The 57,671-nt window shown below is 34.6% G+C and carries 51 protein-coding genes and 3 pseudogenes (2 of these 54 cut by a window edge); 5 read left to right on the top strand and 49 right to left on the bottom strand.

Annotated features, from left to right (window positions below):
* The 10 genes from atpH to AC0L3Q_RS00650 form a co-directional block, all read right to left on the bottom strand.
* Positions 1–111: the 5' portion of an ATP synthase F1 subunit delta gene (atpH, locus tag AC0L3Q_RS00695; protein WP_473284210.1), read on the bottom strand. Its footprint begins 417 nt before the window's first position; the window shows 111 of its 528 coding nt (coding positions 1–111); it begins with the start codon at positions 109–111; the stop codon falls past the left edge of the window.
* An 8-nt stretch (positions 112–119) separates the two neighbouring features.
* Positions 120–620, bottom strand: a complete 501-nt coding sequence (locus AC0L3Q_RS00690; protein WP_073315971.1) for a F0F1 ATP synthase subunit B — start codon at positions 618–620, stop codon at positions 120–122.
* A gap of 86 nt (positions 621–706) precedes the next feature.
* Complete coding sequence (gene atpE / locus AC0L3Q_RS00685; protein ID WP_027394417.1) at positions 707–898, bottom strand: ATP synthase F0 subunit C; 192 nt, start codon at positions 896–898, stop codon at positions 707–709.
* A gap of 33 nt (positions 899–931) precedes the next feature.
* Entirely contained in the window at positions 932–1,999 is a 1,068-nt protein-coding gene (atpB, locus tag AC0L3Q_RS00680) for a F0F1 ATP synthase subunit A (protein ID WP_073316200.1), read from the bottom strand.
* Positions 2,000–2,121: 122 nt separating this feature from the next.
* Positions 2,122–2,499 (bottom strand): DUF6168 family protein, encoded by a 378-nt coding sequence (locus AC0L3Q_RS00675; RefSeq protein WP_473284207.1) that lies wholly within the window; start codon positions 2,497–2,499, stop codon positions 2,122–2,124.
* A gap of 24 nt (positions 2,500–2,523) precedes the next feature.
* Entirely contained in the window at positions 2,524–2,769 is a 246-nt protein-coding gene (locus AC0L3Q_RS00670) for an AtpZ/AtpI family protein (protein ID WP_073315973.1), read from the bottom strand.
* Positions 2,723–3,169 (bottom strand): bactofilin family protein, encoded by a 447-nt coding sequence (locus tag AC0L3Q_RS00665; protein WP_473284205.1) that lies wholly within the window; start codon positions 3,167–3,169, stop codon positions 2,723–2,725. The genes AC0L3Q_RS00670 and AC0L3Q_RS00665 overlap by 47 nt, the downstream gene beginning before the upstream one ends.
* A 24-nt stretch (positions 3,170–3,193) precedes the next feature.
* A complete protein-coding gene (gene porW / locus AC0L3Q_RS00660; protein WP_473284203.1) occupies positions 3,194–5,833 on the bottom strand; it encodes a type IX secretion system periplasmic lipoprotein PorW/SprE in 2,640 nt (879 codons plus the stop codon).
* Between the two features lie 263 nt (positions 5,834–6,096).
* The gene (locus tag AC0L3Q_RS00655; protein WP_473284201.1) at positions 6,097–9,276 is read right to left on the bottom strand and encodes a TonB-dependent receptor domain-containing protein; all 3,180 of its coding nucleotides are present in this window, start codon (positions 9,274–9,276) and stop codon (positions 6,097–6,099) included.
* Between the two features lie 147 nt (positions 9,277–9,423).
* Positions 9,424–10,590 carry a FecR family protein gene (locus tag AC0L3Q_RS00650; RefSeq protein WP_473284199.1) on the bottom strand — a complete coding sequence of 389 codons (1,167 nt, stop codon included), beginning with the start codon at positions 10,588–10,590 and terminating at the stop codon, positions 9,424–9,426.
* Positions 10,591–10,678: 88 nt separating this feature from the next.
* Here AC0L3Q_RS00650 and AC0L3Q_RS00645 point away from each other — a divergent pair.
* A pseudogene (locus AC0L3Q_RS00645) lies at positions 10,679–11,200 on the top strand (sigma-70 family RNA polymerase sigma factor); the annotation flags it as partial.
* Between the two features lie 114 nt (positions 11,201–11,314).
* The gene (locus AC0L3Q_RS00640; RefSeq protein ID WP_473284197.1) at positions 11,315–11,773 is read left to right on the top strand and encodes a hypothetical protein; all 459 of its coding nucleotides are present in this window, start codon (positions 11,315–11,317) and stop codon (positions 11,771–11,773) included.
* Positions 11,774–11,795: 22 nt separating this feature from the next.
* Here AC0L3Q_RS00640 and AC0L3Q_RS00635 read toward each other — a convergent pair whose 3' ends face one another.
* Both AC0L3Q_RS00635 and AC0L3Q_RS00630 read right to left on the bottom strand, forming a co-directional pair.
* Positions 11,796–12,527: an ABC transporter ATP-binding protein gene (locus AC0L3Q_RS00635; protein WP_473284195.1), complete on the bottom strand. Its 732-nt coding sequence runs from the start codon at positions 12,525–12,527 to the stop codon at positions 11,796–11,798.
* Between the two features lie 4 nt (positions 12,528–12,531).
* A complete protein-coding gene (locus tag AC0L3Q_RS00630) occupies positions 12,532–14,004 on the bottom strand; it encodes a DUF5687 family protein (protein ID WP_473284193.1) in 1,473 nt (490 codons plus the stop codon).
* Positions 14,005–14,153: 149 nt separating this feature from the next.
* Between AC0L3Q_RS00630 and AC0L3Q_RS00625 the strand changes: the two genes are divergently transcribed.
* Entirely contained in the window at positions 14,154–15,206 is a 1,053-nt protein-coding gene (locus AC0L3Q_RS00625; RefSeq protein ID WP_473284191.1) for a 2Fe-2S iron-sulfur cluster-binding protein, read from the top strand.
* Between the two features lie 12 nt (positions 15,207–15,218).
* On the opposite strand, the gene AC0L3Q_RS00620 is transcribed toward AC0L3Q_RS00625, so the two are convergent.
* From AC0L3Q_RS00620 to AC0L3Q_RS00610, 3 genes are all read right to left on the bottom strand, one after another.
* Positions 15,219–16,280 (bottom strand): glycosyltransferase family 9 protein, encoded by a 1,062-nt coding sequence (locus tag AC0L3Q_RS00620; protein WP_473284189.1) that lies wholly within the window; start codon positions 16,278–16,280, stop codon positions 15,219–15,221.
* Positions 16,267–16,875, bottom strand: coding sequence for a DUF4254 domain-containing protein (locus AC0L3Q_RS00615; protein ID WP_473284187.1), 609 nt, complete (start codon positions 16,873–16,875; stop codon positions 16,267–16,269). The genes AC0L3Q_RS00620 and AC0L3Q_RS00615 overlap by 14 nt, the downstream gene beginning before the upstream one ends.
* A gap of 62 nt (positions 16,876–16,937) precedes the next feature.
* A complete protein-coding gene (locus AC0L3Q_RS00610; RefSeq protein WP_473284185.1) occupies positions 16,938–17,858 on the bottom strand; it encodes a DUF6427 family protein in 921 nt (306 codons plus the stop codon).
* A gap of 123 nt (positions 17,859–17,981) precedes the next feature.
* Here AC0L3Q_RS00610 and AC0L3Q_RS00605 point away from each other — a divergent pair, with 123 nt between their 5' ends.
* Complete coding sequence (locus tag AC0L3Q_RS00605) at positions 17,982–18,212, top strand: DUF6341 family protein (RefSeq protein WP_473284183.1); 231 nt, start codon at positions 17,982–17,984, stop codon at positions 18,210–18,212.
* 78 nt (positions 18,213–18,290) lie between these two features.
* Here AC0L3Q_RS00605 and purD read toward each other — a convergent pair whose 3' ends face one another.
* The 29 genes and pseudogenes from purD to AC0L3Q_RS00460 all read right to left on the bottom strand — a co-directional run bounded on the left by purD (position 18,291) and on the right by AC0L3Q_RS00460 (position 46,786).
* Complete coding sequence (gene purD / locus AC0L3Q_RS00600) at positions 18,291–19,562, bottom strand: phosphoribosylamine--glycine ligase (protein WP_473284181.1); 1,272 nt, start codon at positions 19,560–19,562, stop codon at positions 18,291–18,293.
* A 117-nt stretch (positions 19,563–19,679) separates the two neighbouring features.
* Positions 19,680–20,717 (bottom strand): O-antigen ligase family protein, encoded by a 1,038-nt coding sequence (locus AC0L3Q_RS00595; RefSeq protein WP_473284179.1) that lies wholly within the window; start codon positions 20,715–20,717, stop codon positions 19,680–19,682.
* 299 nt (positions 20,718–21,016) lie between these two features.
* Positions 21,017–21,988 (bottom strand): UDP-glucuronic acid decarboxylase family protein, encoded by a 972-nt coding sequence (locus AC0L3Q_RS00590; RefSeq protein WP_473284177.1) that lies wholly within the window; start codon positions 21,986–21,988, stop codon positions 21,017–21,019.
* On the bottom strand, positions 21,985–23,295 hold the full coding sequence (locus AC0L3Q_RS00585; RefSeq protein WP_473284175.1) for a UDP-glucose dehydrogenase family protein: 1,311 nt from the start codon (positions 23,293–23,295) through the stop codon (positions 21,985–21,987). The genes AC0L3Q_RS00590 and AC0L3Q_RS00585 overlap by 4 nt, the downstream gene beginning before the upstream one ends.
* Positions 23,296–24,198, bottom strand: a complete 903-nt coding sequence (locus AC0L3Q_RS00580) for an MraY family glycosyltransferase (RefSeq protein WP_473287028.1) — start codon at positions 24,196–24,198, stop codon at positions 23,296–23,298.
* A gap of 367 nt (positions 24,199–24,565) precedes the next feature.
* Positions 24,566–25,609, bottom strand: a complete 1,044-nt coding sequence (locus AC0L3Q_RS00575) for an O-antigen ligase family protein (RefSeq protein WP_473284173.1) — start codon at positions 25,607–25,609, stop codon at positions 24,566–24,568.
* A 214-nt stretch (positions 25,610–25,823) separates the two neighbouring features.
* Positions 25,824–26,237 (bottom strand): O-antigen ligase family protein, encoded by a 414-nt coding sequence (locus AC0L3Q_RS00570; protein WP_473287026.1) that lies wholly within the window; start codon positions 26,235–26,237, stop codon positions 25,824–25,826.
* Positions 26,238–26,242: 5 nt separating this feature from the next.
* Positions 26,243–27,073: an O-antigen ligase family protein gene (locus AC0L3Q_RS00565; protein ID WP_473284171.1), complete on the bottom strand. Its 831-nt coding sequence runs from the start codon at positions 27,071–27,073 to the stop codon at positions 26,243–26,245.
* A gap of 59 nt (positions 27,074–27,132) precedes the next feature.
* Positions 27,133–27,783 carry a glycosyltransferase family 4 protein gene (locus AC0L3Q_RS00560; RefSeq protein ID WP_473284169.1) on the bottom strand — a complete coding sequence of 217 codons (651 nt, stop codon included), beginning with the start codon at positions 27,781–27,783 and terminating at the stop codon, positions 27,133–27,135.
* Positions 27,784–27,911: 128 nt separating this feature from the next.
* Complete coding sequence (locus AC0L3Q_RS00555; RefSeq protein ID WP_473284167.1) at positions 27,912–28,202, bottom strand: hypothetical protein; 291 nt, start codon at positions 28,200–28,202, stop codon at positions 27,912–27,914.
* A gap of 32 nt (positions 28,203–28,234) precedes the next feature.
* Positions 28,235–29,830, bottom strand: a complete 1,596-nt coding sequence (locus tag AC0L3Q_RS00550; RefSeq protein ID WP_473284165.1) for an asparagine synthetase B family protein — start codon at positions 29,828–29,830, stop codon at positions 28,235–28,237.
* Between the two features lie 265 nt (positions 29,831–30,095).
* Positions 30,096–31,052, bottom strand: coding sequence for a hypothetical protein (locus AC0L3Q_RS00545; RefSeq protein WP_473284164.1), 957 nt, complete (start codon positions 31,050–31,052; stop codon positions 30,096–30,098).
* A 145-nt stretch (positions 31,053–31,197) separates the two neighbouring features.
* A complete protein-coding gene (locus tag AC0L3Q_RS00540) occupies positions 31,198–31,659 on the bottom strand; it encodes a hypothetical protein (protein WP_473284162.1) in 462 nt (153 codons plus the stop codon).
* Between the two features lie 34 nt (positions 31,660–31,693).
* A complete protein-coding gene (locus tag AC0L3Q_RS00535) occupies positions 31,694–32,068 on the bottom strand; it encodes a WecB/TagA/CpsF family glycosyltransferase (RefSeq protein ID WP_473284160.1) in 375 nt (124 codons plus the stop codon).
* Complete coding sequence (locus AC0L3Q_RS00530; protein WP_473284158.1) at positions 32,059–32,409, bottom strand: hypothetical protein; 351 nt, start codon at positions 32,407–32,409, stop codon at positions 32,059–32,061. The genes AC0L3Q_RS00535 and AC0L3Q_RS00530 overlap by 10 nt, the downstream gene beginning before the upstream one ends.
* Positions 32,410–33,477: a non-hydrolyzing UDP-N-acetylglucosamine 2-epimerase gene (gene wecB, locus AC0L3Q_RS00525; RefSeq protein WP_473284156.1), complete on the bottom strand. Its 1,068-nt coding sequence runs from the start codon at positions 33,475–33,477 to the stop codon at positions 32,410–32,412.
* 19 nt (positions 33,478–33,496) lie between these two features.
* Entirely contained in the window at positions 33,497–34,441 is a 945-nt protein-coding gene (locus tag AC0L3Q_RS00520; protein ID WP_473284154.1) for a Gfo/Idh/MocA family protein, read from the bottom strand.
* Positions 34,438–35,532: a DegT/DnrJ/EryC1/StrS family aminotransferase gene (locus AC0L3Q_RS00515; RefSeq protein ID WP_473284152.1), complete on the bottom strand. Its 1,095-nt coding sequence runs from the start codon at positions 35,530–35,532 to the stop codon at positions 34,438–34,440. Before AC0L3Q_RS00515 ends, AC0L3Q_RS00520 begins: the two co-directional genes overlap by 4 nt.
* Before the next feature lie 5 nt (positions 35,533–35,537).
* On the bottom strand, positions 35,538–36,125 hold the full coding sequence (locus AC0L3Q_RS00510) for an acyltransferase (protein WP_473284151.1): 588 nt from the start codon (positions 36,123–36,125) through the stop codon (positions 35,538–35,540).
* 17 nt (positions 36,126–36,142) lie between these two features.
* A complete protein-coding gene (locus tag AC0L3Q_RS00505; RefSeq protein WP_473284149.1) occupies positions 36,143–37,417 on the bottom strand; it encodes a nucleotide sugar dehydrogenase in 1,275 nt (424 codons plus the stop codon).
* Positions 37,418–38,275, bottom strand: a complete 858-nt coding sequence (gene rfbD / locus AC0L3Q_RS00500) for a dTDP-4-dehydrorhamnose reductase (protein ID WP_473284147.1) — start codon at positions 38,273–38,275, stop codon at positions 37,418–37,420.
* Positions 38,265–38,816 (bottom strand): dTDP-4-dehydrorhamnose 3,5-epimerase, encoded by a 552-nt coding sequence (gene rfbC / locus AC0L3Q_RS00495; RefSeq protein ID WP_473284145.1) that lies wholly within the window; start codon positions 38,814–38,816, stop codon positions 38,265–38,267. The genes rfbD and rfbC overlap by 11 nt, the downstream gene beginning before the upstream one ends.
* Positions 38,813–39,676 carry a glucose-1-phosphate thymidylyltransferase RfbA gene (gene rfbA, locus AC0L3Q_RS00490; RefSeq protein WP_473284143.1) on the bottom strand — a complete coding sequence of 288 codons (864 nt, stop codon included), beginning with the start codon at positions 39,674–39,676 and terminating at the stop codon, positions 38,813–38,815. Before rfbA ends, rfbC begins: the two co-directional genes overlap by 4 nt.
* Positions 39,673–40,689, bottom strand: a complete 1,017-nt coding sequence (gene rfbB, locus AC0L3Q_RS00485) for a dTDP-glucose 4,6-dehydratase (protein WP_473284141.1) — start codon at positions 40,687–40,689, stop codon at positions 39,673–39,675. Before rfbB ends, rfbA begins: the two co-directional genes overlap by 4 nt.
* 3 nt (positions 40,690–40,692) lie before the next feature.
* Positions 40,693–41,664 (bottom strand): annotated as a pseudogene (locus AC0L3Q_RS00480) (type I phosphomannose isomerase catalytic subunit).
* Positions 41,665–41,720: 56 nt separating this feature from the next.
* On the bottom strand, positions 41,721–42,689 hold the full coding sequence (locus AC0L3Q_RS00475) for a hypothetical protein (RefSeq protein ID WP_473284140.1): 969 nt from the start codon (positions 42,687–42,689) through the stop codon (positions 41,721–41,723).
* A 4-nt stretch (positions 42,690–42,693) separates the two neighbouring features.
* Positions 42,694–44,388: a DUF6909 family protein gene (locus tag AC0L3Q_RS00470; RefSeq protein WP_473284138.1), complete on the bottom strand. Its 1,695-nt coding sequence runs from the start codon at positions 44,386–44,388 to the stop codon at positions 42,694–42,696.
* Between the two features lie 23 nt (positions 44,389–44,411).
* Positions 44,412–45,911 (bottom strand): GH3 auxin-responsive promoter family protein, encoded by a 1,500-nt coding sequence (locus tag AC0L3Q_RS00465; RefSeq protein ID WP_473284136.1) that lies wholly within the window; start codon positions 45,909–45,911, stop codon positions 44,412–44,414.
* Positions 45,912–45,916: 5 nt separating this feature from the next.
* Complete coding sequence (locus AC0L3Q_RS00460; protein WP_473284134.1) at positions 45,917–46,786, bottom strand: M23 family metallopeptidase; 870 nt, start codon at positions 46,784–46,786, stop codon at positions 45,917–45,919.
* 235 nt (positions 46,787–47,021) lie between these two features.
* Between AC0L3Q_RS00460 and AC0L3Q_RS00455 the strand changes: the two genes are divergently transcribed.
* Positions 47,022–47,210: a twin-arginine translocase TatA/TatE family subunit gene (locus AC0L3Q_RS00455; RefSeq protein ID WP_073316012.1), complete on the top strand. Its 189-nt coding sequence runs from the start codon at positions 47,022–47,024 to the stop codon at positions 47,208–47,210.
* A gap of 67 nt (positions 47,211–47,277) precedes the next feature.
* On the opposite strand, the pseudogene AC0L3Q_RS00450 reads toward AC0L3Q_RS00455, so the two are convergent.
* From AC0L3Q_RS00450 to AC0L3Q_RS00430, 5 genes and pseudogenes are all read right to left on the bottom strand, one after another.
* Positions 47,278–49,403, bottom strand: a pseudogene (locus AC0L3Q_RS00450) (Tex family protein).
* A gap of 68 nt (positions 49,404–49,471) precedes the next feature.
* A complete protein-coding gene (locus AC0L3Q_RS00445; protein WP_473284132.1) occupies positions 49,472–51,922 on the bottom strand; it encodes a hypothetical protein in 2,451 nt (816 codons plus the stop codon).
* Positions 51,923–51,980: 58 nt separating this feature from the next.
* Positions 51,981–54,386 (bottom strand): hypothetical protein, encoded by a 2,406-nt coding sequence (locus tag AC0L3Q_RS00440; protein ID WP_473284130.1) that lies wholly within the window; start codon positions 54,384–54,386, stop codon positions 51,981–51,983.
* A gap of 58 nt (positions 54,387–54,444) precedes the next feature.
* Positions 54,445–56,871 (bottom strand): hypothetical protein, encoded by a 2,427-nt coding sequence (locus AC0L3Q_RS00435; protein ID WP_473284128.1) that lies wholly within the window; start codon positions 56,869–56,871, stop codon positions 54,445–54,447.
* 151 nt (positions 56,872–57,022) lie between these two features.
* Positions 57,023–57,671, bottom strand: the 3' portion of a protein-coding gene (locus AC0L3Q_RS00430) for a DUF4837 family protein (RefSeq protein ID WP_473284126.1). Its footprint extends 245 nt past the window's final position; the window shows 649 of its 894 coding nt (coding positions 246–894); its start codon lies off the right edge, out of view — the gene reads right to left on this strand; it ends in the stop codon at positions 57,023–57,025.

The raw sequence follows: 57,671 nt of genomic DNA, 5'->3' as shown, positions 1-57,671 counted from the left end.
ATCTATGGTAGCGATGATACTCTGCATATCTTTTTGAATAGCCGAAGTCGCGTTTTTATCTTGAGCGATGCTCAAAACTGCTTTTGCATATCGTATTGCTGCTCTACTCATCTATTTTCTTAGTTTAAAGTAACATCTCCCAACATAGAATCAACCAATTCTAATTGCTTCTTTTTGTCGGATAATTCTTGTCTTACTACTTTTTCTGCAATCTCTACAGAAAGTCCAGCTACTTGATTTTTCAAATCAGCAATTGCCGCTTTCTTTTCGCTAGCAATTGTTGCTTGTGCCTGAGCTACAATCTTATCTGCTTCTGCCTGAGCTTCTGCTTTTGCATCAGAGATCATATTTTCTTTAAGCTGTCTAGCTTCTTTCAACATACTATCACGCTCTGCTCTGGCTTCGTTAAGAATACGCTCGTTATCTGCCTGAAGATTTTGCATTTCTTTTCTTGCAGCTTCTGCAGATTCTAAGGCATCTTTGATTCCTTCTTCACGATTGTTAATCGCTTCCATTATTGGTTTCCATGCAAACTTTCTAAGCAATAGCACTAAACCTACAAAAAGTAAAATCTGCCAGAAAAAAAGGCCGAACGAAAAATCATTTATTAACTTCTCCATCAGTAATTATATTATGTTCTTTTATTGTCTAATTTTAAAAATTGTAACAACAGCTGTAACCAACCGTTACAGCCGTTGTTTGTAAATTAAGCTGCGAATAAAGCAGCAAATCCAATACCTTCGATAAGTGCAGCTGCGATAAGCATTGCAGTTTGGATTTTTCCTGAAGCTTCTGGCTGACGAGCAATAGCTTCCATTGCCTGTCCACCGATTCTACCAATACCTAAACCAGCACCGATAACAATCAAACCAGCTCCTACATAATTTAAACCTTCCATAGTAAAGAATTAAAAAAATTAAACAATTATCGTTTAGTGATGTGCCTCCTCATTTGCCATACCGAAGTATAGTGCAGACAACATCGTAAATATATATGCTTGTAATGCTGCTACCAATAATTCTAATATTGATAACGCAAATGCTAAACCAAATGATAATGGACTACCAAGCCAACTTTTGAACAAAAACATCATTCCCACAATACTCATTAATACCACGTGACCTGCAGTCATGTTTGCATACAAACGAATCATTAGCGAGAAAGGCTTGATAAATACACCAAGTAATTCAATTGGTGCCAAAACAATTTTCATAAAAGTAGGAACTCCTGGCATCCAGAATATATGTCCCCAATAATTTTTGTTAGCCGTAAAGTTGGTGATCAAAAACGTAAGCAACGCCAGCCCAAAAGTTACCGCAATATTTCCGGTTACGTTAACACCTAGTGGTGTCATACCTAAAAGGTTCAGTATCCAGATAAAGAAAAATATGGTTAACAAAAAGCTCATGTACTTTTTGTATTTCTTTTCACCAATATTAGGAATTGCAATTTCGTCCCTAACAAAAATCACTAGTGGCTCTAAGAAACGACCAAGACCTGTTGGAATTCCATTATTCTTCTTATACGATTTTGCCAATCCTCTAAACATAAAGAACATTAGTAAACTCACAAGAAGCATGCTTACTACGTTTTTAGTAATCGAAAAGTTTAATGGCTTTGCATTGGTTGCATGGTGATCTTCGTCATAGTTGATCGTACCATCAGCATCTGTTTTGTATACTTTTCCGTGATATAACTTGTAGTAGTTACCATCTACTTCGGCAACTGTTTCTCCATGATGAAATTTTGAAGAAGAAAACACTTTTAAACCACCATCCCAAAGAATTACTGGAAGTGGAAATCCGTAGTGCTTGTTCGTAGCTTTATCAGAAAACAAGGTAAAATCATGAGAGTCTTGAAGGTGATGATCAATAAACTCTTTTATCTCTGTTTTTAAATCTCCTTTCCCCTCTTTCTCAGTTTCTTTTGCAAATAGATTTGAAGCGGTAAAAACCAGGGTAAAAATCAATAAAATTCTAACTACAGTACGTTTTTGCATTACGCGTAAAATTTCGGTTCCTAAATTTCGGTGCAAATGTACATAAATATGTTATATTCTTAAACTATTTTGAGCAAATAAGTTTGAGAATATTTTAAGATTTTTAATAGATTGATAATCAGTTAATTAACTGATTTCAAAATTCGAGAAACAAAATACACCTCGAGGATGAGACAAATTAGATAAGCGACAAAAAAATCCAGAAAGACATTTTTATCAATATCCATATCATTCAACTTACTAATCCCTATAAACAATCCAATTTTGACCAAACTACCCCCCATAAAGATAAAACCTATTTGGTCTTTGAATTTATTACTGAACACCAAAATACCTACCACAAAAAGGAGGGTAAATATTCCATTAAATACATATGAAAAGTTGATGATTTCCAGATTTCGATCCAGAGAAAAAGAGGTAATTATTCCCATATGAATGAAATAACCCCCTACTACAACCACCAGAAAAATAAATAAGAAACGAAGTAATTCTTTGAGCATTAGTACAATTTAGGAAGGATAACGTTATTCGTCAGATTTATTGATCCGATTTAATTGTTTAATCACTAAATATACCGAGGCCGTAACCCCAAAAAGCACAAAGCCCATAGTGAACCACTGCTTTTGAAGTTCATAATGAGCATCAAGCTTTTTTCCGATATATGCACAGATAAATATCGTAGCCCCCATTTGAAAAGCTATTCCGGTGAGGGCCGCATATTTTCTAAGCTGATTTCCCTTGTCCTTGGGTTTGCGGTTGTTTTGAGTCACTGCTAGCAGTTGGTTTGCTTAACGATTTTACACCACCCTTCATAGAACATGAAGCATTAAAGTTTGCACCAGGCTCTACCGCTAACTTACCTACAGATACTTCGCCTTCGATATGCGCAGTAGGTTTTAATGATAACGTATTAGAAACCAATAATGTTCCTGAAAACTTACCTTCAAAGTCCGCATCAGAACATTCTAATGTGCCCTGAATAAAACCAGACTTTCCTACTACAACTTTTCCTGTAGTTTTAAAGGTTCCTTCGATAGTTCCTTCAATTCTAAAACCTCCTTCAGAAACAATATCACCTACGATTTTGGTTCCTTCAGAAATTTTGTTTTGGTTACGTGAGAAATCGGTCATACCGCCCTGATCTCTACCTTTTTTATTATCTGAAAACATAATTATATAAGGGGAATTAAGTTATTATTCTGTTTCTTCTTCTACAGCATATTCTTGATCATAATCCTGTAGGTTTTTATGAATCTGCATTATTCTATAATTGTCTGAAGCAATTGTAAAATAACTATCTTCAATTTTCTTATAATATTTTTTTCTGCGATTCCATTTGGTAAGATCTACTCCTCTGGTATCTTCCGTTCTACCAATGGAAAGAAGCTCCGCCAAACCTTCGGCTTCTACCCTACTTCTTCGCGTATGTACAACGACAAACTGTTGATCTTTGGTATACACATCCAAAGACACTTTCATTTTGTCGTATTTCAATTCTTTTAGAATTTGGGTAATAAGCTCCTTTAAAGCAGCAGCTTGATTATCTCCAAACGTCGAGAAAGGATAAATCAATTTGTGATTCTCCTTATTATCTGTTCCAACCGCAAACACATTATTTTCGATCTGTGGAATCGTAACCTGATACATTATCTGGGCTTTCTTACCCTCTGGGCTTTGCGGGTAATTAAGTGCCACAAAATTTAAAGCTAATTTATAAGCTTCAAACCCACGATAACGACCAATAGCTTGTGCTTTTAACAATTCAAACTTTGGAAGAAAATCCTCATCGGCTCCAAATTTGGTAATCAGCACATCACTCTCTCGTATTACATCTGCGTATCGTTGCTCTTCAAAAATCTTATACAACTTATTGTACATCGATTCTGGGCTATCCTTATCTTCTAATTCCTGATTTGGATTCTGAAGAATCTTAGCGTATCTGGAATCTCCATAATTATTAATAATATCCTGCTTGTAGGTATTAGAATTTGGAATATCTCCCTGCGCCAGGTAAATTTTATACAAATTATACTTTGAAGGAACGATCAAACGCTCCTCAGGATCATTTTGCAACAGGTTTTCAAACTTGTCAATTGACAATTGATATTCCTGAAATTTCTCCTTATAAATTACTCCTAGTTGATAATATGCAAAGTTCCTTTCGGTTTTTAAACTGTCCAAAATCTTAGCATCGGTAGGAACCTGAGCTATATACGTTAACGGATCAAAAGTGGGATCTGTATCTATAGAATATTCATTTTCTTTTTCTGGAACTTCTGCAGCTACTGCCGAAGGATTAGAAATGCTTGATACTCTCCAATTGTCTTGTAATTCTCTATTTCCAAAGGTGCGTTTAAATGCTGTTTTACCATACGCTACTGTAGTCTGGTTGTAGAAATAAAATTTCCCAGCTTCTGCACCATTGTTGGTTTTTGGACCTATGATACTACTTTGTGGCTGTTGAAATCTACGTTCTGCTGGCAATTGATTTTTATAATCCTCTAATTCAGCTGCTTCTTGGGCTGCAATTGCCTTAGCTTTCAAACTATCGGTATAGGTTTTATAATAGGCCAATCGCTCATCTTCGGACATTGCAGATACACGTAAAATACTATCATTGGTTTGCGCAATCCCTTCGTACAAAATAACATCATCCAGATTGTCTCTCTTTTTCTTAAGCACACGATATCGCTTAGAATCCACAATCATTCGTTGTAGGGTGCTATCATAATATTTCCCAGAAGCCGCATATCTCTTTCTATCAAAACTAATATCGCCTAACGTATAGTAATTAAGAGATTCAAGGTATTTATCTGGGGAGTTGGTTCGCAACGATTTGTTATAATATGCGATCGCCAAATCTATGGAATCCAAGGTCTTAAAATACTCGGCCTTTTGATTATAGATCTTGTCTAAAAAAGGACGATTTTCACGATTTTCTTCCAGATCCGTAAGCAACTCTAAAAACTCTTCGCGGTTTCCTGTTTCGTAGTCAAAGTTTCTTGCTTTCGCCATATAGGCATTAAGCATATATCGGCGTGGTGTTCTTCTGTTCAGATCTATTACCTGATCAAATGCATAGTTGGCACTATCTTTAAACCCCAATTCATTTAATAATTGTCCTTTGATGTAATAATACCTTCCTTTTTCTTCGAACTTTTGGGTGTGAATACTCGCTTTATTGATATATGCCAGTGCCGAGTCTTTTTGTTTTAGATTCACATACGCCTGAGCAATCATCGCAACCGCATCTGCATAATCCTGTGGCTTCATATACTCTTGCTCAATCATTCGGATCAAATCCTCTATCGCCTTTTCATTATTATCCAGACGTACATTGGTCTTTGCTCTCCATACTTTGGCATGATTGATCGTATTACTGGTTGGATATTTGTAAAGAATATAATTGAAAGCTTCCAGCGCAGGGATAAACCGTTGCTCAAAATATCTAGCCTTACCTAACAAAAGAAAAGCTTCATCAATCTTTGGATTGCGCTCCTTACCGTCGATGAGCATGCTGTGCTTTTGAATGGCTTTTACTGCCTTCTCTTCTGCCCGATCAAAATTCTGATTCAGGACTTCATTAGGGAGTCGAACATCTTCGCTCACAATCATACGCTCTATTGGCAGTAGTTCCCAAAAATTATCATTATATGTTTGGATTAATTCTTCCTGGCCCTTATCATAAGCCAATCTACCATTGTATAAGGTATTGTTCTTTGTAGTAACATCATGCCAAGTTCGGTTTACAAACTTGTCTTTTTTACGAGAACATGCAAACCCAACAATTGCCAAAAGCAATACTAGCCCTATTTGTGAAATTTTTCGTCCCAAACGAGATAATTTATAAGTGTGATAACTAAAAAACTTGCTTTTTAGTGTGTTGTAATATACAAAAATAGTACGCCTGAGGTAAAAATACATTTCTTTCGTTAAAAAACAGGGGGTTAGTAAGTTTTTCTGGCTTCTATATCCTATTTATGCTATTTTTCTGATGATTACTAATGGCGTGTATCTCATTTCCAAGATTTTCTCACAAAAAAAGCGAGAAGAAAACTTCTCGCCTTTTAACAAACAAAAACTGAATTAGTGAAACATTATAGTTTGAAATTTACTCTTGCAAACAGGAATCTACCGGTATATCCAAATTGAGATGTTCTTCTTGAGAATACAAATTGGTCTCCAGCTGTACCTCCTTCTCTATTTTCGTCGGGATAGACATCTAATAAGTTGTTTGCTCCGATGGTGATATTTAAATTTTCCAGAAGTTCTGCCGAGAATGAAAGGTCGGTCACCACTTTTCCTCCGTATACTGCATCATCGCTCACAACAGTACCATCTACTCTAGGGTCTCCATTAAAATCATCAGGATCTGTTACTTCTCCAAAAAACACATTACGTAGTAACACATTATATTTTCCAAAAGACAAAGCGTTACTAAGGCTTACTTTGGTTCTGGGTTGAGCCAGAGTTAAGAAAGCTTCTTCTTGTCCGTCGAAAAAGCTACCGCTTTGACCGGCATTCGCGATTCTTTCTGGTACTCGAATTTCTTCGACCTCGGTTTTGGCAAATGTGGCAGAAAGATCATTTTTTAAAGTAGTTTCTTCTCCAAAATTCATTTTATGAGAGACCACGACGTCTACTCCTTGCGATTTGGTATCGATGGCATTTACAAAAAATCGCGCACTGGTTGCTCCGGCAGCTTCAAATATCTGAGTTAGTTCAGGATCGCCTCCATTACCAAAACTTCCGCTATATACGATTCGATCATCAATATTGATCAAGTATGCATCTGCCGTAACCGTAAAATTTTGAATTTTGGCAGTAAGCCCTACGCTGTAACTATCCGAAGTTTCTTCTTTTAGTTGGGCAATACCGATTAAATCCGCGGCTCTACTGTTGTTCGTAAATGTTCCTTGTTCAAACGGTTGATTATCTACAAAAACGGTGCTGGTTCTGCTAAAAAACTGCTGGTGTAATGAAGGCGCTCTAAATCCTGTACTATTGGCTCCTCTTATCGAGAAGTTTTCGGTGATTTTATATCGTGTAGCTAATTTATAATTAAAGGTGTCTCCAAAGTCGGAGAAGTTCTCATACCTACCGGCTAAACTTACTAACCATTGCTCTGTAAAATCGGCTTCCAGATCAATATATCCAGCAATACTATTTCTATATTCGTCGGTTTCGTTATTTGGGTCAAAGCCTCTAAATACTTGAGATCCACCACCTAGCACAGCACCTGTAAAATTATTACGAACCAAATCGGCATCCGGCGTAGTACCTGTAACTATATTTCCGTTTACATCATAGCTTACATACGAAGCTTCTTCGCCAGCGACAATGGCATAGTTTTCTACTTTATACTCTGCTCCCATTGCCACATTTAATCCACTAAAAATATCCTCGTAGAATCTGCTGATATCCAAGTTGGTAGTGTTTTGCATAAAGCTTAATGATCCTGCATCAAAATCTCTGGGTGTAGCAACCCCAAGGGTACCATTACTAGAGTTCGTTACTGTAAAATCGAAAGTGTTGGTTCCATAGGTATTAGAAAAGTCAACATTCCAATTATTTACCACACCTCTGATCCCAACCGCTATCGATCTATCTACAATATCGGTACCTATATTAGGTAAGAAACCATTAGGGAAAGCGGGGGTATTGGCACGCCCATCACCTTGAGCTGGTCTACGATAAAAACCAGATGCCAGACCTTCGCGATAGCTAATTCCTCCAAAACTGTAGAATTCTGCATCTTCACCCAATGGAATGGCCATATTAGCAAAGAACTTTCCCTCTCTTAATCTTGAGGTACCTACTCTAAATCTAAAATCTGTTCTGGTCAATCCTCTGGCAGCAAGTTCATCTTCGTCTACGTCGATATCTAGTAATGTTCTAAAAGTTTCAATATCCGCATCGTTGGTTACATCCAGTGCTGCAATTTGGTCCCGGGTTGCCTGATCGAGATAGGTAATCCCTTGTGCGGCTGTTTGATAATCTGCCAGTGTCATTTCTGAAACATTACCTCCACCAGCTGCAAAAACACGTTCGGCACCATGATATCCTCTAAAAATATCTCCCTGATAATCTCTATTTCTTAATGCAGGAGCTCGGGTTGATAATGACCCGGTGAAATTAATGAATCCACCTTTGTCTCCAATCGGTAGTCCATAATTGACATCGACTTTTACCTTTTCACCATCGCTACCGCCGTCAAATTGATTCGAGTTTTTACTGAAATTAGCTCCCGTATTGATCGTAACATCCAATTTGTTGGTGGCTTTCTTCAATACAATATTGATTACCCCTGCAATGGCATCGGATCCATATTGCGCAGCTGCACCATCTCGTAACACTTCAATTCTTTGGATTGCTGCGGTTGGAATTGCATTCATATCCGTTCCAACACTACCTGCTCCTACCGTTCCGTTTACATTGACCAATGCCGTATTGTGTCGTCTTTTTCCATTAATCAACACCAATACCTGATCAGGACCTAGACCTCTCAAAGACGCTGGATCGATATGGTCGGTACCATCTGAAACTGTTTGCGTTTGAGATGTAAAAGAAGGTGCTACGTAGTTAAGTATTTCGTTTACAGTTGTTTGAGGTCCTTGTGTTGCAATTTCCGTAATGTCTATCACATCAATTGGAACGGCCGTTTCAACAGCAGTACGGCTAGGATTTCTAGACCCTACAATCACTACATCATCCAATTGCGCAGATGCATCTTGTAAGGTTACCGAGATGAAGTCCTTCCCTTCAACATTGATTTCCTGGGTTTCAAAACCCAGGTAAGAAATTACCAATATGTTATTCTCTTCGGGGATATTGATGGTGAAGTTTCCTTCAAAATCAGTTTGTGCCCCTATGGTAGTTCCTTTTACCAGAACATTAGCCCCTGGTAAAGGACTCCCGTTCGAATCTTTTACATTACCATTGATTTCTCTTTGGATTACTGGTTTTTCTTTAACCAAAGGTGATTTTTTTAGGATCACCTGCTTGCCCATAATGGTGTAAGAAATATCGGTTGGATCAAAAAGTAATCCCAATACTCTATCAATGCTTTCTTTATTCACTTTGATAGATGTTTTTTGATCAAGATCAACCTCATCACTGATGTAAAAGAATTTATACGAAGTTTGATTTTTGATTTCGTCTAATACCTCTACAATAGGAGTTTGTTTAAAATCAAGTTTTATTTTGCCTTGCGAAAAGCCAGAAGTTCCCATTACCTGAAAAATGGAAAAACAGAATAAAACCAGTGTAAGCCTCATTTTTAATACATTCGATTTGTGCGCTAAGTGTAAAAATAGCGTACGATTACCCTTTTTTTCATAATTTTGAAAAGTTTGGTTAGTACTCAATTAAATAGTAATCAAACCGTAAGGGGAAGTGTGGCAGCACTTCCTTTCTTATTTTTCTTACGGATTGATTGTAATCTTCTTATCTTTTATTTCATATGTAAATGCTATCGTTTCTGAAAATACCTTTAGAATCTGCTCCACATTCTCTATATCAAATTCTCCGGTAAATCTGGTGTCATTCAACTTTTGATTCAGGCTTGTTATTTCTACGTCATACGTTCTTTCTATTCTTTTGTATACTTCGGCAAAAGACTCATTTTGTAATATAATTTTCTTATGCATCCAGGAAGTAAACAATGCAGGATCCACTTTCTTACGTTCTAAAGCCTTGTTGTTTTTACTGAAAATAGCCTGGTAATTTGGAGTAAGCTTCAGTCTTACATCTTCCTGCTCTGGATCACTAATAGCGACTGACCCTTCTACAAGGGTTGTTTTGATTGTAGCATCGTCATCATAAGATGATACATTGAACTGTGTTCCCAACACTTCTACATCTACTGATCCGGTTCTTACGATAAAAGGTTGTTTTGTATTAGTAACCACGTCAAAAAATCCTTCTCCTTCTAGATATACCAATCGATTCTTATCCTCTGAGTTGAAATGTCTAGGAAATTTAAGCGCACTAGCTGCATTTAACCATACTTTGGTTCCATCGGATAAAGCCAATTGAAACAGCTTTCCTTTTGGGATTGAGATTTGAAGATACTCTGTTTTGGTGCTATGGTTTTCGCCTTGAATGACTAATTGATCTTCGTTTTTTTCGACCACAAGATTACCCTCAGCATCTTTAATACTTGCCGTATCATCCAATCCTAAATAACTAATGGTACCATCGGCCTGTACAATCTTGATTTTGTCTGAAGAAGTATCATCAACTCTTACCACTTCTGGTGTAGTGATCTCAAAAGATGAATTACCACTCCTATACGTATATATCCCAAAAACAACCGCGGCGACCGCTGCTGCATATCCGACAACCCTTAAAACGGGTTTTAAGGAAATTACTTTGGTTTCTTTTTGTTGTATTCCTTTTACAAAACGCTCAAAAGCCCCCTCTACATCTACTTCCAAATGCTCTTTTGCAGCATACGACTCTTTTATTTCCTTCTTAAAAAGCGCTTTGTTTTCCTCATTAGCATTTACCCACTGTTTAAGCCATTCTTTTTCTTCTGAAGAGCAATCGCCTTTAAGATATTTTCTAATTATTGTTAAATAATTATCCATTTTATTCCTTTTCTACCTATATGATGCAGAAATCAAAAGAATCCCCTACTTTATTTTAATTTTTTTTAATTTAGTTGACGTTTTAGTCATGAAAAACAGTTCCGCCGACATAGAAAAAGCACTTATTACGGGATTAACCCAAGGAGACGAAAAGAGCTATCGACTTCTTTTTGATCTGTACTATGAGTGGTTATGTAACTACGTTTATAAACTTTCTCATGATAGTATCTTGTCTGAAGATTTAGTTCAAAATGTAATGCTGCGTCTTTGGGAAAAAAGATCTTCTTTAAAAATCTCATCTTCTCTAAAGAATTATCTTTTTCGATCCTGTCATAACGAGTTTTTAATGCATCTGCGAGCTCAAAAAAAGAACATGATATTCTGGATGAAATCAAGTGGCAAACGCTGTTTGACATGTATGATGAAAAAGAAGATCAACGCGAGGCCGATTGGAACAAGCTCGAAAAAATGCTGGATCAGCTTCCTCAAAAATGTAAAGAAGTCTTCAAATTAAGTCGATTAGAGCAGAAAAAGCATAAAGAGATTGCTGAGATATTGGGAATATCTACCAAAACCGTAGAATCCCATATTAGCAAAGCCCTTCGGTTTTTAAAAACCAATGTTTCTGGCCTATTCTTCTGAAAAGATTTATGTCTAGAAAATTACTGTCTTAACTAATTATCTATTTAAATTAGTGGTTCTTCAATCAACAAATTCGTCAGTTATGAAAAAAAGTATTACACTGTTGCTTGTTTTATTTTCTTGTACATTCCTCTTTTCTCAAGAAAATGATCGTTGGAAACTTACCTACACCAACAACGGTAAAGGAGAATCTAAAGGAGATATTCAAAACCTAATCGATGCCGTGCGAAAAGGAAATAGAATTCGGATCTATTGGTATGGCGCAAGAAAAAATGATAAAACCAAAAAGGTAGAACACTTTGCTGAAGCTAAATTCCTGACCATTATGAGTGACACTTTAGTTTTTGCACAAATTGATCCCATCATTGGACAAACTCCAAAATACGATGAACAAACCATCTCTCTGAAAGAAAATATCGAGTGGACATTGATTGCCGCCAGCAATGGCAAATCGGAATCTATGACCAGAAATGTAACTACTGGAGAAATACTTGGTCATGATCCCTTCCCTCTATCCATTCGTTGGTATGTAGAACAGTAATATTATCGCGAAAAGAATATAATTATTGATTCGCTTCCTCTACTGTATTAGGAACGGCATTTTTCCCAAAGTGCTCTTCTAGCTCTTTTAATGTTTCTGCAGAGGTAACGATATCTTTAACCACGACACCTTTATCCAATACTACAATGCGTTCACACACTTCGGTAACATGCATCAAATCATGACTAGAAACTAAAACCGTGACGTTTGGATCTGCAGATAATTCTTTGATAATCTGCTTTAAACGTATCTGTGTAGTAGGATCCAGATTAGCAAAAGGTTCATCCAGAATAACTACTTCGGGATTACCGATTAAAGTAGCTACAATCCCTACCTTTTTCTGATTTCCTTTAGACAAATCTCTTAAGTATTTCTTCTTTCCTAGAATTTCTCCGTGAAAAAAGTCCTCAAATTTTGAAAGTAAGGCATCTACATCTGCTTTGTTCTGGCCACGCAACTCTCCGATAAAATAGAAATACTCCTCGGCGGTCAAGTACCCAATCAAAAAGCTTTCGTCGATAAATGCAGCAGTAATTGATTTCCAATCCTCGCTACTATCGACCTTGATTCCATTGTTTTCGATATATCCAGTTGTGGGTTGTATCAAATCCAACAAAGCACTAAATAAAGTGGTTTTACCGGCTCCATTATTCCCTACCAGCCCAAAGCTTTTTCCTTTTTCAATCTCAAGGTGTTCTATATTTAAAACGGTGTTCCCCGTATAAGTTTTACTAAGGTTACGTACTGCAATCATGTTCTTAATTTTTTTGTTTGTATGCCGATAAGGTTTTATACTTCTCTGTTTTGTAGATTTTTTCGATTTTGGTAAAAACGGCATCTTTAAACGCAAAACCTGCTATCCCAGCTATGGTGACAAGTGCATACCCGGCATTTGGACTATAGGCATAGTGTCCTATGGCATATAATACCATGGGTAATGCCATTTTGGGTAAGGACAACAATAATGTTTTGGTATTGAAGGCCTGTTTATCCCCAAAAGCTTTTTTGTTACTAGTCAAATCAATAGGAGTTTTTACATAGGCTCCTGCCCATAGCACCACATGAGAATTTACTCCAATATTATAAATTGATGCTACTATAATGGCCAGGTAGACATCCCATCCAAAATACAAATATCCCGAAGCCAAAACGGTAGAGATCAATGTGGCAATTACCATCAACCACCACTTTGATGACAGGTATTCTTTGTACTTGATATTTTGACTCATCATCAAGGGATAATACGCACTATCCCAACTAGGAACAAATTGCCCAAAACTCAATAAAAATCCTCCGGTAACAAATATGGCCGCAAAAATCTTCCATACTGGTCCGTCGTAGGCTTCTACAGCACCCGTAAAGAACAATAATCCATAGAACAAGAATAACACACTTACTAATACTGTTGATTTTGCACGTTTATTTCTTTTGATCAGTTTGATATCGTTTTTAAGAAAAGTAGCCGTTCTACCAAATCTATTTAACCAATCCAGATTCTCTGTTTTTATATCTTTTGATTTGGTAGCCAAACCTGCATCCAGATATAAATCTGAAGTAAAAGATTTGAACGATAGTACGATTAATACTATTAATGCTGTCACAGGAACAAACACCATCCATGTCAGATCATATAATCCTTGAAAAAATGGAGCGGTGTATACCGTAACATCAAAATATCCGAAATAATGAAGACCCCCGAAAACTGCTAAGACCCCCCCAATAATAAAAATCAAATTGTCTTTTTTATTCAAAAGGATGTTTAGAAAATTATTAGCATATACCAAAGCGATTAATCCAAGATGCCACAACAACACATTGGTTACTGGGTGTCCGTTTTTGATCAAAACCAATGAAAATGGAATAAAAAAGAACGCATGAATCACATTAAAAAACGAGAATGTGGTCTTTCCGAAGGCAAAAGAGACTATTTTGTTTTTGTTAAACGGGAGTAATAGCAACGGTTTGATATTAATCACCGGCATTTTTTGTAAGGCGTAACGAAATAGCAGGTCTCCCACCCACCAATAAATCAAAAATCGATTTAAGGTTTCTAATGGATCGAGCTCCAATTTTTCTTTTACCAATTTGTAGAATGCTACACCACCAAGGGCAGACATAAGGGCTAACCAACACGCCCAAAATGCCATAAAAATTTTCATGAATAATCCCGAAGACATGGATGCTGACCTCCAAAAGGATTTCCACTGTAAAGAGACAAAATGTTTAACCATTGTTGAAAGGGTTTTTGGAAAGAAGGATATACTTCTTTAATTATTTAGTAACCTCAACTCGAATTTTGTTACAAAATCCATTTAGATAAATTTATCTTAAAAGCGATCTGCTCTTAAAGCATTTGTTATTTTTGCGAAAAAATATTGTAATGTCAGATTTTCATCAACTCACTATAAAACAAGTCATCAAAGAGACTCCAAATGCTGTTTCTATTGCTTTTGAAGTTCCTTCCAATCTTAGAGATACTTACTCCTTTATTCCGGGACAATATCTTACTCTCAAAAAAGAGATTGAGGGCAAAGAAGTACGAAGAGCGTATTCTATTTGTAGCTCAGCAAAAAGTAATGAGCTTAAAGTAGCAATCAAAGCCATTGAAGGTGGTACTTTTTCGGTATTGGCCAATGCTGAATTTTCTAAAGACGATGTTTTAGAAGTTCATCCTCCTGAAGGAAATTTTGTTTTGAAAACAGATCCAACCGCAAGCAACACCTACGCAGCTTTTGCTGCGGGTAGTGGGATTACGCCTGTGATGAGCATGATCAAATCCGTATTAGAAGAAGAGCCCAATAGCCGATTTGTATTAGTTTATGGAAATAAAACTCCCGAGGAAACCATTTTTTATAATGAACTATTAGCGCTTCGAGAAGCAAATTCTGATCGTTTCTTTATAGAATTTGTTTTTAGTCAAACCAGAGAAGATAATGCTCATTTTGGAAGAATTGAGAAACCCATAGTCAATTACGTACTTAAAAATAAGTTTAAGGAAACTACCTTCAACAATTTTTACTTGTGCGGACCCGAGGAAATGATCAATACTGTAACCAATGTTTTGGAAGAAAACCGAATTGCCAAAAATCAAATTCATTTTGAACTTTTTACCAGCAGTTCTGAAGCGGCAGAAATCGACGCCGATCTAGATGGTAAAACTTCGATCACTGTGATTGTAGACGATGAGGAGTTTACTTTTGTAATGGATCAAAAAAAGACCTTGTTGGATGCAGCTCTGGATGAAGATATAGATGCTCCCTACTCTTGTCAGGGAGGGGTTTGTAGCTCTTGCGTTTGTAAAATAACTGAAGGTAAAGCTGTGATGGAAAAAAATAGTATCCTTACCGACGGTGAAATTGAAGAAGGTTTGGTTCTGGCTTGCCAGGCTCACCCCACTACAGCATCGATCAAAGTTGACTTTGATGATGTGTAATTAATTTCTGATTTATACAAACGAATTCAGTTTTTCTACCACCGTCTCTGGAGGAATAGAATACATTACTTTTTCGTAACCCTCTGGTACTTTATTGCCATAAATAGAGGTGGGTATCTGGTCATACTTTGCTAAATTGGGTAATATGGCATTTTCTGCCGGTTGTCCAAATGGCATAAAACCAGCAAAAGGATGCGTAACCCCCCATAGGGTAATCGTAGGCACATTATACATAGCAGCTATGTGTGCATTACCACTATCCATAGACAACATTACATCTAGATTACCAATAAGCTTTAGTTCATCCTCAAATGGTAATTTACCTACTACATTAATCACATTGTTGTATTTGGATGCAATATTGTTTAATATGTCCTTTTCGCGTTTTCCTCCTCCAAATAAGAAAATCTCGAATTGGTTTTCTCGATCCAAAGCTTCGATAAGCTCCACCATAAGCTCCAAAGGATATGTCTTACTCTCGTATTGAGCAAAGGGAGCAATGCCTAACCATTTTTTGGAAGAATTTAAGCTTAACGCCACGATATTGGGTGACAGCGATATTTTTTGAGGAAAACTATGATCATCAAGATCAATAGGGAAACCTAACTTTCCAAAAACCTCTGCATAACGTTGATGGGTTGTTTTTAAGGGTTTAAACACTTTGTTTTTGGCCCTGGTTAAAGCCTTTTTATCTGCCCTTCCCTTGTCTATTTGCACCACTGGTATTCTACCCATAGAAAACAGTGTTTTTAATACATTAGAGCGAAGCACATTGTGTAAATCGGCAACCGCAGTAATCCCTAATTTACGTAACTCTTTATGCAATCGGGTTAATCCCAAAACCCCCTTATGTTTTCGATCCACTTCTGCGGGATAGACCTCGAGATTGTCAATATCACTAAAAAGAGGTTCGAAGAACTTACGGGTAAGTACAGTAAGCTTAACGTTGGGATATGTAGCTCTAAAGGTTCGTAATACAGGTATCGTCATGGCTATGTCTCCCATAGCAGACAACCGTATTACCAAAATGTTTGTTTCAGGAGTATTACGTATATCTACCTTATTTTTCGCCACGTAACACAGGATTTAGCTCATCGTCATTGTACATTTTCATCTGTTTGTAGACTTTCATGTACTTATCTCCTTGCTCAATATCCTTCAGTAATGTATCTATTGCAGTAGATAAATCTACCTGTTGCTCTAATAAGACGTCTAATTTTTTTTGACAAGCAGCTTTGTGTGCATCAGAGGCATCAGTCCTCACTGTTTCCTCATGCATATGGTATACCTTCAATGCCAATATCGATAAGCGATCCACGCCCCATGCTGGACTTTCTGTATTGATAGTAGCATCCTCTTTTGGAGTCACCGCTTTGTACTTTTCCAAAAAGTAACTGTCGATATATTCTACCATATCTGTTCTGTCCTGATTTGAAGCATCAATTTGTCGCTTTAGTTTCAAAGCTTCAACCGGTTCAATTTCAGGATCACGAATGATATCCTCATAATGCCATTGTACGGTATCAATCCAACATTTACGATATAACAGATGCTCTATAACTTGTGATTTGCTATCATAAGGGTTGCTGAATTCTTGATCTACGCTATCGATAATGTGATATTGATCGATAACTTCCTTAAAAATTTTATTTGCCTTGTCCGTAAACATTGAATCTTTGTATTTCTGAAAATGTGTACAAAGGTATTATAATTTATATTAGAATTATCATCTTAGAACAATAACATCGTAAAAGGAATCAGTAAAAACACCCAAATATTAATTTCTTTGGCCAGCATATTGTAATTCATCTCAAGATACGTAGTCCCCATTATCGCTAAAGGAATACATAAGAAAAACACTTCGGAAGTATTCTTGGCTGGAGCAATTACAGCGATTCCAACGGCTATAACAAGATAAGCAATGATCAACCTGAGTACTGGTTTAATATTTGCGGCCTTTCTACTGTATTTAATAAGATAAAGCGCCAAAAAGAACAGAATACAAATGGATAATGTTCCTAATGAAAATAATTGATCTTTGACTAAATAATTCTGAAAAGACAAAGAAGCTACATCTAAGTACTCCGAATAACTATAAAAGGAATCATAAAACAATAGTGTAAAACAATTTGCGAATAAATAGATGGTAAGAATTCCAATTATTGGGATAATCCAATTTCTATAATTTTTTGAATCAAAATACAGGATTCCCAGATAAACCAAAACAATAAATGCAATGCTCCAGAAATAGGCAAGCGATGCCAGACCTATGCAAAGGGAAGCATTCAAAATCTTGGCCTTAATCTCCTTTTCACTTCGCAACCGAATCACATTTCTAAATCCCACCAAAATAAAACCGCTTGCCAGTAATACATTGATATCCGTAAGCGCATTGGGCAACACTCCCGTAAGGAAGCCATAAAGCAAAATGGTGTATGATCCTTTTTCGGTAATATCGTTTCTTTGAAGAATAAAATTTAGCAACAACATAGGTAAAATATAGAAGGCCAGACCTATGATCAACAGGAATATCTCTTTGGATTCTAGTACTATTCCCTTTTTGTAATGTGCAATTCCATACAAAAGAAACATGTATAATGCCACTACAACGTAATTAATGGGTTTTGATTTGCTAAAAAAACTTGATAACACTACTATTTTTTATATTTTTGCCAGGAATAAGAAACTAATTATTTTTAATAAAGTTGAACGAATTTATAAAAAGTTTTCAGTTCGTTACTTTTTACTTTTTATAAAGCCTATATAAAACACGTTATGAAAGAATTTTTTGAAGCTATTGAATCTCTTTTTGTCAATGTATTATTTGCACCACTTGATGCTTTAAGAGCCCTTGAATTGGAAAGTTGGACTGCTGCTAATATTATAAACTGGTTGTTCATGCTAATTGGATTTGTCGCTTTTTTCTACTGGATGAAAGAACTGAAAAAATTTAATGACAACAATGAAGAAAACAGAGACCCTACGGCTCACTCTTTCTTGAACTAAAGATATTTTAATCGATATACATAAGAAAAGCGCTTGTAGTAACAAGCGCTTTTCTTATTCAGTGCTATTAAGGATTCTTTATAGATCGAACCCAAGATCTTTTCTATAATACATTTTATCAAAGTGTAGTTTCTCTATACTTGAGTAAGATTTCTTCAAGGCTTGTTTGAAATCATTATCAAAAGAGGTAATAGCAATTACTCTACCTCCATTAGTTACTACTTTACCATTTTCAATTTTGGTTCCAGCATGAAAAACGATTGAATCATCTATATTTTCTATTCCTGTAATCTCTTTTCCTTTTTCATAAGCCTGTGGATATCCACCAGAAACAGTCATTACCGTGGTTGCGCTTCTATCGTCAATTTGCAGATCGATCTGATCTAAAGACCCCGCTCCCACGTGAGAGAGCAATTCTACCAAATCGGTTTGTAATCTTGGAAGGACTACTTCTGTCTCAGGGTCTCCCATGCGCACATTGTATTCTATAACTTTTGGATCATCTCCTACTTTGATTAGGCCAATAAAAATAAATCCTTTGTAATCGATATTTTCTTTAGAAAGCCCTTGTACCGTAGGCTTGATGATTTGTTCTTCTATTTTGCCCATAAACTCCTCGTCTGCAAAAGGTACTGGAGAGATTGCACCCATTCCTCCGGTATTTAACCCTGTATCTCCTTCACCAATACGTTTGTAATCTTTGGCCGTAGGCAGGGTAACATAGTTCTTCCCATCGGTAAGTACAAAAACACTAAGTTCTATCCCGTCTAAAAATTCCTCGATCACAACCGTCTGACTGGCTGCTCCAAATTTTTGATTGGTCAGCATATTGTCGAGTTCTGATTTGGCTTCTTCAAGATCTTTAAGAATCAATACTCCTTTTCCTGCTGCCAAACCATCTGCTTTTAACACATATGGAGGAGTCAGGGTTTCCAGAAACTTTTTCCCTTCGTCTACTGTAGCTGCAGTAAAACTCTGATATGCCGCTGTTGGGATATCATGTCTAAATAAAAATTCTTTGGCATACTCTTTACTTCCTTCTAATCTAGCCCCTTCTTTTGAAGGTCCAATAACTACAACATTGGCCAATTCAGAATCTTGGGCAAAGAAATCACTTATACCGCGAACCAAAGGGTCTTCTGGACCTACCACAACCATTGTAATTTCCTCTTTGAGCACTAACTCCTTTATACCTTCGAAATCGGTTACAGCAATAGGGACATTAGTTGCAATTGAATCGGTACCGGCATTCCCGGGAGCAACAAAAAGACGGCTACATCTTTCACTCTTTGCAATTTTATAAGCAAAGGTATGTTCTCTCCCTCCGGATCCAAGTATTAAGATATTCATGATTAGGTAGCTTAAATTTTAAAGCTTCAAAAATAGGGTATTACCGCTTTTCGAACTAATTATTTACCATCAATTTTATGGATTTAATAGTGATCTCTTTTGTTCGCAGAAAAACAGTTAGTTTCGAATAATTCTACTACTCAAAATACTTCTCTTTTTAAGTAATAAAGGAATAATAATTGAGAAGAATACGATTCCGTTGAATCGTACCAACATCGACTCAAAAAACAACGAAATAAAAAGGATTAAAAAAACCGAGAACTCATTTTTGCTTCGCCACATTCGAATTGCCAGTAGCACAAATATGGTAATCAATACACCAAAACCTATTATCCCTGTTTGTAAAAAAGTTTGCAGAAACTGATTATGCGCATTGTACTTGTTCTCATAATTATGAAAATAGTTAAGTTCCTTGTATTTCTGTGTCAACACATCGTTGGTATCTCCAATTCCATATCCAAAAATTGGAGCTTCTTTTATTAACTGTAAACTCGCATTCCAGGTTAGTAATCTTGATTTTTCAACTGTAGTAGTGGTAATTCCAAAATCTTCAGAAATGCCTGTAACATTTTTGTAAAAACTAAACACCCTTGGGTTATTTAAAAACACGATTACCCCTAAAAAAAACAGCATAGACATCGTATACCTTTTGCTCTTATCTGATATATTAAATATCAATAAAAGACACATGATCAAAAGGATAAGATACGCTGCGATAGACGCAAGCAAAAACAAATAGAGAAATAGTATAAAAACAATGATTAACTGGATTCTGGATTGCAGTCTATTTTTCAAATAATAACTAAGTACTAATAGTATATATAAGGAAACATAATTGGAATTAATCAATTTTGAGAAATCTGTTCTGATAAAATAACTCCACCCTTTTATAATAGCATCCAAGAAGCTAGAAAACCCTTCAAATGAAGCCTCAAAGAAAAATCCGGTTCGCTCAACATATCCCAAAATATCATGTAATCCAATACCAAAATTGATGACAAAGGAAGCGAGTATTCCTAGAAGTAAAAAGTCAAATAGTTTTCTTACCGATGAAGCGTCTTCTTTTACGAACAAAAAAATGATTGGAAAAAATAATAGAGATAAAGACCTTTGAAGCAAATTCACCCCATCCTGAAGGTTTTCTGTATAAATCATACTTACAGAAATTATTATGAAATAGAAGGGAAAAAGCCACAATGGTTTATTATCTGAAAAAAGTTTCTATTCGTTCGAAATATATTAATCAAGCCTAATACGATAGAAACAACGAAAAATGGAGTGGGTAAATTGATGCCCAATGGTAATAGAAAAAAGGCAAAATACAAGCTGTTCCAAAAGATGGTTACAATCAAATCATCTTCATCTCGGTAAAACATGTTGATAAATTTGGGTATCATTAGGTCTTATCGTGTTTTGGCCAATTTTAAAAGAAGTTCTTTATTTATTAGAGTGAATTATGTAAAATCCCGATGTTCACTTTTACTAAGCTCTTCTTCGGGAAGGCTTTTAAAATATTTTAATGTTTTTTTCATCCCTTCTTGACGATCTACTTTTGGCTCCCAATTTAATATTTCTTTAGCTTTGGTAATATCAGGTTGCCTTTGAAGAGGATCGTTAATTGGTAATGATTTATAAATTACTTTTTGGTCTGTTTCGGTTAATTTAATTATTTCTTCTGCAAACTCTTTTATTGTTATTTCATCTGGGTTCCCAATATTAACAGGAAAAACGTAATCACTAAATAGCAGTCTATAAATTCCTTCTACTTGATCATCAACATAACAAAATGATCTTGTTTGCAAACCGTCTCCAAAAATTGTTAAATCCTCACCTCTTAACGATTGGCCGATAAATGCTGGCACTACTCTTCCATCATTTAAACGCATTCTTGGGCCATAAGTATTAAATATACGAACAATTCTTGTTTCTAACCCGTGATAGGTATGATATGCCATGGTAATAGATTCTTGAAAACGCTTGGCTTCATCATACACGCCTCTTGGACCTATGGTATTTACATTACCATAATAATCTTCATTTTGTGGATGGACCAAAGGATCTCCGTAGACTTCACTAGTAGAGGCTATCAAAATTCGAGCTTTCTTTTCTTTTGCCAAACCAAGTAAATTATGAGTTCCTAACGATCCTACTTTTAACGTTTGAATTGGGATCTTGAGATAGTCTATGGGGCTTGCTGGAGAAGCAAAATGAAGAATATAATCTAACTCTCCTGGTACGTGAACAAACTTAGTCACGTCGTGATGATAAAACTCAAAATTTTCTAATTTAAAAAGATGTTCTATGTTTTTTAGGTCTCCAGTGATCAAATTATCCATTCCAATGACATGAAATCCTTCATTAACAAATCTGTCGCATAAATGCGATCCCAAAAAACCAGCGGCTCCTGTAATTAGAACTCTTTTCATTGAATATCTTTTCTTCCTATCGAAAAATAGGAAATTCCTTCTCTTTCGATATCTTGTAAATCATATAAGTTTCTTCCGTCAAAAATGACTTTATGTTTTACATTTTCTTTTATCTTCTCAAAATCCGGTGTTCTAAAGATACTCCACTCTGTGCAAATAACTAATGCATCGACTCCTTCTAACACTTGATACATTGACTCTGTGAACCGGATTTTATTTCCATACTTTTTGGATACATTATCCATAGCTTCTGGGTCAAAAGCTTGAATTTTAGCTCCTAAATCCAACAATTCATCTATCAAATCCAAGGCTGGTGCCTCACGAATATCGTCTGTTTCAGGTTTAAAAGCTAACCCCCATATAGCTATTGTTTTGTTCTTTAAATCTCCTTCAAAAAAGGCTTCAATTTTAGGTAGTAAAATTCGCTTTTGTTCTTTGTTAACCTTTAGGACAGCTTCTAGTATTTTGAAATCGTAATCTAATTCACTACCTGCTTTATGAAGTGCTTTTACATCTTTCGGAAAGCATGAACCACCATAACCAATTCCTGGAAACAAAAATCGCTTTCCTATCCTTGAATCAGTTCCAAGTCCGATTCGAACCTTATCCACATCTGCACCCACTTTTTCACAATAGTTGGCGATTTCATTCATGAATGTAATCTTAGTAGCCAAAAAGGCATTGGCAGCATATTTTGTGAGTTCAGCAGATTTTTCATCCATGATAATAATTGGATTTCCTGATCTAACAAAAGGTTTATATAGTTTTTTCATTACTTCGATAGCTCTTTCAGAGCTTGATCCTACCACAATCCTTTCTGGTTTTAGAAAATCATCTACTGCAAAACCTTCACGTAAAAACTCAGGATTGGATACTACATCAAACTCATGTTTAGCATTATTGGCAATTATCTTTCTGACCTTTTCGGAGGTACCGACAGGGACTGTACTTTTATCAACGATTACGGTGTACTTATTAATTAAAGTGCCTATTTGTTCTGCTACATTTATGACGTAAGACAAATCTGCAGAACCATCTTCGTCTTCGGGAGTAGGCAGGGCTAAGAACACTATTTCACCATGCTCCATACCTTCTTCAAGAGAAGTTGTAAATTTTAGTCTTTCGGCTTTAATATTTCTTTCAAAAATCACATCCAAATGAGGTTCATAAATGGGTACAATACCCTTCCTCATGTCTTCAACCTTCTTTGCATCAATATCTACACAAACTACTTCGTTTCCTGTTTCGGACAAACAGGCACCTGTTACCAAGCCTACATAACCTGTTCCTATAACGGATATTTTCATTTAACTTTTTTGCTTCTTTTTTTGTATTAGTTTTTCTCCTCCTTTTTTCACTTCCTCTTTTATCTTATCCACTTTTCTACGGAAAAGAATCTTCCTTTTAATGTTTGCAAAACTATAATCAAATCTATAAAAAAGATATCCCAAAACAACCACCGTAACAATTAAAGTCATTACTAAATAGAAATTATAAGAAGAGCTTCCTAGAATAACAATCATTATTACAAAGATTAGATTAAACCCTCCAATAATAAAACTTGCTTGCTGATGAGATATTTTAAAGTAATCAATTAAAATATGATGCGTGTGATTTCTATCTGGCGAAAATGGGCTTTTCTTATTCGCTAGCCTTATCGTAAAAACACGAGCAGTATCAAACAAAGGAACAATCAGGATACTGATTGCTATTAATGGGACATTTTCTAACAAAAAAGGTAAGCTGTCATATTTCTCTGGAGAAAGAGCTAAAAATTTTAGTGTAAGAATGCTAATAATAAACCCAACGATAAGAGATCCTGTATCCCCCATAAATATCTTTTTACTAGAGGATAAATTAAAACTTAAAAAAGCAACCAAACATCCATTAAGTACAAGACAAAGCAATACATAAAAAAACTCTTTGGTAATATAAAATATTGTAGTGTAAATGATCAAAATAACAATTCCCACAATAGCTGCTAGACCATCTATTCCATCAATCAAATTATAGGCATTGATAATGGTTAGCATTAAAAAACCTCCCACTAAATAATATAAATATGAAGGGATCTCGTAAATTCCTAAAAATCCATTTAATGAGTGGATCATAAAGCTTTCATTACTTAAAATAAATGCGATTGCCATTATTTGTGCAGCAAGCTTTGTGTAAGGAGATAATACGACTAGATCATCTTTAAGACCTACAATAAATAAAATTGTAAGACCTGGAATAAAAAAATTGCTTCATCGTGTGATCCCCATTCCTTTAAAAAAAACAGTGCAAATATTAGTGTATAAAAAAAGGAAATACCTGCCAAGGTTGGCGTTTTTTTCACGTGTGAGCTTCTATGGTTTGGATTATCCATCAAATTTTTATACTCCACCAAACCCATAATTTTAGGAATGGTAAAATATGTAAGTAAATAAGCACCTAAGAAAAAAAGAATTGGATGATACAGCGGCAAATCTTACTGAATTTTAAGTTTTGTTCAAAAGTAATAAATATAAAAGGGAACTGCTAAAAAACATTTAGATCATAAATAACAATTAGCTTCATCTAGACATTTCTTTTAGCCTACTTCATTGAATTATTCTTAATTAAAATCGACTCCATATGCTTTTTAAAAAAAGTATTTAGTAAAATAGAATGAAAAAACGATACAAAGATTATACCAGCATTTCTGTTTAGATAATTTTCTATTAAACATATCCCAAGTATCATTAAAATAAAGGATAAGTATAATATATTTTTGGAAGTAATCGCCAAATAAATATTAGAGGTAAAAAAGAAAACAATAATTAATCCTAATATACCAAACTGAAGCAAAGAAGAAAGAATTTGATTATGAGCATCATATCTATTAACAATAGAGGTTTTCATATTGTTAATTTCATATTCTTTTAATAATTCATTTTTTTCAGAATTTAATCCATAGCCAATAATTGGTTTTCTATTAATTACTTCTATCGCACATTTCCACCTAGATAAACGAGAGTCTCCTACTTTACTATAGTTATAATTGGTTCCAACCTGATCAGACAAATCCCATTTTAACTCCTCAAATACCCTAGTCGAAATATAAGTGTTTTTTAATTTCAATATCCCAGAAATAAAGATCATAATAAGCAAAGTAAAAACAGCAAATGATATTACCTTATTTTTCTGGTATAAAACAGATATTTGTTTCACAAAAAATATTAAAAAAGCTAATAAAGTAAAACCATAAATGATTCTTGCGTTTAAAAATAGGATTGCTGTTGTGATAATCAAAATTACCATTATTATTTGTGCTTTCTTGATTAATGTTCTTTTCTTATTAAAGGTAATTAATAACCATACCAATCCTAATACAAAATACATACCTATATAACTCGGATGAAATTTTAATATTTTTGTAAAGCTATAGCCAGTATGATAAAAATTAAATAAATCTCGATCTATGGAAAAAATAGGTCTTGTTAAATAATATGTATAGAAATTATGCAAAATTAAAATTAAAGCACTTACTACACAGCCATAAACCAAACCTCTCATTCCATAATTTCTAACTTTATGCAATTTTTCTTTATTTATAAAAGAAACTATTAAAGGGACTACTAAAAAAAATCTTTTTTCCAAACTGATTAATACCATCCCCAATATCGCCAGCTACTATAAACCCCCAAAAAAACATTGCAAAAAAAATAGCTGTAGAATATTTAACACCAATCAAGCTTTTTTTATATTTAATTGTTTGTAATTTACTGTCAAGAGAATAAGTAATAGGAATACTCCAAGAGTAATGTTACCAATACTGGTAGACAAGGGTAAAACAAAAGCAAACAAAAAAGCACTATTGTTTAAAAGTTGTTCCTTTTTCATTATAATTTTTTAAATACATAAGTGCAAACAAGAGTCCTAAAAATACCCCTGCCATACCCGAGTTGAATACATGCCCTGCAATCGAGGATATTCCGATAATAATTAATGACATCAAAAAAACAAAACTTCCATAAGGATATTTATCTTTTACCTTCTTGAATGTCATAGCTTGAAATAAAATAAACAATACTAATGTAAAAAAGAAAAACAATCCAATAAAACCATAAGTAAAAAAAATATCTAAAAAGTCAATTTCTATGGTTTTTCCCGAATTTAATTGTTCATATCTGCTTTGGCCTACTCCAATTATTTTTTCCAGTAAATCATAGTCTTCCTTATATACATTAAAAACTTTTTCAGCAAATTTATTTCTACTTGAAAGTATAAATGTTAGTAAATCAAGTTCTTCCCAAAAAAAGTTAGCCTATTAAATAAATTTGAGTTTTTTATAATTTTCCAGGAAACCAAAAGTACTACAGGAAGTATTACAAAAATTGATATTAAAATAATTTTTAACTTTTTAAGATTAATTTTTGTTGTGGGTGGTTTGATCGGAATCAAAAAGAAAACCAAAAAGATTCCTAATATACCGACTTTAGAACTTAAACCTAAGCCTGCCAAAACATTAATTATCAAAAAAATAAAATACTTCTTTACTTTTTTCTTATTCCATAAATCATAAGCAATTATGGAGCTAAGAATTATTAGTACTACAGACAATTCGTTACCCGCGTAAAAAAAACCCTTAGATCCAATATCCCCATATTCGTACATAGGATATCCCAATCCCACATATTTTATAAAAATATTGACGATCAATATGAGATAAGAGAATTTAACTAGCTTAAAGGTTAAAACATGACTAGAAATACGATTGCTTTTAAAAACCTCCGCAAAAAATAAAAATGAAAAAAAAGACAATAAATACTTGGTTATGTATATAAAATCAAACAAAAAAAACACTATGCTATTTTGTTTTATAAACTGATATAATGATGGCAAAAAAAGAAAACTGAATATACTTAATACAATTAAAAGTTTAGTTGTTCGCAGCGAAATTCTTCCTAGTAATAGCACTATAACAAATAGTTTATTTACTTGGCTAACCGATATTGGTAATTTAATCTCATTGTGCAGAAGTATTCCATTAAACATATCAATGATTAATATTAAAAATAAAAAAGAGATAATCCAATTATCAATTTTTAACAATCTAAGCATATGATAGACTTAACAAATTTACTTATTTGATGATTCTTTTTAGATGTAAAAATAATAGTTTATTGTAAAACTGAAGCTTGATTCAAAAAATCTATGAGTTTTCTCTTGACAGATTGATTTTCATATTTCATTGCTGTTCTTAGGCAATTGAATTTCATTGTTTGTTTTTGATCGTAGTTTAAATCCCAATACTTTAGTATTTTATTAGCTAACTGTACAGGGTTTCTAACTTGAAATAAAAATCCGTTACATCCATCTTTAACATATCCAGTAGGACCTCCCACCCTACTTGCAACAACTGGTATACCGCACATCATAGCTTCAATACCAACCAATCCTAAACTTTCACGAAAAGTCGGGAAGATAAATAAATCAAAACTATTATATATTTCACATAACTTATTTTGAGGTACTGATTTATGTATAAAAACCCTATTCGTAAGATCAAATTGATCAATCATATTCATTATTCTCTCTTTATCAGGCCCAGAACCAACAAAAAGTGCCTCAAATTCAATTTTTGTGTCTTTTTCATTTAATATTTTGAGCGCTTCTAACAGAATTTTCCAACCTTTTTCCTCTACAAAATTAGATATAAATCCCAAAGTGAAAACTTGTTTTTCTGTGTTAATTGGAAAAAATAAGTTTTTATCGACTCCGCCAGAAGGGTAGACTAGAATTTTTCCACCAACCACTTCAAACTTTTCCATTATCAGTTTTTTATAATATTCAGATGGTACTACAATTTTTGAATTATTTACAACAGGTTTTAAAATTTGAAATAGTACTTTTTTTATTCGTGTATCGAAAATAGCATCACTACCATGAAAATTTAATATTAAATTTTTTTAAAATACAACAGAATTAAAAGTACGGGTGCAAAATATAATGGAAAATGAACATAAATAACATCACCTTTCTTAGAAGTCAATCCAATCCATAATATTTTTATGTACAACTTAATATAAGCAAAAAACTTTCCTAAAAATGAATCTTGTTTTGTTATTACAACCTTATTAGTTGTAAAACTTTCCACATTTAATACATTTATAAAGTTCTTAACAAAAATTCCAAAACCAGGATATTCCTCGGAAGGGAACATATTAGATATTATAAATATTTTTTTCATAAACTCATTATCTATTCCAATCTGCAACCAAGTTATTTTTCAAAATGCAACTTTAACGCTAATAATAAAGTTACGACGGCAAATTTATTCCTGTATTCAAAAATATTATTCTCATATATTTTCTTAAGATCAATTTTCAACTCTTCAGAAATGTAACTTGCGTTTATTTGACGTTCTAATACTTTATCCAAATAGTTTAAATATTTAGGATTTTCCTTAAACCATTTGGCAAAAGGATTCATACTGTCATAGTTTAATCCAAAATACTTTTTTGCTCCATTATGATATCTTTTAAATTCATGTCCCCAAGTAATTTTGTATTTATTATTAGGTTTCATGTCAATTTTATCCCATTTGTAATTGATAACACTTTTATGATATTTTTTTAACCAATCAAAATAAATTATTTGATGTTTTTTATATCTATTAGGTAGTGCCATACAGTATTCTATGAGTTCCTTATTGTAGAAGGGCGAAACGTGATCTATGATGTTGTTAATTGATTTATCCCCCATAAGCGTTGCATTCATAACTCTTTGTTCATACGTAAACAATTCAAGTCCTCGTTCTTGATACATAGATAATATCATAGGAAGTGATTCAATTTTATGCAGTATTTCAGGGTTTTTAACAAATCCCGTATAACCTATGCTTTGTTTATTTTTAAAAAAGTCATAGTTTTCAGAAGTAAACGAACCGAAAAGTAAATCACCTATTTGTCCAGAGTGGATAGTCTCGTAGCCCGAAAAATCTATTTTTCTAAGGGAAGACGACAATTGTGCAGAAGTATGATACATGATCAGTCCATCAGTATTCTTTACAAAATTATTAGATACATCTTCTATTAAGTAATTAGGGTTATCAATAAGTCTTTCTAAATGGTCAAATCCGTTAGATAAAGAAATCTCTCTTGCGTATTTAATGTCTTTTGAAGTGGATTGTCCAAAGGTAAGTGTTGTAACATCTTCAAAACCCAGATTTTTTGCTATCAAAAGATTAGTTCTCGCATCCATACCACCACTTAGAAGTGAAATATGATTTTTTTGATAATCTTTATCCTTCTGCCATTCGTTATATATTGATAATTTAATCAAATCATCTATGCCTTGTAATGCTGATTTATAAGAAATGTCTTTTTTATCTCTTTTATATTCATGATATTGATATGTTGTAAGTGTATTAGAATTAATATCATATTCAATTATAGAAGAATAAGATAATCTAAAAACATCTTTAATATAAGTGTTATTCCCTAACACAAAACCATATAAGGCCATCATATAGGCAGCATCAGTATTAATATCATATTTTATCCCTTGTTCTCTTAAAAACTTAGAAATAACTTGAAGTTCCGAAGCAAAAACAAATCCTAATTCTTTGTTAAAGAAATAAAATATGCTTTTTGTAGCTAGATTATCAGAAAAAACAAAAATTTTATTTAAATCTCTATCATAAAGGAAACCTGAAAAAATTCCATCAATTTTTTTGATAAAGGAAATTCCTTCTGCCTTATAATATTTCCGAAAGTTCTCTCTTGTTCTAATTGTTTTGGTATAATTAATTCCCTCAAAGCAAATAAATAAATCGTCAATTTCAGAAAAAAACCTGTCATTATTTAATTTATCCAACACTACTCGCCCTAATTTACCCTTATCAATTTTCTTTTCTTCAGAAATACAGTTTTTGTCATTGCAGTTTGAAAAAAACTATTTAGATCTATCTGTTTGGAAAAATCTCCGAAAAATCCACTAATTCCTGCCATTAATTATTTTTTTGTAATATGTTTTAGTAATTGTATATCTAATTGTTAAAGACAATATACTTCCCAAAGCAACACCAATAAGATTATAATATTCATACAAAAATAAGCTAAAACCAATGTTTACAATTAAACTAATAACATTGATGTAGAAATTTTGGATGTATTTTTTTAATCCCAATAAAAGTGCCATAAGGCATTGTAAATATTTGGAAAATCTTAGAAATTAAAATGAGTATAAATACGAATATAGAACTCTTGTAATCTTTATACACAAATGAAACTAATAAAATATAAAACAGGAATAGTGACGGAATAATATAATAATTAATTTGCCTTATTTTCTTTTTAGCTCCTTGAAATGATTGTATCGAATACTTGAACTTTTCAACATCAACATTTAGAACTGTTGTTGGAACAATAATGAGTATATTAGCGATTGTTAGTGAAAAACTATATATTGCGATTTCCTTTAAAGAACCCTCTTCACTGCTCGATAGATATTTAATTACCATGATATCCGTTAATAGAAATGCAATGTTGGCAAAATTGCTTATTATTAAAGTAAAGGTGTTTCCGATCTGCCTAACAAATAGTCTAGAAAATCTTTTAATTTCATTTTTATTTTCTAAAATTATCTTAGTAAGGTAATATATAAAACAAATAAGCCCAATAGCATATAATGGATATGTCGCATATATTAAAGCTTTTGGCTTATCTTCAAAACTATAATAACTTACTATAATTAACAATGAAAATATACTAGCCAATATCATCTTATACTTAGAACTTCTATTACTCCCAAAGCCTACCAAATTGAATGCTTGCGTAATAGAATTTGCATGATGAAATTGTGAAAAAAATATCAGAGGAATAATAAGAATTAGCAAGTCAAAGTAAATTAATAGAGGAGCTGCCAATATAGTAATCAAAGTAGACAAGATCATACTGAAAATATAAAAACTTGTTTTACTTGCTTTACTTCTAGTATAAGTAATAATAAGACTTGTTGTTCCAAAAGAAATAACTACCGATCCTAATTCTATAAGTTTTTTATAATATTCAAATTGCCCAAATTGAATTTGGGACATTTCGTAGGCAAGAAAAAAAAGTCAGATATTCTAGTCCTCTTCCAAACAAAATGGAAAAACCATAAAAAACATAGTTTTTATTCTTTTCATATTGTTTTTGAATAATGTTTGACAATTTCTATGAGATTAGAGACTATTTATAATCCTATATTTCTGACTTTAACTCCTTTTCCAATGGTTCCTTTAAAACCACCTCTATAGTATAAAAAAAGGATAGGCTATCTATCCTTCTAATTGGTTTATTAAATTTTTTTACTATATATTTATACTTCTGTACTTCCTGTAACACCGGCTTAGAATCCCATATCAAGAACTCTTTATCTTCTGGTAAATACTGCTTATTAACATACAAGTGAAGGCCTAAACTATATTTTTCAACCACCTCCTTAGAGATATCATTATTAAGCATTAATACAAATTTAAGGCTATCTTTTTCTTTTTCGAAAAAGGCTATTTTTTTAACAGTATATCCTCCAATAAAACTTTCATTTATGTTTCTTAACTTCTTATATTTTGATAATCCATTTTTAAGATTTTCTCGTATTGAATCTTTATTGTTACATCCAAAAACAATTAATACTAGAATGAGATGAAATATTTTTTTCATTTAACTAATTTGTTAATAATAAAATTATATAATTTTATCCTTTTAAAATAAGTTTCAAAAACTTGAATCCACCTATAATTTGTCCCTTAAACATTCTTTTAGGTTCTTGTAAAAATCTAAAAAGCCATTCTAATCCATTATTTATCATCCAGGAAGGAGCTCTGTTAAGTGTCCCTGCAAGTATATCCATCCTACCCCCACTACCAACGAAAATAATACCAGGAAATTTTTTGTTCAACTCAGCACTTAACATTTCTTGTTTGGGTGATCCCATAGATATCATGACTATCTGAGGATTTACCTTTTCAAGGGCTTCTTCCACCTTTTCTTTTTTGCCTCCAAAAAAACCGTTCATCCGGCCTACAATGTTTATACCAGGATATATTTTTCTGGCTTCTTCTACCGCCAATTTGTTATTTTCTTCTGTAGTTCCCAAAAAAATAATCGAAGCTGGTGTTTTTTTGAAAGCTCCATTGCTAATCCTGGAAGATCTAACTTAATAATCTTTTTCTTATACTTTAATTTAAATGCCAATTGTGCACCAAAACCGTCTGGTGTCTGTAACATTGCACTATCAATTACTTCTTTGGTTTGTCCATTTTCATAATAAGAAACCATTTTTAAGGCATTAATTGCTGCTGTATAACCTCCATTTCCAGTTTCGATCCTTTGTAAAATAAATTTTTCTACATTCTCTATAGAGATAACCTCATAACAGGGGCATCCGCCTTGTAATTTTCTTTGTTCCATTTAACTACCATTATCTAATAATTGATCAACAATTATCTTTGAAGAATTACCTTCCCCATATAAATGGGTAGAGTTATCAATTTTTTTATTCAAGTACATTGTTAAATCGTCAATTAAGGAATCGGAAGTTACATCAATTAATGTATTTACCTGATTTTCTATCAACTCTACCCATTCTGTACTATCTCTTAAGGTCAAGCAGTATTTGTTGAAAAAATAGGCTTCCTTTTGTAACCCTCCACTATCTGTAATTACTAATTTGCATTTGTCTAATAGATATAGCATCTCTAGATATCCTACTGGATCAATAGTTTGAAATTTAATCTCCAAGCCAAGTTTATCAATAATTTTTTTTGTTCTAGGGTGTATCGGCCACACTATGTTATTTCCGTCCTTAACCAATGCATTTAGAGAATCTATAATATTACCCAACCTCAGCTTGTCATTTGTGTTTTCCTGCCTATGTATAGTAACCAAAATAAATTGTTCTTCTTCCAATCCAACAGGACATTTCATTTTATTTTTATAAAACAATGCACTGTCATACATGATATCACCAGATAAGGAAATAATAGCATCTTTCTTATCAAATCCATCATTCTGCAAGTTGTTAACCGCTGTAGTAGTTGGACAGAAAAGAATATCGCTAATTTGGTCTGTAAGTATTCTGTTTATTTCTTCTGGCATTTTCATATCAAAAGAACGCAAGCCTGCTTCAATATGAGCTACTTTGATATGAAGTTTTTTTGCAGCCAAAGCTCCAGCAATGGTAGAGTTTGTATCACCATAGACCACTACCCAATCTGGTTTCTCGTCTAATAGTATTTTTTCAATTTCCTCTAGCATCCGACCTGTCATCGCTCCATGAGACAGGCTATTAATATCCAAGTTGTATTTAGGTTCAGGAGTTTCCATTTCTTCAAAAAATATGTTACTCATATTCTTATCAAAATGTTGTCCAGTATGTACAATAATCTCTTCGCAATCAGGCCTTTCTTTTAATTCCCTGCTTAAGGAAGAAGCTTTAATAAATTGCGGTCTTGCTCCAAGAATAGTTACTATTTTCATAAAAATAATTTTATAGGCCTTATTGATTCTTCAAAAATGAATGGTACTCTCCTTTTAATCCAATCGGAGTGGTATTTCTAATAGAATGAACAATTTTTATAGCGGTTCTAGCAGCGTCCAAACCATACCCCTTTCCTTCAAGGATATCTTTATACACCATAGTATGTAAATCTGTAAAACCTCCACTAAATTCTAATTCTTCGCCATCTATAGTAATTGATCTGAATGTCGTTTGACATTTTTCTTTTATTTCCTCTGGCAAATATTTAGCATTAATAGATAAAAACCATCGTACTCTTGCATTCTTAAACTCAAGATATCCAGCCGCTCTGTCCTCTTCATGAATATGAACCACATTTTCTTGAATATCTCCAAAAATCCAAGATAACATATCATAAAAATGTACACCAATATTCGTTGCTATACCACCAGATTTACTAACATCTCCTTTCCAAGAAGTATGATACCAATTACCTCTAGATGTCAAATATGTCAAATCCACTTCAAATTTGGTATCCTTTTTGGCTTTTTCGACCTTTTCTTTTAGTGCGATAATCGATGGATGAACTCGCAACTGAAGAATATTATATACTTTTTTCCCTGTTTTCTCTTCAACTTTTTGCAGCTTATCTACATTCCAGGGATTGAGAACTAAAGGTTTTTCACAAATGGCATCTGCACCACTTCTAAGTGCAAATCTAATATGCGCATCATGAAGATAATTGGGAGAACATATACTTACATAATCAAGATATAAATCCTGCTCATATTTTAGTTTTTCGATATGTCGATCAAACCTCTCGAATTCAACAAAAAAATCAGCTTTTGGAAAGTGAGAATCTATAATCCCTACACTATCATTTTTATCATAAGCGGCCAAAAGTTTATTATTGGTGTCTCTTATTGCCTTCATATGTCTTGGAGCTATATAACCTGCAGCTCCTATTAGTGCAAAATTCTTCATATTAATTCTTTAAGTTCTTTTGTAATATATTCTATTTCTTCTTCTGTCAGATAAGGGTTCATAGGCAAACTCATAATTTCTTTAGATACTTTCTCCGAAACCGGAAAATCCCCCTCTGAGTATCCTAAATAGGAGAAACACTCTTGAAGATGAAGTGGTTTTGGATAATGAACTGCCGTAGGAATGCCTTTTTCCTTTAGTTTTGACTGAATCTTATCTCTATTTTGTATACGTACAGAATATTGAGCCCAAACCGAGGTATTATGCTCCTCGATAAAAGGCACACTCATGGTTTCGTTAAGCAGTTCGTTATATTGCTTTGCTACCTTTTGCCTCCTGCTAATATCGTTGTCGTAATGTTTAAGTTTTTCTAATAATACAGCTGCCTGCAGTGTATCTAGACGGCCACCCATTCCAATATATTTATGAATATATCTTTGTGTTTGACCATGTACTCTTATACTTTTTATTTTTGTTGCTAGTTTTTCATCATTTGTAAAGAGCGCCCCTCCATCTCCAAAACACCCTAAAGGTTTTGCAGGAAAAAACGAGGTACATCCTATTTTCGAAACGTTACAACTCTTTTGTCCTTTATAAGTCGCACCAAAGCTTTGTGCAGCATCCTCTATTACAGTTATTTTATGCTTCTCTGCCAGACGATTAATTGCATCCATATCAGAAATCTGACCATACAAGGAAACAGGCATAATTGCCTTTGTTTTTGAAGTAATTTTTTCCTCAATTAAACTCGCGTTTATATTGTAGGTGGTTTCATCCACGTCAACAAACACTGGAGTAGCACCTAGAAAAGCAATTGTTTCTGCAGTTGCAATAAACGTAAAAGGAGATGTGATTATCTCATCCCCCGGTCGAATATCTAGAGCCATCATTGCCAACAAAAGGGCATCAGTCCCAGACGAGCATGTAATCGCAAATTTTGACCCTGTAAAATCTTGCAGGGCTTGTTCTAAATCTCCGACTTCTTGTCCCATGATAAAACTAGAAGAAGTAACGACCTTACCCATAGCCAAATCAATTGCATCTTTATGCTCCTGATAAGCCTTCTTTAAGTTTGCAAAATCTATTTTCATTAAGATTATTTTGTTCTTTCAACAGATTGATTAATAGTGTCTAAAACGTATTCCTGGTTACTTTCAGGACAAACGGCTTTACCATTGTCATCAAAATTTAAACGATGTCCGTACTCGCTTACCCAACCAATTTGTTTTGCAGGGTTTCCTACAATCAATGCATACGGTTTAACAGTCTTTGTAACCACAGCTCCAGCTCCTATTAATGCATACTCGCCGATATCATTTCCGCATATTATCGTAGCATTTGCGCCAATAGATGCTCCTTTTTTTACATTGGTTTGAGCATATTGTCCTCTCCTGTTTACTCCGCTTCTTGGATTAATTACATTTGTAAAAACCATCGATGGACCTAAAAAAACATCGTCTTCACATATCACTCCTGTATAAATAGAAACGTTGTTTTGAACCTTAACATTTCTCCCTAACTTCACATTTGGAGAAACAACCACATTCTGACCAATATTACAGGATTCTCCAATAATACAATCTGGCATGATGTGAGAAAAATGCCAAATTTTAGTGCCCTTACCTATTGAACAATTATTATCAACAACAGCGGTTTCGTGAGCAAAGTATTCTTTATCAACCATATATAAGTTTTATACTACTAAAGTCTATCTGTAACAAATTCTTTTGGAAGAAAACTTTTAACATCGTAAACAACCGCGTTATCGTTTCCTAATGAAGAAATATCTAAACTCATAAATTCTTCATGTCCAACTGTCAGAACTATGGTATCGTACTTACCTGTAGGTTTCCCAATTAATTCAATCCCGTATTCGTGACGAACCTCATCTGGATTAGCATGCGGATCAAAAACGTCAACAGACATTCCGAATTCTTTTAATTCATTGATAACATCTATGACTTTTGAGTTCCTGATGTCGGGGCAATTTTCCTTAAAAGTAATTCCTAAAACCAATGCTTTTGCGTTTTTTACCCGATGTCCTTCTTTCACCATCAGCTTAACAATTTTATTGGCTATATGAACTCCCATCTCATCATTTATCTTCCTTCCTGAAAGAATTACTTGAGGGTGATACCCCAAACTTTCAGCTTTATGAGTCAAATAAAAAGGGTCAACTCCTATACAATGCCCTCCTACTAAGCCAGGTCTGAATGGTAAAAAATTCCATTTAGTTCCGGCAGCTTCAAGCACTTCAAGAGTGTCGATATCCATTCTATCAAAAATTAAGGCTAGCTCATTTACAAACGAAATGTTTAAGTCTCTTTGTGTGTTTTCTATAATTTTAGCTGCTTCGGCAACTTTAATAGATGACGCTTTATGGGTTCCTACGGAAATGATGGTGCTGTAGAGCGTATCCACAGTTTCTGCTACTTCTGGAGTACTCCCAGAAGTAACTTTAATTATATTGTGAACCCGTCTTACTTTGTCTCCTGGATTTATTCTTTCTGGGGAATACCCACAGAAGAAGTCAGAATTATATTTTAGTCCACTAAATTCCTCCAGTACAGGAACGCAAACCTCCTCTGTACACCCAGGAAAAACTGTTGACTCATAAATTACAATATCTCCTTTAGATAAATATTTTCCAACCAACTGGCTTGCTCCTCTAAGTGGTGATAGATCAGGTTGCTTAAACTCATCTATCGGAGTAGGAACGGTTACTATATATATTTGCGCTTTTGCAAGGTCTTTTTCGTTTGACGTATAATCGATGGTGTTCACTTTATTAAGCTCTTCTTGAGATACTTCGTTTGTGAAATCAACTCCATTACGTAAATCTTCTATCCTAGAAGGATTAATATCATAACCTATAATATCAAAGTTATGTTTCCCGAACTCAACTGCAAGGGGTAATCCAACATAACCTAGACCTATAATGGCAATTTTATTATTTTTTATATCACCAGAAATCATTTATTGTTTTTTTAAACTTTTCTTCCACTCAGGCAAAGAAATAGAAAATGTATCTATTGCCCTTCGGCTATCCAAAACACTGTATTTTGGTCTGACTGCAAAAGTAGGGTAATTATCTGTTTTTTCTAGTTTTATCTCACTAAGTTTTCCTGAAGCTCTTAAAATCTCTTCTGCAAAATCATACCATGTAGCTTCACCGAGATTACTGTAATGATAAAGACCGTAATCTGAGGAATTTGAAGACACTATTTCAAGAATAAATTTGGCTAAATCATGAGCATTTGTAGGGGTTCCTGTTTCTGATGCAGTAATAGTAAGTTGCTTTTCTGTTCTAGATTTTTTCAAGATGGTTTTGAAAAAATTATGCCCGTACTTTGAATATAGCCATGAAGTTCGAATGATAAAATATTTATCCAGTATCTTCAGAATTTGTTTTTCACCTTCAAGCTTGGATTTTCCATATTCGTTGATTGGATTAGGAAGGTCCTCCTCGGTATATGGTGTCTCTTTTTTTCCATCAAAAACATAATCGGTAGAAATATGAATCAACGTCGCATCATTTTTTTTACAAGCTTCGGCTATATTTTTGACACCAATAGCATTTACCATAAATGCTTTCTTTGATTCTTTTTCTGCACGTTCTACATTGGTGTAGGCGGCACAGTTAATCACTACCTGGTAAGAATACTTATCAAAACGACGATTTACTTGTTTTTTGTCTGTAATATCGAGTTCTGAAGAAGTCGCAAAATCAAAATAGAAATCGGGGTATTGATCTTTTATAGCCAACAAACACTGCCCTAGTTGGCTTGAGGACCCTGTTATTAAAATGTTCTTTCTTTCTGAATTATAATTCATTTAATAGCTCCTTAAAAGAAGGTAATTCTTTGTCTTTATCAGATAAAACAATTTTGCTTTTATCGCATTTCCAATCGATACCAAGATCTGGATCATCAAATCTTATGCCCGACTCTGATTCTTTATGATAATAGTTATCACATTTATATGAAAAAATTGAGCTTTCGCTTAACGTTAAAAAGCCATGTGCAAAACCTCTTGGGATATACAACTGATAATTATTTTTTTCATTTAATAATATCGAAAACCACTGTTTAAAGGTTTCTGAATCTTTTCTAAGGTCTACAACCACATCTAATGCTTCACCTTTAATTACTCGCACCAACTTGGCTTGCGCAAAATCTCCTTTTTGGAAATGAAGCCCTCTTAGCACTCCTTTTGTAGAAGAGGATTGATTATCTTGAATAAAACCAATATCAACTCCTGTTTTCTGAACAAATTCTTGCTGATTGAAACTTTCGAAAAAATAACCTCTATTATCCTTATAAACTCTTGGTTCGACAATAAAACACCCTTCTAAAAAAGTAGGTTTTATATTCATCTTTGATCTAATTGTAGTAAATATTTGCCGTATCCACTTTTTATAAGTGGTTGTGCTAAATTATGTAGTTGTTCTTTGGAAATAAATCCTTTTTTAAAAGCCATTTCTTCTATTGCTCCTATTTTTAATCCCTGTCTTTCCTCAATAACTTGAACAAATTGTGAAGCTTGCATTAGCGATTGAAACGTACCAGTGTCTAGCCATGCCGTTCCTTTATCCAGTATGCTCACTTTTAGCTTTCCTTTTTCCAAATATGCATTATTAACGTCGGTTATTTCTAATTCGCCTCTTGCGCTTGGCGTAATTGCTTTTGCGATTTCTACCACCTCATTGTCGTAGAAATATATCCCTGGAACCACATAGTTTGATTTTGGTTGCTCTGGTTTTTCTTCAATAGAAATTGCATGACCACTTTTGTCAAACTCTACTACTCCATAGCGTTCTGGGTCTTGTACATGATAAGCATAAATAATTCCTCCATCTGGGTTATTATTGCTCTCCAAAAGATCTTCGAGGCCCGATCCATAAAAAATATTGTCTCCTAAGATTAAAGCCACTTTATCAACACCAATAAAGTCTTCCCCAATGATAAATGCCTCGGCCAATCCATTAGGGTCTTTTTGCGAAGCATATTCAAATCTGCATCCATACTGTGCTCCATTACCCAATAGTTTTTCAAAAAGGGGCAAATCTTCTGGTGTAGAAATGATCAAAATTTCTCGAATACCAGCGCTCATCAATGTAGACAACGGATAATATATCATCGGTTTGTCATACACTGGCATTAATTGCTTACTAACTGCTAGTGTAAGCGGATGCAATCTTGTTCCAGAACCTCCAGCTAGTACTATTCCTTTCATTTGCTATACTTATTAATATACCATCTTATTGTTTTTTGAATCCCCGATTCAAAGTTCTCTTCTGCTGTCCAGCCCAATTTACTTTCTATCTTGGTCGCGTCAATTGCATATCGAAAATCATGTCCTGGACGATCCTGTACAAATGTAATTAGTTCTTGATAAGATGCGGAATTCTTTCTAGGCCTTAACTCATCAAGTACCTTACATATTGTGTTGGCAATGTATAAGTTATTTCTTTCATTTTTACCTCCAATATTATACGTTTCTCCAATTTTTCCATCAAAAAAAGCCAGTTCGATACCTTTACAATGGTCTAACACGTATAGCCAATCTCTAACATTTTTACCTTCACCATATATGGGTATTGGATGCTCCATAAGTGCATTTCTTATGATAGTTGGAATCAACTTTTCATCATGTTGTTTAGGACCATAATTATTGGAGCAATTCGTAGTAACAACATTCATCCCATAGGTATGGAAATAACTTCTAACGATAAAGTCTGATGAAGCCTTGGAAGCGCTATATGGACTGTTAGGCGCATAAGGTGTAGATTCATTAAAAAGTCCTGTTTCGCCTAAACTTCCATATACCTCATCGGTAGAAATATGGTGAAAACGACATTCTCTGTAATCGTCTTTGTATGTGTGTGGGGATTCCATCCAGTAGTTCCTGGCTATATCCAGGAGAACAAACGTACCAAAAACATTGGTGTTGATAAACTCATCTGGACTTACTATCGAATTATCAACATGGGATTCTGCGGCAAAATGTATGACTCCTTTGATATCATACCTTTCAAAAACACTTTGTATAAATGCTCTATCGCATATATCCCCTTTAATGAATGTGTAGTTTTCTTCTTCTGTAATTTCGGTAAGATTTTCTACCGTTCCCGCATAAGTAAGTTTATCAATATTAATTACATGAAAATCGGAGTGTTTCTTCAAGAAATAAGGAATAAAATTGGATCCTACAAACCCAGCTCCGCCTGTAATTAAAATGTTTTTCATAATCTATTTTATATACACTTCTAATAGCTTCATATCAGAGTGATCACTTTCTAATTGAATATTCTTGATTGCAGAAGGAATCAACACAGTTTCTCCCATACCTAAAGGGATCCCGCCATACTCAGAAACAACCTTACCTTGTCCTTCTACACACAGGAAAACCACAAAAGAGTCTATATCATTATACGTTTTGTCAAAAGATTTATCCACATGAATAAAATTAGTTGTAAAGTATTGATTAGAAATCATTTCGTTGGATTGATTTGACTCCTCTTGATATCTAATTCTTGTACTTTTTTATTCTCGTAGGCAAGCGCATCCAATGCCAGTTCTGTATGCAATTCTCTTCTATTGCCTTGATCATCTACTCGATCCCAATCATATACCCGATAGGTAATGTCAGAGGTCTGCTGTATTTCTGCAATCATCGTTCCTTTGCCAATAGCATGAATAATGCCAGCGGTAATAATATAGCTATCTCCTTTTGTAATCCGTTCAATGTTCAACAAATCAACCAGGCGGTTCTCATTCAAATGCCGTTGATATTCTTCTTGGTTGGTTGCCTTATTGAAGTCTATAATTAATTTTGCGTCATCATCTGCCTGAATTACATACCACATTTCAGTCTTTCCGAAAGAATTATGACGTTCTTTTGCTAAGTGATCATCTGGATGTAATTGAATCGATAGATCATCATGTGCATCTATAAATTTGATCAATAAAGGAAACTGATCACCGAACAACTCATACACTTTATTTCCTAATAAACTACCTTTATGTTTTTTTATTAGATTAGTTAATTTTTCGCCCTCAAAAATGCCGTTAGACACAATAGAAATATTCTCTCCAACAGTAGAAATCTCCCAACTTTCTCCAATATTTCCATTAATATCTGGTTTGTTGAGAATTGTCCTTAATTTATCTCCCCCAGATCTTATCTTTCAAGATCGGATAAAATTTTAGTGGATATAACATGATAATCGTTTTATATAGTTACTTTCATTTATAAAAGGGGTAATTACATAAAGACTTTATTCTTGGTTTACAAAATTAGTTATAGATTTTAACAAGAAACTTATGAAGTATAAGGCGATCGCTATTCCTACAAAAACCAAAGGAATAAGAAACATCATTCTTTTTGCCAGTTCGTTTCGTTTTGAAATAATCCCGGTATCTTCTATTACCGTATACATTTCATTGTCTAATTCCAAGGATTTTTCTTGGGACCGAATCTTAGATAACAACTCTTCTTTTCGTTTTATCAATGATGCAATCGTTGGAGTTTCAGATTCGGAAGCAAATACAATTTTACCTTCATTACTATTTGGATTATTGCTTAAGTTAGTTAGGTAATCATTAACAAAAACTAATGTTTTTTTATTTTGTTCAATTTCACTTTTGATCTGTTCAAGTTCTAGGCTAACAATCTTTTTAAAATACTCATTTGATTTTAAATGATTTAAAATTGCTTCCACTATTTTCGTGTTTTCTGGATCTGCATTTTTGAAGATTAACGTAAGCTTATGCTCTTTATAAAAGTTGCGATACTTTCTTTCTTTAAGTAATTCTTCATTATAATCTTCTGTAAACGATTCCTTGTCCTGTAAGCGGGTCAATATTTCCTCTGGGCGAACTACAGGATTTAAGATAATTTTATTGACATTTTCTACCAACTCCAGATCTAAACCAAGATCCATAACGTAATTGTCATCTTTGAAATTATCCTCCAGATCCTCAACAAAATCGTAAATATATTCTACTGATCTATATTTGGGTTCAATGATAACTTCTTGAACAAAACTGTTTTTTTTGTCTTGGAATTGATCCATAAAATAGCCTAACCCTCCACCTAGCAATCCTAATATGAGAAAAAGGACTATTTTTCTCTTAATGAATAAAACTGCATCAACTAATAAACCTAATGCTTTTCTAAAAAACTCTTTGATCATTGCAAAAAGTTGCATTAAATCTATTTCTTCGTTTTGATTTGCTTGACTCATTTTTTTATCGTTCGTTAAATATTTGTTCTATAATTTTTTCGGTGATCAAATAGGTAGGCTTTACCCCTGTAGTTCCCAATCCTCCAGATGCCAATGTGCTTCCTGTTTCCAAGGGGTTATCCGAAGCGTAATAGGCATATCGTACTTTTACTTTTGGACTGATACTCCCTCGTAATCGAGAAGCAGATTGAATAGCTTTTTGATAATGTGCACCTTCCATTTCAAGACCAATTACATTCCAGGTAGAATCGTGAAAAAACTTCAAGATATCTCTATTCTGTAAGGAAGTACCTAAAACAGTAATCATAGCACCATCGTAAATATCGATTCCATGCCCTTCCAGGTCTTTCTTATTCAGTTGATTCTTGAAAGGATAATTATCCGCGGTACCTTCAAATACATGAGCAGAAGGAATCATGATATCTCCTTTTCCTCCTTCCAAGATTCCAGCTTTCCCCATAATAGAAACTGATTTCACATTCATTCGAATTTTGTTCCCATCGAGATTAATATATGGTTTCAGTAATTCGTCCATGGTTTCATACGCCTGTTCTCCAAACGCATAATCCATAACTATAATTACCGGCTTTTCTTTATCCCCTTTGTTGACTACAAGATCTCCATACGCTTCATCTCCATACTTTGACGTATCGAAGACCTGTACATTGATATTGGCACCACTTTGATCATCAATAAAAGTCATTCCTTTTTGTAAGGCTAACTTCTCCACTCTTTTTCTAAGTTTATCGTTAGCATCATTACTCAGTGACTCATAAATATCAAAAGTAGTCTTATTTTTTAGTTCAGTTTTTAAGGCCAAAGATGCATATAATGTATTCATTACACTATGCATATTGGCACTAATAATATGAATCGGGCGATCAAATAGATCTAGCTCTTCTAGTTTGCTTTTGATTGTATTTGCCCAGATCTCTCCATGAATATGGTGACCTAAACGTTCTCTAAGTACAGGACTAAAAGTCACAATTCTTTTCTTATCCTCTACATATTCTTCGATAGCAAGTTTCCCTAACCAATAAATGATGTGTAGAAAGCGTTCTTTATTTTCTGGACAAGAAAAGCTATCATAAATAGAATTAGCTTCTTCAAAAGTTCTCCCCAAAATGTTTGCCGTATGCGTTAACGCAACCTCTTTTTGGGCCTTGGTCAATTCTTTTTTGGACAGTACAGCATTCTCTAATTTTTGCCAATCTCTAGTTACATTCCCCTCTTCATTAATCACCACACGATGCATGATCTTATGAGACTCGATAAACAAAAAGGTAAGATGTGTTAGGATATCGTAAATTTCGGATCGACCTCGAGTAATCTCAATATTCATTTGCTCCTCATCAATGCGATAGCAATTTCTTCTTCTCTTGGGAGGGACAATAACTTTGAAATGAGAGTTTTTATACCCTTCATCACTGGTAAGATTAATGTAGCGACACTCTTCTATTCCTATTGGTAATCGATCAATTACATATAGTAATCCGTTGAGCTCTACTTTTTCTTCGGCTACAGATCCATAAATCTCCGGTCGCAAGGTGAGCAGTGCTTCTCTTAGGGTATCTCCCGATACTCCCATAGGTTTGTAAAAACCTCTGTTAAACAAATGACGCATAGTAATATACATGCGTTCTATTGCACTAGAGCTTTCTTGTGCTCTTGTTCTTCCTTGTAATATTAAGTTTGCCATATGTTTTTCGCAACAAATATAGTCTATTTGTCAATCATAACAGAAAGGGCATCCGCAATATTTCTATCATTCGACAATCTAGGAAGTTTATTTTGCCCACCTAACTTTCCTATCGATTTCATATAGTTTTTAAATCCTTCGTTAGGAACCACTGTAATTTTTAGTGTTTTCAGGATTTTTCCTTCTATCAAATCGTCGTAGTAAGTGTTTTGATTTCTTAGAGACTTATCTATCGCCAATGCCAGTGTGTCTATGTCGTTTGGTAGTTCTTTAAACTCAATAAACCATTCGTGATAGGGTAATTCGTTATCCTCGGGATTGACCTGCGGAGCTACTGTAAAATCATTGATCATGGCACCTACTTCTTCAACGCCTTCTCTCAATGCCTGATCCACTTCTTTGCCGATTACATGTTCTCCAAAGGCCGAAATAAAGTGTTTGATCCTTCCAGATACTACGACTCGATAAGGGCTAGTATTGGTAAACATCACCGTATCCCCGATATTATATGCCCACAACCCTGCACTTGTAGAAACCAACATCACGTAGTTTACTCCCGTTTCAACTTCACCAATAGTTAACCTTTTGGGGTTCTCATCAAAAAACTCATCTGCTTTTACAAACTCATAAAACATCCCAGAATCCAATTGCAAAAGCATACCTTTTTCATCTTGACGATCCTGAAACGCAAAAAATCCTTCAGAGGCAGGGTATAATTCGATCCCGGCAACTTTTCTTCCTATTAAATTTTCAAAGGTTTTACGATAGGGTTCAAAGTTTACCCCTCCGTAGATAAATAATTCAAAGCCTTTGAAAAGCTCACCAATGGTTTTGTTGGTTCGTTGCTGTAGTCTTTCAAAATACATCTGTACCCAAGGTGGTATCCCACTAATGATACTCATGTTTTGATCTATAGTCTCCTCTACGATGGCTTCTACCTTTTGCTCCCAATCTTCAATACAGTTGGTTTCCCAACTCGGCATTCTGTTTTTCTGAAGATACTGTGGAACGTAGTGTGCAACGATACCTGAAAGTCGTCCTAATTTTACTCCATTTTTTTCGCTGAGTTCTGGGCTTCCCTGCAGAAAGATCATTTTACCATCTACAAAACCTGCCTTTCCGCTTTCTTCTATATAACACAAAATCGCATTTCGAGCGGCATTGATATGTGTTGGCATTGAGGCTTTAGTTAATGGAATATATTTGGCTCCACTTGTGGTTCCCGAAGTCTTTGCAAAATACAGTGGTTTTCCTGGCCATAAAATATCGGATTCTCCATCAACCACTCGATCCACATAAGGTCGTAACGCTTCATAATCGCGAATCGGAACTTGCTTTGCAAAATCGGCATAAGTCTTAATATTTCTGAAATCATGATCCTGACCAAAAGCAGTATCTTGAGCTGTTTTTATCAAATCTCGAAATACACGTTCCTGAGTACCTACCGGATCCGAAGCCCATTTATTAATTTTTTTACGAATACGTTTTGCGAAAATCTTAGCGCCTAATGCTTTTAACGACATAGTTATTATTCAAAATCGACAAAGTTTGTAGGGTCTGTTGGGTACCCATCCCTCCACAATTCAAAATGTAGATGAGGTCCAGTAGAAAGTTCTCCTGTAGAACCTGCTGTTGCAATTACTTCTCCCGCTTTGACCTGTTCTCCTTGTTGTTTGGTCAAAGAAGCATTGTGTTTATATACGGTAAGCAGATTATTAGCATGTTTCAGAATAATGACATATCCCGTTTCTGCTGTCCATTCTGAGAAGATTACCGTACCGGCAGAAGCTGCTTGTATTGGAGTATCCTTGGGAACAGCCACATCTACTCCGTAGTGCTTTTGGGTAACATCATACTCGGAAGTTATATTTCCTTTTACAGGAGAAAACAAAGAAAAATCAGAATTTGATTTTTCATTTTCGAACAAGCTGTATTTATCTTCTTTGGACACTTCTTCACGAAGTCTCATGTCTTGATCCGAGGGACTTAAGTCTATTTCTTCCAGATTTACCTTCTGAGACTGTACTGCAGAATCTAAATCAAACTCTACCGTTTTTACATCCCCGGTAAGTACCTTTTTTATAGAATTATAGTATTGCTGATTTACGACTATTCGGGATTCCAGCGAATCCGTTGTTGCTACCAATCGAGTGGCTTTCAGGTTTAACGAAGTAGACGAATATCCAGGAATATATTCTCTTAAAGGAGTAAAAGCAATCAAGAATGTAGTTCCCGACACCAGGAGAATGCCGGTAATCGTTACCATCACAAAAACATTAAGCCTGTTCAGCTTAAAAGATATGCGCTCTTCAAAAGTATCTTCATTAAGAATTACCAAGCGATACTTGTTAAGCAGCTTCTTCGTAATTCGTTTTTGTTCCTTTTTCTTTTTTGCCATAAGTGAAAAGCAAATATACATATTCTACGAATACCAAAAATACAACGTTTAAAGGGATATTTATAGTCTACGCACTCCATTAATTTTATGCTAAAATTGAATTTTTGAAGATCACGATCATTTATCGGTTTTTATAAAGTGATATATGAATCTTTAAGATCGTTCGTTAAAGATTATATAAATGATGACGGATTCATCATTTCTTGCTAACTTTGTATTCTAATTTATTAAGATCATGATGACATCAAGTATATTTTTAGGAATGATTGGTCCCTGGCAAATCGCTTTAATTGTAGTGATTGTGTTGTTATTATTTGGAGGAAAGAAAATTCCAGAATTGATGAGAGGATTAGGAAGTGGAATTAAAGAATTTAAGGACGCTTCAAAAGAAGATGAGGACCCTAAAATTGATGAGAAAAATTAATTTTTAAGTCAATATATGAATAAAGCCCGGTATCTACCGGGCTTTATTTATTTGTATACTTTTCTAATTAATCAATAAGCGATAATTGTATTCTTTTGCGCTGCAAGTCGATATCCATCACAGTCACCATCAGGTGCTGATTTAATTGCACAACACTATTGACATCGCTGATATATTCGTTGGCCAGCTTTGAGATATGAATCAAACCACTTTCTTTGATTCCTATATCTACAAAACAACCAAAGTTGGTAATATTGTTTACAATACCAGGTAGTTTCATTCCGCTTTTCAGGTCTTCTATCGTTTTTACATTGGGATCAAACTCAAAGACGGCTGCTTTCTTTCTTGGGTCTACCCCAGGCTTTTCTAGTTCTTTTACAATATCATTGAGTGTAAGTAAGCCCACCTGATCAGTGATATAGTTTTGCAACCTGATCTTGGCGATAGCAGGTTTGTTTCCTATCAATTCTGTGAGTGGTACTCCTGCCTCTTTTGCCATTTTTGACACCAATTGATATCGCTCTGGGTGCACCGCAGAATTATCAAGTGGATGTGTAGGATTGGTAATCCTAAGAAACGCCACAGCCTGTTCGAATGCTTTACCTCCTAATCTCGGTACCTTTTTCAATTCTTCTCTGGATTGCAGTGCTCCATTTTCTGAACGATAAGATACGATGTTCTCAGCCAATTTTTCTCCAATTCCTGAAACATAACTTAGTAAAGGAACACTCGCCGTATTTACATTAATTCCAACGCTGTTTACACAACTCATCACCACGGTATCCAACTCATTTTTTAGCTTGGTTTGGTCTACATCGTGTTGGTACTGCCCTACTCCAATGGCCTTGGGATCGATCTTTACCAATTCTGCCAGAGGATCCGCCAAACGTCTACCTATGGATACTGCTCCCCGAACGGTAACATCATAATTTGGGAATTCTGCCCTAGCAATTTTTGAAGCCGAATATACCGATGCTCCACTTTCATTTACCATAAACACCTGCATTGATTGATCAAAAGGTATTTTTTTGATAAACGCTTCGGTTTCCCGAGCCGCAGTACCATTACCAATACCAATAGCTTCTACTTTGTAGGCGTTTGCCAACGATTTTATTTTCTTAATCCCTCCTGTGATATCTCGCTGCGGTGGGTGCGGGTATATGTTTTCATTATGTAACAAATCACCTTGCTCATCCAGGCAAACTACTTTACAACCAGATTTGAATCCGGGATCGATAGCCAAAATCCTCTTTTGACCCAAGGGTGAAGCCAACAATAATTGTTTTAGGTTTTGAGCAAACACTTTGATGGCATTATCATCTGCTTTTTCTTTGGCTTGATTAAGCACTTCGGTAGAGAGCGCCGGAGTCAATAACCTTTTATACGCATCAGAAATGGCAAGAAACATTTGGTCGGTACATGCCTCAACATTGGTTTTGATCATCACCCCGTCAATGATATCTAAGGCATCATCTTCGGGTACTTCGATTTTTACACGAACCACTTTCTCATTTTCTGCTCGCAAAATAGCCAACAATCGATGCGAAGGACATTTGTGCAGCGGTTCTTGCCAATTAAAATACTGCTGATATTTTTGTGCTTCTTGATCTTCTGTTTTGGCTTTGATTACTGTTGACTTTATACTTGCTTTTCTTTGATATAATCTACGTAATCTATTCCTTACTTTCTCGTCTTCATTAATCCATTCTGCAATAATATCTCTCGCACCTTGTAAGGCTTCTTCCTCGGTAGTAATCGTATCATTAAGATATTGAGAAGCAACAAAAAGGAGTTCTTCTTCCTTTTGTTGCAGGACTACTTTGGCCAAAGGTTCCAGTCCCTGTTCTTTAGCAACAGTAGCTTTGGTTTTTCGCTTTTTCTTATAAGGCAGATACAAATCTTCTACCTGCGTAAGGGTATCAGCTGCTTGAATTTTTTTCTCAAGTTCTGGAGTCAATGCTCCTTGTTCTTTGATCGTACTCAGTACGCTTTCTTTTCTTTTTCTAAAGCTTCGAAAGCTGTTTTATATTTTACAATCTCACCAATGGCTACCTCATCCAAATCACCTGTCATTTCTTTACGATATCTAGAAATGAAAGGAACAGTAGCTCCTTCATCCAAAAGTTTAACCGTATTGGCAATTTGCTTTTCGGAAACAGGAATATGTTTAGCAATATAAGAAACTGTGTTCATCAATTTGTGTTTTTTTGAATCGCTAAATATATTACAAAATGTCTAATTCGGATTTATGTTTTACATACTTAATTACCCTTGGTGTTATTTATCACATGGGTTTTAGAAATCAAAGTACCATTGCCCATCATTCCTTCGATGTGCAGGGTTACGTTATCAAGGCTCGTATTGGGGATTTTAAATATGGCTAATCCATTCTCGTCGAATGCTAACTTGGGCTTCCAGAAAATAGTTCCATAATTCACGAAAAACGGATCATTATAAGTGATATATCCGGGGTTATAGAATTCTTTTACAGGTTCAAAACCTTTTTTAAACTCGTATTCGATGTATTCCTTATTTGGTGTACGAGTTCTTAGCAATGGAAATCGTCTGGAATAAATACGTATCGAACCGCCTCGTCCTGCTCTAGAACCAGCACCATAGTTCGTTCTATCCATATAGATTCTATCGACATCTTGCGTTCTATAATCCCATAGAATACCATGATCTGATAATAAAACATCATCCAAATAAACAGCCACAGGTTTGGGTTTCTCTTCCTCCTCGGGATCAGGAGGCTCTAGTTGTCCACTGCCATTAGTAGAACCTGTCGAACCAACAATAGCAGCACCGATAGGAAGTATTGATATATCGGTTGGACTTTGATTGAAAACTCTAAACTTTCCTGTTGATCTGATATAATCTAATATCGAAAAGTACTGCTCAGCTTTCTCTAAAGTTATTTTTGTCGAGTTCAACTGAAAATACTTGGGAATACTTATTCGACTTGTTTTTTCTAACTCCTTTCGGCTACTCCCCTTTAGTTGTACTGCCTCTAATTCTTGAATATTGTCGGTAAAATTGTAAGGTACTACCACCTTATTCTGTATTCTTTGTTCAGATTGTCTTTCTGAAATTGGAGATATGTTCGCAAAAGGTCGATTGATTCTTTCGGATTGTACCTGAAGATAAGCCCCGGATTTTTTAAAACTTCCTTTAGCCATAATCCCAGAAATTTTAAGTTTCTCTCCTTTTTGTGGGAAAAAATTCTCTACCTCAAAAGTGTTGTCTTGATTTACCTCGACCAATTTAGCTCCGTTATTAATCGATGGGTAAAAATATACTTTATCGACCTTGATCTTTTTCTTATTTTGAATCTTTCCCGTAATCTTAAAGCCTTGATTGAAATTATAGCGAACTTCTGGGGTATGCTTAAAAATATGCTCCCAGGTAAACTTACTCCAACCTTGAGAGATCAGTAGCAAATCCAGATCATATATTTTGTCACGATCAATATTGGTAAAATAATGCTTCGCATTTTCTATATATCCCTTAAGGTAGGGCTGCAATAGCATTGCCGACCGTATATTATCTTGATGTGTATACGCTTTGGTTTCTGATGGTAATACAGAAACACTGAGATCATAGGCAATAGTTTTATTGGGTGCTTGCACTGCAATCGATACAGAATCCGAAGAAGTAGTATTTCTCAGGATTGTAATCTCATCTTCTGTGGTTTCAACAGGATTAAAGATCAATCGTTCCAAAACGGGTGTGTTCTCTTTGAAAAGGGTTATGGTGTTCATTCCTGTATACAGATCAGAACGTGGAATAGAAATCGTTTTCTTTAGTTCTTTTGACTTGAAATAAATTTTCATCTTTTTTGAAAGATGGTTCTTTCGGATGAGTACCATATAGTCACTAAATACCAATTCCTTTATGGTTGCTTCATTGGTATTAAATTGCATAACCACCTCATCTTCCATAAGGTTATTGATACTCAAGCTTACGCCTTTATCATTAATCTTAGGGAATTCCGCTTCAACTTCATCACCATTTTTAAGTTGTATCAAAGCTCGATATTGCTTTCCAGGTATTGGGGTTATATTGAATTTACCCAATCCTAACGTGTTCGAAGAAAAGGTGGTTACTTCATTACCCAATTCATCCTGTACTACACCTTGATCAAACCCAACGCCATACCCTTGATCATTAATTAATTTGAAACCAATGGTGTTGAAGGTATTCGCAACTATGTGTCCTCCTTCTGGAAGCAACTGAAAATCATAGTTTTCTATTTTCCTTGAAGTTTGTGCAGGAAGTTCATCTTTGATGATTTGTATCTTTTGGGTGTACGTCTCATCTTCTATAAAGTTATGCATCCAATGGGTAGCAGCTCTTATAAAATACGTACCACTGCTCCAGCCGTTATCTACCAGAATATTCCCTTGAAAACTGCCGTTATTACCCATAAATATCCCATCATACACTTCATTACCTTGTTCATCAAAAATTTCAACTTCAAAATTGGTGGTATTTAACGAAGGTAAATTGTTTTGGCGATCATAGGCGTAGCCCTTGAACCAGATTTCTTCTCCAGTGATATAGATGCTTTTGTTCACATGAAGATATAGGGTTTCTCTAGGGATATTAAAATAAGACGCATTGGCTTCTACTACATTGGTGTCTTTTTCTTGTGAAAAAACAGGGAATGCAGAGATTAATAGGGTTAATAACCCAAATAGATGTTTTTTCATATGTTTTCTATGAATTAGATGTAGTTAGTTACTTAGATTATAAATGTTGCTTACAGGATTATTTTATTTTGTGTGTTTTAGAAATCAGACTCCCGTCACTCATCATTCCTTCGATGTGTAAGGTTACATTCTCTAAGCCTGTATTCGGGATTTTAAACACGGCAGTGCCTGTATTATCAAAATGCAATCTAGGTTGCCAGTGTATGGCTCCATAATTCACAAAAAACGGATCTTTATAATTGGAATATCCAGGATTGTAAAACTCTTGGGTAGGCTCAAAGCCTTTGGTAAACTCATATTCTAGATAGCTCTTATCTCCATCATGAGTTCGCACCAATGGATATCTTCGAGTATACAACCTTATCGTTCTTCCCGCTCCCCTTGCGCCTGCGCCGTACCCAATAGTATCAGTGTATATCCTATCAATATCTGCGGTTCTTAAATCCCACAAAATCGCTAGGTCCGGAAGCAGAAAATCATCCAAATAAACATTTACACCTGTTCCAATTCCAATAGGTGGTGCCTCACCAACTGGCAAACTTACAGTAGTTCCACTTCTAGGAAGAATACGTATAAATGCCGCATTGTCTCTTTGCACATTAAATTTTCCTGTGGACTGAATATAATCTAATATCGAATAATACCGCTCCGCTTTCTCTAGCGTAATCTTCTTAGAATTCAACTCAAAATACTTAGGGATCTGTATCCTACTCGTCCTTTCCAATTCCTTTTCACTACTTCCTTTTAGTTCTACAGTCTCCAATTGTTGTACATCACTTAAAAAGTTATAAGGTACTACTACCTTATTCTGGATTTTTCGGGTGTACTGCTTTTCCGCTATTGGGAACGTATTCAAAAATGGTCGGTGTATCCGATTGGATTGCACCTGCAGATATAGTCCTGATTTCTTAAAATCTCCTTTGGTTTTAATTCCAGAGATTCTTAGTTTTTCTCCTTTTTGTGGGAAAAAATTATCAACCTCAAATGTATTATCTTGATTTACCTCAACCAGCTTTGCTCCATTATTGATCGTTGGATATAGATATACATTATCTACTTCTTCTCTTTTCTTGTCCTGAATCTTACCAGTAATCCTGAAGCCTTGATTAAAGTTATATTTCACCTCTCGACTGTTATTAAAGATGTTTTCCCATTTGTATTTGCTCCATCCTTGGGTAATTAATAACAAATCCAGATCGTATATTTTATCTCTGTCAACATTGGTAAAATAGCGTTTCTCGTTTTCTATAAAACCTTTTATATACGGTCTTAATAACATTGCCGAATGAATGTTGTCTGCATGCGCATAGGCTTTGGTCTCTGATGGTAATACCGAAACACTAATATCATATGCACTATCCCAATTAGGTACTGCTACTTCTACCATTAAAGAATCCTTTGCCGTGCTGTACGAACTTACTTTAATCCCATCTTCTTGTATAGTGATAGGGTTAAATACCAGACGTTCCAAAACGGGAGTGTCTTCTTTAAACAGAGTAATTACATTTATTCCTGCATATAGATCTGAACGCCTTATCGATAGTTTCTTTTTCAATTCTTTTGACTTAAAGCGAACTTTTATCTTTTTAGAGAGATGATCATTTCTAATAAGTATTGCGTAGTTGTCCTTTATGAGTTCTTTTATCGTATTAGCATTGGTGTTGAACTCTATGGCGAGTTCCTCATCAATTAAATTATTAATGCTTATACTAACTCCTTTGTTTTCGATTTGCGGAAATTTACCTTCAATCTCACGACCATCCTTGAGCTTAATCAGCGCTTGATAGGTCTTGCCTAATGCAGGAGTAATGTTAAACTTACCCAATCCCAAAGCATTCGAAGAAAATGTGGTCACTTCGTTACCCAACTCATCCTGGATCACACCACGATCAAAAGCAACACCATATCCCTGGTCATTGATGAGTTTGAAACCGATGGTGTTAAAGGTATTCGCAACTACATGCCCTCCTTCTGGAAGTAATTGAAAGTCATATTGAGTTTTTTCTGAAGGTACCACCTCTGGAAGCTCGTCCCTGATGATGCGTATTTTTTTGACGTAGGTCTCATCTTCAACAAAATTGTGCATCCAATGGGTAGAGGTTCTCATAAAATACGTACCGCTACTCCAGGTAGAATCTACTTTTATATTCCCTTGAAAACTACCATTGTTCCCCATAAAAACACCGTCGTAGACTTCGTTGCCTTGTTCATCAAAAATCTCGACTTCAAAATTGGTGGTATTAACAGAAGGAAGGTTATTTTGCCGATCATAGGCATATCCTTTAAACCAAATCTCCTCGCCAGTAACATAGGTGCTCTTGTTAACATGAAGGTATAAGGTCTCTCGGGGAACTTCAAAATAAGAAGCATTGGCTTCTTCTACAGTCACAATATCTCCGTCTTGTGCAAAAACGGGGAGTGAAATAAACAGTAAGGCCAAAAATTGAAATAGATGGTTTTTCATATGTTTTCTATGAATTAGATAAGTTAGTTACTTCGCTTAGAACTACTTTGTTGTTTGATTACTTTACTTTTTGTGTTTTAGACACTAAACTCCCATCACTCATCATTCCTTCGATGTGTAAGGTTACATTGTCTAAGCCCGTATTCGGGATTTTAAACACAGCGGTACCTGTTTTATCAAAACGTAATCTAGGCTGCCAATATATGGCTCCATAATTCACAAAAAACGGATCTTTATAATTGGTATATCCAGGATTGTAAAACTCTTTGGTAGGCTCAAAGCCTTTGGTAAACTCATATTCCAGATACTCCTTATCCTTATTATCACCTCTTACCAACGGATATTTTCTGGTATATATCCTAATCGATCCAAAAGCTCCAGCTCTGGCACCTCCTCCATAACTGATTCGATCCATATAAATACGATCTACATCAGCGGTTCTTAAATCCCATAGAATACTTAATTCCGAGAGTAAAATTTCATCCAAATAAACCGCTACTTCAGTTCCGTTTGCCAATTGACCAAGTATTTCTTCGGTAGGATCTTGACCTACAGGTAGGCTATATTGCGGAGCCCATGGTGGTAAAATACGTACAGATGATGCATTGTCACGAAGTACTGTGAATTTTCGAGTGGACTGAATATAATCTAATATCGAATAAAACTGCTCTGCTTTTTCTAATGTGATTTTTTTAGAATTCAACTCAAAGAATTTAGGGATTTGAATGCTGCTAGTTCTCCCTAGTTCTTCTTCAGCATCTCCTTCTAATTCTACCGTTTCTAATTCTTGTATATCACTCAAAAAGTTATAAGGTACTACTACCTTATTCTGGATCTTTTGGGTATACTGTTTTTCTCCTATTGGGAACGTATTAAAAAATGGTCGGTGGATTCGATTGGATTGCACTTGCAGGTATAGTCCGGACTTATTAAAATCCCCTTGGGCTGCTATCCCAGAGATTCTTAATTTCTCTCCTTTTTGTGGGAAAAAGTTATCGATTTCAAAAGTATTGTCTTGATTTACCTGTACAAGCTTTGCTCCATTGTTGATAGTTGGATATAGATATACTTTATCCACGGCTTCTCTTTTCTTGTCCTGGATTTTGCCTGTAATTCTGAAACCTTGATTAAAGTCATATTTAACTTCTGGGTTGTTATTGAAAATATGCTCCCATTTAAACTTACTCCATCCTTGAGTGATCAGTAACAAATCCAAATCGTAAATGTTATCTCGATCAATATTGGTAAAATAACGCTTCTCATCTTCTATAAATCCTTTGATGTAGGGTCTTAGCAACATCGCCGAATGGATATTGTCTGAATGCGAATAGGCTTTAGTCTCCGACGGTAGTACCGATACACTTAGATCATATGCACTATTCCAATTGGATAATGTCACGGCAATTGACAAAGAATCCTTGGTTGCACCATAAGCACTTACCTTGATCCCATCATCTTGTATATTTATTGGATTAAACACCAAACGCTCCAAAACAGGCATGTCTTCTTTGAAAAGGGTCAATATGTTCATTCCTGCATATAGGTCTGACCGCTTTATGGATAGTTTCTTTTTTAACTCTTTCCCTCTAAAACGTACTTTTACTTTTTTGGAAAGATGATCATTTCTGATGAGTATGGTATAATCATCTTTTAGCAATTCTTTTATTGTATATGCATTCGTATTAAGCTCTATAGCCAACTCATCTTCGATCAGATTATTGATACTTATACTAATTCCTTTTCTTTCAATTTGTGGAAATTTACCTTCAATCTCACGACCGTCATTGAGTTTGATTAATGCTCGATACGTCTTACCCAAGGTTGGTGTAATATTGAACTTACCCAATCCTAAAGCATTTGAAGAAAATGTAGTTACTTCGTTACCCAATTCATCCTGGATCACACCTCGATCAAAGGCTACACCATATCCCTGGTCATTAATCAATTTGAAACCAATAGTATTGAAAGTATTGGATACCACATGTCCCCCTTCGGGAAGTAACTGAAAATCATATTGTACATTTTCCGAAGTTACTACTTCTGGTAACTCGTCCTTGATAATACGTATCTTTTTGGTATAGGTCTCGTCCTCTGCAAAATTATGCATCCAATGGGTAGAAGCTCTCATAAAATAGGTGCCACTACTCCAGGTAGAGTCCACTTTTATATTTCCTTGAAAACTACCATTGTTGCCCATAAAGACCCCATCGTAGATTTCTTTACCCTGTTCATCAAAAATTTCAACTTCAAAATTGGTAGAATTAATCGAAGGAAGATTGTTTTGTCGATCATATGCATATCCCTTAAACCAGATCTCTTCTCCAGTGACATAAGCACTCTTATTAACATGAAGATATAAGGTTTCTCGAGGAACTTCAAAATAAGAAGCATTGGCTTCTTCTACAGTAACAATATCTCCGTCTTGCGCAAAAACGGGAAGTGAAATAAACAGTAAGGCCAGAAATCTAAATAGATGGTTTTTCATAAGCTTTGTGAATTATTGAGTTGATTACTAGACAAAAACACCCCATTGTGAATATTTTAAAAATACTCAATAAATGGGGTGAATTCTGTTTATAAATTCACAAATATTATACCGACCTTAAGAGATTTAAGTTAATTTTTTGCCAATACTTCTAATTAAATGTTATGGTTTTCATAATTGCCTCTAATTCAAACATATTGTCTCGCTTGTTTACCGAAGGGGCAAATACAAAACCTTCAAGCACTAATAATCTATTATTTGGCTTATCTTCTATAGCGTAGTTTACAAAAGGACCCGCCATAAATCTATTTTTGACTTCCCAGGTTCCTTTGGTTTCGAAAGCAAACCTTCCATCAAGATTCGTTTCGTACAAATAGGGGGCATACGCTTGTTCTGTAACGAATTTCCCTACCTCTTCAGTTGGAATTTTTACAGCACCGATAGAATCTCTCATCTTTACAATACTCGCTACCGTATTCGAATCTTTACTGATGGTATTCATCGGAAGCTCGTATATCATCAAATTCATGCTACCGTGTTGAATATCTTTACGAATCCAGAAAAAATCCTCTTCTTCTACTGCAATACGATACGCACTAGGTATATCGAGATTGATTCCTAATTTTTCGGGTAATTGAGGTATCTTTTCTAATGACTTCCTAATTCTTGCTTGTTTTTCTTTAGTTTCGACCAGTTTGAATTTGGCGACGATGGTTTCATAGTTTTTGATCAACTCATTTGCCACATCTTCTTCCGTTTTTCCTGAAATGACATATCCTACCTGTGGGGTAGCAAACTTA

Source organism: Aquimarina sp. KJ22-3 (assembly GCF_055808215.1).
This window is presented reverse-complemented; position numbering and strand designations above follow the sequence as displayed.

Bases quoted from the DNA above. Each gene is read 5' to 3' on its own strand.
- AC0L3Q_RS00690 (WP_073315971.1), bottom strand. From the start codon at position 620: ATGGAGAAGTTAATAAATGATTTTTCGTTCGGCCTTTTTTTCTGGCAG.
- atpE (WP_027394417.1), bottom strand. From the start codon at position 898: ATGGAAGGTTTAAATTATGTAGGAGCTGGTTTGATTGTTATCGGTGCT.
- atpB (WP_073316200.1), bottom strand. From the start codon at position 1,999: ATGCAAAAACGTACTGTAGTTAGAATTTTATTGATTTTTACCCTGGTT.
- AC0L3Q_RS00675 (WP_473284207.1), bottom strand. From the start codon at position 2,499: ATGCTCAAAGAATTACTTCGTTTCTTATTTATTTTTCTGGTGGTTGTA.
- AC0L3Q_RS00665 (WP_473284205.1), bottom strand. From the start codon at position 3,169: ATGTTTTCAGATAATAAAAAAGGTAGAGATCAGGGCGGTATGACCGAT.
- AC0L3Q_RS00655 (WP_473284201.1), bottom strand. From the start codon at position 9,276: ATGAGGCTTACACTGGTTTTATTCTGTTTTTCCATTTTTCAGGTAATG.
- AC0L3Q_RS00650 (WP_473284199.1), bottom strand. From the start codon at position 10,590: ATGGATAATTATTTAACAATAATTAGAAAATATCTTAAAGGCGATTGC.
- AC0L3Q_RS00640 (WP_473284197.1), top strand. From the start codon at position 11,315: ATGAAAAAAAGTATTACACTGTTGCTTGTTTTATTTTCTTGTACATTC.
- AC0L3Q_RS00635 (WP_473284195.1), bottom strand. From the start codon at position 12,527: ATGATTGCAGTACGTAACCTTAGTAAAACTTATACGGGGAACACCGTT.
- AC0L3Q_RS00630 (WP_473284193.1), bottom strand. From the start codon at position 14,004: ATGGTTAAACATTTTGTCTCTTTACAGTGGAAATCCTTTTGGAGGTCA.
- AC0L3Q_RS00625 (WP_473284191.1), top strand. From the start codon at position 14,154: ATGTCAGATTTTCATCAACTCACTATAAAACAAGTCATCAAAGAGACT.
- AC0L3Q_RS00615 (WP_473284187.1), bottom strand. From the start codon at position 16,875: ATGTTTACGGACAAGGCAAATAAAATTTTTAAGGAAGTTATCGATCAA.
- AC0L3Q_RS00605 (WP_473284183.1), top strand. From the start codon at position 17,982: ATGAAAGAATTTTTTGAAGCTATTGAATCTCTTTTTGTCAATGTATTA.
- purD (WP_473284181.1), bottom strand. From the start codon at position 19,562: ATGAATATCTTAATACTTGGATCCGGAGGGAGAGAACATACCTTTGCT.
- AC0L3Q_RS00595 (WP_473284179.1), bottom strand. From the start codon at position 20,717: ATGATTTATACAGAAAACCTTCAGGATGGGGTGAATTTGCTTCAAAGG.
- AC0L3Q_RS00590 (WP_473284177.1), bottom strand. From the start codon at position 21,988: ATGAAAAGAGTTCTAATTACAGGAGCCGCTGGTTTTTTGGGATCGCAT.
- AC0L3Q_RS00585 (WP_473284175.1), bottom strand. From the start codon at position 23,295: ATGAAAATATCCGTTATAGGAACAGGTTATGTAGGCTTGGTAACAGGT.
- AC0L3Q_RS00565 (WP_473284171.1), bottom strand. From the start codon at position 27,073: ATGCTTAGATTGTTAAAAATTGATAATTGGATTATCTCTTTTTTATTT.
- AC0L3Q_RS00560 (WP_473284169.1), bottom strand. From the start codon at position 27,783: ATGGAAAAGTTTGAAGTGGTTGGTGGAAAAATTCTAGTCTACCCTTCT.
- AC0L3Q_RS00555 (WP_473284167.1), bottom strand. From the start codon at position 28,202: ATGAAAAAAATATTTATAATATCTAATATGTTCCCTTCCGAGGAATAT.
- AC0L3Q_RS00545 (WP_473284164.1), bottom strand. From the start codon at position 31,052: ATGTCCCAAATTCAATTTGGGCAATTTGAATATTATAAAAAACTTATA.
- AC0L3Q_RS00540 (WP_473284162.1), bottom strand. From the start codon at position 31,659: ATGAAAAAAATATTTCATCTCATTCTAGTATTAATTGTTTTTGGATGT.
- AC0L3Q_RS00530 (WP_473284158.1), bottom strand. From the start codon at position 32,409: ATGGAACAAAGAAAATTACAAGGCGGATGCCCCTGTTATGAGGTTATC.
- wecB (WP_473284156.1), bottom strand. From the start codon at position 33,477: ATGAAAATAGTAACTATTCTTGGAGCAAGACCGCAATTTATTAAAGCT.
- AC0L3Q_RS00520 (WP_473284154.1), bottom strand. From the start codon at position 34,441: ATGAAGAATTTTGCACTAATAGGAGCTGCAGGTTATATAGCTCCAAGA.
- AC0L3Q_RS00515 (WP_473284152.1), bottom strand. From the start codon at position 35,532: ATGAAAATAGATTTTGCAAACTTAAAGAAGGCTTATCAGGAGCATAAA.
- AC0L3Q_RS00510 (WP_473284151.1), bottom strand. From the start codon at position 36,125: ATGGTTGATAAAGAATACTTTGCTCACGAAACCGCTGTTGTTGATAAT.
- AC0L3Q_RS00505 (WP_473284149.1), bottom strand. From the start codon at position 37,417: ATGATTTCTGGTGATATAAAAAATAATAAAATTGCCATTATAGGTCTA.
- rfbD (WP_473284147.1), bottom strand. From the start codon at position 38,275: ATGAATTATAATTCAGAAAGAAAGAACATTTTAATAACAGGGTCCTCA.
- rfbC (WP_473284145.1), bottom strand. From the start codon at position 38,816: ATGAATATAAAACCTACTTTTTTAGAAGGGTGTTTTATTGTCGAACCA.
- rfbA (WP_473284143.1), bottom strand. From the start codon at position 39,676: ATGAAAGGAATAGTACTAGCTGGAGGTTCTGGAACAAGATTGCATCCG.
- rfbB (WP_473284141.1), bottom strand. From the start codon at position 40,689: ATGAAAAACATTTTAATTACAGGCGGAGCTGGGTTTGTAGGATCCAAT.
- AC0L3Q_RS00475 (WP_473284140.1), bottom strand. From the start codon at position 42,689: ATGAGTCAAGCAAATCAAAACGAAGAAATAGATTTAATGCAACTTTTT.
- AC0L3Q_RS00470 (WP_473284138.1), bottom strand. From the start codon at position 44,388: ATGGCAAACTTAATATTACAAGGAAGAACAAGAGCACAAGAAAGCTCT.
- AC0L3Q_RS00465 (WP_473284136.1), bottom strand. From the start codon at position 45,911: ATGTCGTTAAAAGCATTAGGCGCTAAGATTTTCGCAAAACGTATTCGT.
- AC0L3Q_RS00460 (WP_473284134.1), bottom strand. From the start codon at position 46,786: ATGGCAAAAAAGAAAAAGGAACAAAAACGAATTACGAAGAAGCTGCTT.
- AC0L3Q_RS00455 (WP_073316012.1), top strand. From the start codon at position 47,022: ATGATGACATCAAGTATATTTTTAGGAATGATTGGTCCCTGGCAAATC.
- AC0L3Q_RS00445 (WP_473284132.1), bottom strand. From the start codon at position 51,922: ATGAAAAAACATCTATTTGGGTTATTAACCCTATTAATCTCTGCATTC.
- AC0L3Q_RS00440 (WP_473284130.1), bottom strand. From the start codon at position 54,386: ATGAAAAACCATCTATTTCAATTTTTGGCCTTACTGTTTATTTCACTC.
- AC0L3Q_RS00435 (WP_473284128.1), bottom strand. From the start codon at position 56,871: ATGAAAAACCATCTATTTAGATTTCTGGCCTTACTGTTTATTTCACTT.